This is a genomic window from Parablautia sp. Marseille-Q6255 (assembly GCF_951230155.1).
Lineage (GTDB): Bacteria > Bacillota > Clostridia > Lachnospirales > Lachnospiraceae > Choladousia.
Map to the genome: position 1 here is coordinate 346,029 of NZ_CATNVD010000001.1, position 57,671 is coordinate 403,699.

Sequence of the window (57,671 nt, forward strand, 5' to 3'; positions counted from 1 at the left end):
CAGGCTGCGGTAATCAAGATTGATCGTCCCGACTGTCGCAATGCAGTCGTCACACACAAAGGATTTTGCGTGGAGAAAGCCCGGCTTGTACTCAAATACCCGCACCCCTGATGCGATCAGCTTGTCATAATAGGATCTCGTAAGCAGAAAAACAAGCTTTTTATCCGGTATGCCCGGGGTGACGATCCGAACATCCACTCCACTTTTTGCCGCCAGGCACAGGGCAGTCGTCATCTCATTATCTGTGATCAGATACGGCGTAAAAATATATACATATTTTTTGGCGCGGTTGATAATATTCAGATAAACAGACTCCCCGACTGTCTCATGGTCAAGCGGAGTGTCGCCATACGGCTGTACAAAGCCGTCGCTCTCAAAGGGCTGCTCGTGCCACTCATGCGGACGGTATTTTCCATAGTCCGGTGATTCATTGGCCAGCACGCTCCACATCTGAAGAAACATAACGGTAAAGCTCCAGACTGCCTCTCCGCGCAGCATGACTCCCGTATCCTTCCAGTAGCCGAAGCGCTCCCTGCGGTTAATATACTCGTCTGCCAGGTTCACGCCTCCCGTAAATCCAATATACCCGTCAATGACCGTGATCTTGCGGTGGTCACGATTATTCAGAAGAACCGAGGCGATCGGCAGCAGCGGGTTAAATACCTCGCACCGGATCCCTCTGCTCTGGAGCGACATCCGAAACTCCTGCGGCATTGTGCTCGCGCATCCCCAGTCATCATAGATCAGACGCACATCCAGACCGAGACGCGCCTTCTCCTCCAGAATGTCCAGGATCCCCTGCCACATCTCTCCGTCGTCAATAATAAAATACTCCATAAAAATATAGTGCTCTGCTTTTTTCAGCTCATGGAGCAGACGGCTGTACAGCTCCTGACCGACACGGAAATACTGCGTCTTTGTATTCTGATAGACCGGAAAGCCTGCTGTATTATACAGATAATCTGTCTGACACGCTACCGTGCGGCTCTCCTCCTCCAGCTTGCTGCTTACTGCCTCGTCCTGTACCAGATACTGCGATGCCTCGTGCATCGCCCCGTCCAGCCTGCGCTGCAGCTCCTTGCCGAGTCTCGACTTTCCAAACAGCAGATAGATGACAGCTCCCGCGATCGGCAGAGCCAGGATCAGTATCGTCCATGCCAGCTTATATGCCGGATTAATATCCTTGCTGACAATCCACAAAATGGCGATCGTACTGAACAGCTCGATCAAAAGTCCTACCAGCGGAAAATGGTTCCGCAGGACAAGCACGAGAAGGATCACCCACAGTACCTGAAACAGCACTGCCAGTACAACGGATATAATTCTTCCCAGCAGACGCTTTGATGTTTTTTTCATCTTCTGTCCTCCCTTCCTTTTCATAGCGGATATCCCTGCAACGAGATCATCTCACCGGATGAAAAAATCCCTGACCATCTCTGACCAGGGATTTTACTGCACATTAATTGAATTTACGCTTGCGAGCTGCCTCAGACTTTTTCTTACGTCTTACGCTCGGCTTCTCGTAATGTTCTCTTTTACGAATCTCCTGCTGGATACCAGCCTTTGCGCAGTTTCTTTTGAAACGGCGTAAAGCGCTGTCCAAAGTTTCGTTTTCTTTTACGATTACATTTGACATTGTCTCACACCTAACCTCCCTCCAGTTGTAGATTGTGCATAATACAACTGTCTGGGTATTTTTATTGCACTAATACGTAGTATACCATATTTTCGATTTTCGTCAACTATTTTTCCGTATTTTACCGCAAAAAGATGTTATTTTTTTATGCGAGCTGTGAAGCAAGGACTTCTTTTGCCTTTTCAAGGGCTGCCTCCACACCGGAAGGATCCTTTCCACCTGCCTGAGCCATGTTCGGTCGTCCACCGCCGCCGCCGCCGACAAGCGCTGCGATACCCTTGATCAGATTTCCTGCATGAGCCCCCTGTTTCATCGCTCCGTCTGTTGCCGCTGCCATCAGATTGACCTTTCCATCATTTACTGAAGCCAGAAGCACCACGCCCTCTCCAAGCTTTTCTCTCAGCTGATCGCCAAGCTCTCTCAGGCCGTTCATGTCAACGCCCGCAAGCTTTGCCGCAAGCAGCTTCACGCCAGAGATCTCGCACACCTGATCCATCACATTTCCGAGCGCATCCTTAGCCAGCTTGCTCTTCAGGGACTCGTTCTCACTGTGTGCATTTTTAAGCTCTGCCTGCAAAGAAGCGATCTTCTCAAGCAGTTTTGCCGGCGTAGTCTTAAGGAGAGCCGCAGCCTCATGAAGTTCCTTCTCTGCCGCTTTATAATATGCGAATACCCCGTCGCCTGTCAGCGCCTCGATACGGCGCACTCCTGCCGCGATACCAGCCTCGGAAACGATCTTGAAGGTAGCGATCTGAGAGGTGTTGCCGACATGCGTGCCTCCGCACAGCTCCTTTGAGAAATCTCCCATGGATACCACGCGCACCTCATCGCCGTATTTCTCGCCAAAGAGCGCCATCGCCCCCGTCTTTTTTGCGTCCTCAATACTCATAATATCCGTGCGCACAGGAAGGGCCGCTGCGATCTCCTGATTTACAAGCTCTTCCACCTTCGCAAGCTCCTCCGGCGTCATTGCCTGGAAATGTGCAAAGTCAAAACGCAGTCTGTCCGGCGTCACCAGAGAACCCTTCTGCTCTACATGTGAGCCGAGCACCGTCTTCAAAGCTTTCTGCAGCAGATGGGTCGCACTGTGGTTCTTGCAGGTATTCTTTCTGCATGTCTCGTCTACCGTAAGCGTCACCGTATCTCCTGTCTTGATCATGCCCTCTGCCATATAGCCGACATGACCGTACTTTCCTCCGAGCAGATGGATCGTATCTTCTACGATAAAGCTTCCGGATGCGCAGGAGATCACACCGGTATCTCCGTTCTGTCCGCCCATAGTCGCATAAAACGGCGTCTGCTGTGTGATCACAGTACCGTGCACACCCTCAGTAAGCGCTTCTGTAAGCTCTGTCTGCGTCGTAAGCACAGTGATCACAGACTCTGCGCGCAGAGCGTCGTAGCCGACAAACTCTGTTGTCACAGACGCATCGATCTGATCGTATACTGTCGCGTCCGCGCCCATATAGTTCGTTGTGCCGCGCGCCTTGCGGGCCATCTGGCGCTGCTCCTCCATACATGCCCCGAAGCCTTCCTCATCGATCGTATAGCCTTTTTCCTCCAGGATCTCCTTTGTCAGATCGAGCGGAAAGCCGTACGTATCATAAAGGACAAACGCATCTTTGCCGGAGAGCATCTTTGTCCCGCATTTTTCCAGCTCGCTTTCCATATCAGCGAGGATGTTCAGACCCTGGTCAATCGTATGGCTGAACTTCTCCTCCTCCTGAGAAAGCACCTTAAAGATGAACTCCTTTTTCTCCTCAAGCTCAGGATAGCCGTCCTTTGATCCCTCGATCACAGTCTCGGAAAGTCTGGAGAGGAAACTGCTCTCAATACCAAGCATCCGTCCGTGGCGGGCCGCCCGGCGGATCAGACGGCGGAGTACATAGCCGCGTCCCTCATTCGTCGGCATGATGCCGTCAGAGATCATAAATGTCGCAGAACGGATATGATCCACGATCAGACGGATCGACACATCCTTTTTCTCATCTGCCTTATACTGTGTATGCGCAAACTCACAGACTCTGTCACGCAGCGCCTGCATCGTATCCACGTCGAAAATAGAATCCACATCCTGTACGACCGCAGCGAGACGTTCCAGTCCCATACCTGTATCAATGTTTTTCTGCTGCAGGGTCTCATAGTTCCCCTTGCCGTCATTCTCAAACTGTGTAAATACGTTATTCCATACCTCAATATAGCGGTCACAGTCACAGCCTACCGTACAGCCCTCTTTGCCGCATCCGTACTTTTCTCCGCGGTCATAGTAGATTTCCGAGCACGGACCGCACGGACCTGCGCCATGCTCCCAGAAGTTATCCTCCTTGCCAAAGCGGAAAATACGCTCTGCCGGGATCCCGATCTGCTCATGCCAGATGTTCCATGCCTCGTCATCCTCGACATACACCGACGGATAGAGACGCTGCGGATCAAGCCCCACTACCTCAGTCAAAAATTCCCAGGACCATGCGATCGCTTCTTTTTTGAAATAGTCACCGAAGGAAAAATTACCGAGCATCTCAAAAAATGTGCCGTGGCGGGCAGTCTTTCCCACATTCTCAATATCGCCGGTACGGATACACTTCTGACACGTAGCGACTCTGCGCTTCGGCGGGATCTCCGCGCCTGTAAAGTACGGCTTCAGCGGCGCCATACCCGCATTGATCAAAAGCAGGCTGTTGTCATTGTGCGGCACCAGCGAAAAGCTGTTCATCACCAGATGATCCTTACTCCTAAAAAAGTCGAGAAACATTTTTCTCAGCTCGTTCACTCCGTATTTTTTCACAATAATTCCTCCAACATTTTTTCTTGATATAAACTCTTATTTGTCTTTTGATGAAAGCTCAGAAGCTTTTTTTGCATCTTTTCTGTCACGCAGCTTCTTTCCGCAGAAAATCGCTGCAAGAGAAACCCCGATCAAAGCGATCAGTTTTACCAGTTCCAAAATAAATTCACTAATAATTGCCGACATTCTCTTCCTTCCTTTCTCTGCGCCGCTGCCGCCATACCTGATGGCTTCTGGCTTTTTCGCCTGAAAAATATGATAGCACAGCATCCGGCTCTTTTCAACTGTTTCATCGGATCTGTTTTGCGCTTCTTTTATTTTGTATCAGACCTGCCGTATCACATCCTCGATCAGATCCGTTCCGTCTGCTGCCGATGTCGCCAGAGCGTCGCACCGCTCATTTTCCGGATGACCGTCATGTCCCTTCACCCATATAAAACGGATCTCATGCGGCTTTGCGGCGGCAAGCAGCCTCTGCCACAGATCCACATTTTTGACCGGCTCATTTTTCCCGCGCTTCCAGCCTCTGCGGATCCAGCCATCGATCCAGTGCCTGTTGAACGCATCGGTCAGATATTTCGAATCCGAATACAGCTCTACTTCGCACGGCCGGTTGAGCGCTTCCAGCCCAACGATCGCCGCCATCAGCTCCATGCGGTTATTTGTCGTCTTTTTGTAGCCCTGAGAAAACTCTCTCTCGTGCAGCGTCCCCGCAGTGTCGACGTACTGCAGCACTGCACCATAGCCTCCCGGTCCCTCCGGGTTTCCTCTTGCCGCTCCGTCTGTAAAAATCTTTACCAGCATCTGCCTCTCTCCTTTATTCTTCCTGCGCAAGCAGCGCCTGTATCTTGTCTGTGACTTCACGCGCTTTTTTGTGCTCACGCCCGCTCGTACTGATGCCTACCACAAAATTTTCATCTGTGACAATCCCCGGAAAATAGAAATCACACTTCGTCTTGTCTGCGCAGACATTCACAGGGATGCCAAGACATTTGCATACAGAATAGATTTCCTGATTGATTTTATTATCGTTGGTAGCCGCGATCACAAGCGCCGCATCATAAAGGTCCTCGCGCTCGCAATGCTTCTTCAGGATCGTAAGCTTTCCTCTGGCCTCCATCTCCTTTAGCTCCTGGTTTACCTCCGGTGCGACCACCACAAGCCGGTCCGTAAACTCCGCCAGTGCGCGGATGCGGCGCTTTGCGATCGTCCCCGCTCCCGCAACGACTACCTTTTTATCTGTAAGATCCACAAACATCGGAAAATAATGTTTTCTTTTTTCACTCATATCCTATGCCTCTTTCTCTTGATTCAATCTTTCCTACTATATCATATAAGACAGAAAATGAAAACCCAAAAAATATATCGACAATTCTCTGGCACTGTACTATAATAAATCAGGATGACAGAAAACAATATAGATAAAGTGAGGCTGACCAATGGCTATTAATTTCGTAAAAAAACTGCCGATCCCGGCAGAAGTAAAAAAACAATATCCGCTTTCTGAAAAAGTGGTCCGGATCAAGCAGGAGCGGGACGCTCAGATCCGTGATGTCTTTACCGGAAAATCAGATAAATTCCTCCTGATCATCGGACCCTGCTCCGCTGACAATGTGGAGTCCGTCATGGATTACATGCACCGTCTCTGCCGTGTGCAGGATAAGGTGGGCGACCGGATCATCCTGATCCCGCGCATCTACACCAACAAGCCCCGCACGACCGGCGAAGGCTACAAAGGGCTGATGCATCAGCCTGACCCTGAAAAAAAACCGGACGTATTTGCCGGTATCGTAGCTATGCGCAAGCTGCACGCAATGGCAATCGAGGAAACCGGTCTTACCGCTGCGGACGAGATGCTTTACCCGGAAAACTGGCGTTACCTTGACGATCTCCTCTCCTATGTCGCGATCGGTGCCCGCTCTGTCGAGGATCAGCACCACCGGATGACTGTCAGCGGCATGGACGTACCTGCCGGTATGAAGAACCCGACAAGCGGAGATTTTTCCGTTATGCTCAATTCCGTTGTAGCAGCGCAGGCAAAGCACAACTTTATCTACCGCGGGTGGGATGTCAATACGGACGGAAACCCCCTTGCCCATGTCGTGCTGCGCGGCGCTACCAATAAGCACGGAAATACGATCCCGAATTACCACTACGAGGATCTTCAGCTCCTGCTTGAGATGTATGAAAAGCGGAATTTGAAAAACCCTGCCGCTATCATTGACACGAACCATTCCAATTCCGGCAAGCGTTTTCTGGAGCAGATCCGCATCTCTATGGAGATCCTGCACAGCAGGAACTACAACCCCGGCATCAAAAAGCTGGTAAAGGGGCTGATGATCGAAAGCTACATAGAGGACGGCTGCCAGAAAATCGGTGACGGCGAGCTCATCTATGGAAAGTCCATCACAGACCCCTGCCTTGGCTGGGAAAAATCAGAGGCTCTGATCTACGACATCTATCGTCAGTGCTGATACTCTTCTATATTATCTGCCGTTACCTTGGCGTACGGCAGATAAATACAGCGCTCCTTTTCAAAGGACAGCTCCTGCATCCCTTCTCCGCAGACAAGCGCAACCGCAAGACGCGCCATCGCTCCTGCCTGCCCTTCTTTATCATTATATACTGTGCCGGCAAGCCTTCCGTCCGCTACTGCGCGCAGCCCCTCCCGCGTCCCGTCTATACCGAAAAATACAGGAAGCGTAGACTCTGTATAATTCAGCTTTTCATACGCGTCAACTGCTCCCAGCGCCATATCGTCATTGTTTGCAAGTACCAGCTCTATATCATTACGATACTGCCCGATCATCTGCGTCATACGGTTCTGTGCCTGCGCACGGTTCCAATTCGCGATCGCGTAACTGAGTTTTTCCAGCCCGATCCCTTTATCCTTTAGTGTATCTACCGCTTTTTCTGTGCGGATGATCGCATCCTGATGGCCAGTCTCTCCCTCCAGCACGACATACTGTATTTTCCCGTCGTGGTTCCGGTCGATCTGACTGTTCGCGAGGATCGCATCCGCCGCCAGCTCTCCCTGCATCACTCCGGATTGCTGGGCGTCTGCCCCCACATAATACAGATCGCTCCACTGCATCAGATCCTCCGCCACCGGCTCGCGGTTGAAAAATATGATCGGCACCTCTCTCTCCCGCGCCAGCTCAATGATCTCAGACGGATTCGTCCGGTCTGCCAGGTTCACACACAGCACATTGCAGCCCGCGTCAAGAAGCTCTCTGACCTGATCGTCCTGCGTCCGCTGTGACCCTGCCGCATCCTTTTGCATCACTGTAGCACTTAGCTCCTGTGTCTCCATACCGGAAAGCTGCTCTTTAAAGCTTGCGAGCAGCTCACTTAAAAACGTATCGCTCTGATTATAGCATGCCACTCCGACCTGAACCGTCATCAGCGGACTGTCCTGCTGTTTTTCACAGCCGCACAGGACCTGCATACATGCGAATGTCAGTATTCCAAGCTCCAGCACTGTCTTTTTCTTCATATTCTCCCTCACTGGTTCATTGTAAAAATGATTTCCTGATTTTCTTTTGAAAACAGATTTTCTCTTCTCAGTACCGTATAGGATACCGTCCGATCCTGCATTTCATAGGAGAAAAAACGCTCCATTTTCCGAACTGCCTCCATCAGGCTCTGATATCCGACATGGAACTCATCCGGAACGATCAGACACTCCATCTTACCTGCATCCAGGTAATAGACTGCCTCTGTCGAGCAGCCGATCCCGTAGACAAGCGCTCCATGCAGGTTGTTTGCCAAAGCCTCCTGCCCCGCCATCATTGCGCTGCTATTGTCCATCGCCGCCACAAAATCTACCGGAGCCTGCTGCTGCAGTACGTTCTTGCCCAGAGAGGACCCAAAGCCTGTGACGGACCACAGGATCTTTCCCCCGTATCCCTCTATCGCCTCGCGAAATCCCCTCTCTCTGTCCGCGGCTGCCTGAGACTCGGCTGCTTCTGAGACGATCCCGATCATCTTCCCGTCGAGATTTTCCCTGTAGTCAGACAGCAGCTCCAAAGCCAGCTGCCTGCCGATCTCGTAATTGTCCGGCCCGACAAAGGGCAGTCCATAGACAGCCTCCGAACCGGAAGGGAGCGGACCTGCCAGCACGACCGGCGTCTTTTTTGCCAGTGCCTCCAGCACTGCCTCTGTCTCCTCCCCCAGGACAGGCTGTATGATCAGCGCATCTGCCCCCAGGTTCAGCTGTGCCTGTGCCAGCTCTCCCAGCTGTGAGGCACTTAGCCGGTGCTCTGTACTGGCCACAAAAACCTCGACTCCCTGGTCTGCCGCCGCCATTCTCAATCCATATTTAAATGCAGCCCATCTGCTGTCATCCGAATCCTGTATGATCACAGAGATCTTGTCCAGCTGCGTGCTGTTCTTTTCCCGGAACATGACAAATGCGACGATCACGATCATAAAAGCCAGCACTGCCTCTGTCAGGATAAACTCTTTTCTGCTATTCTTCATATCCGTTTTCCTTTGCCTGATGAATGATCTCTTCCCGGTCAAACATATGCCCCTGCTCCAGAAGCTTTCGGTTCTCTTCTGTATACGGAACTGCCGGCATACAGATATAGACCGTCGTCCCCACATCCGGCTCACTCTCAATGCGCAGGCCATATTCCTTTCCAAACAGGATCTGTATCCTGTTATTTACATTTAAGAGGCCCACACCGGAGCCCTGCTTATGCACCCGGGTGCTGTCGGTCAGAAGAAGCTTCGCTTCCTCCTCCGGAATACCGATCCCATTGTCCCGAACCGCCAGGACCACTTCCCCGTCTGCGAGCCGTCCCCGGATCTCTATCTCGCCGTCTCCATCCATATCTCTCACCCCATAATTGATCGCATTTTCCAGGATCGGCTGCAGAATCAGCTTTACCGTACAGCAGGCTTCTGCCGCCGGATCCACATCAAAGGTGACGATAAAGGAATTGCGGCAGCGGATTTTCTGGATATTCATATAGCTGCGCGCATGCTGCAGCTCATCCTTTACACTGATCACCGTGCGTCCTTTCGAAAGACTGATCCGGAAAAATTTTGCAAGCTGGGACAGCATATACGCCGCCTCATCATTGCGCTGCGCCTCGATCATCCATATGATCGAATCAAGCGCATTGTATAAAAAGTGCGGATTAATCTGACTTTGAAGCGCATCCAGCTCGCTTTTGCGTCTCTCATTCTGCTCCCAGACGATTTTTTTCATCAGACCCTCGATCTTTTCATAGGAGTTCTGAATCGAATAGCCAAGATGGCGTATCTCCTGCGAGCCTCCGATATAGATCTGCGGTTTTTTTCCTGCTTCATACTCTGTAACGGAGTGGTTCAGCTTCAGGATCGGTCTGGAAATACGCGTGGATACAATGCGGTTTACGACTACAAGCATCATTGCCATCATCAGGATCAGGATAACAATAAAATATCTGATATCCGCCATACCGTGCGTGAACATGGAATACGGGATCACGCCCACCAGCTTCCAGCCCGTGTAGCTGATCGTATTCACAAGCACTTTCCTGCGCTCCCCTTCAAATACCTCCTCGTACACGCCGTCTTTATAAGAAGCCGCCGCCAGGTTGTTTTCTCTGCGCAGTCCGTCACTGATCGGGATCTGCTGCTGATGATATATGATCTCCCCATCGCCGTCACACAGATAAAAATACTGCCCGTTATTTAAGGTATTGATCCGGTTGAGCATTCGCGAGATCGCAGAGTAATCCATATCTACCAGTAAAACTCCCGGCTGCGAATCGCCGCCCACAGTCAGTTCCACTGCCCTGCTCAAAGAAATCACCCAATTGTACCGAAAGGTTCCGTCATCAAAAAGGTTCTGGATATGCGGCGTAGAAAAATGCATATTTTCCATCTCATCCATTGCCTGCCTGTACCAGTCCTGTTTCGTCACATCAGGATCTTCCTTCTGAGATGCCACTGGCTCTGCAGCCAGAAGACTTCCGTATTCATTATAAACAGCAATGCTCTGCAGCTTTTCCTTATGCGCTTCATACAAAAGGTTCAGACCTCTTTGAAAGCTCCTTTCCTGGCTGGAAAAATCACTCTCTTTGATGACATTGTAATATGCGGCGTCCGATATCTGCCTCATGCTGTTCAGATAATCCTCCAGGCTCTCCCGCGTCTGCTCCATCAGCTTCTGCGTACTCTGCACGATCTCCTGTCTGGAAAGTGCGGAAAACCTGACATACAGCGCGACCCCGAAGATCAGCATAATAGAAATAGAGATCACCGAAAATGCAAGCATGATCGTAGACTGTATCCCCCGGTGCCGCAGCTTTTCCAAATATCTGAAATACCTATCCCTCACTTTTTTCATGCTCCGTTCTGTATTTGGATGGAGATACCCCATAGCGCCGCTTAAATACATAGCTGAAATAATTCGGATCCGCATATCCGACCCTCTTCGCTATAATATAGCTCTTCTCATTCGTCTCAAGCAGCATCCTTGCCGCCTGCTCCATCCGATAATCCGTCAGATAACCAATAAATGAATTTCCCGTCTCTTTCTTAAAAATAGTGGAAAAATATGAATTTGATACACCAAGCGATTCGCATACATGATCCAGAGAAATCTCTTCATCTGCATAATTGCCGCGCACGTACTCTTTTGCCTTTTGTACAAAAGACTTCGTAGACTGGCTGCGCTCGTTGATCATCAGCTCCCGCATAGACAGACATACACCGCACAGCCATTTTCGCAGCGCCTCCGGCTCCAGATCCAGCAGCCGGCTGCACAGCTTTCCCATATCACCGGAAAATGCTGCAACCGTCAGCTCATTATTTTCCGCAAACCGATACAGCGCGCTGACCAGCTCAAGCACATCAATATGGTGCTGCTGCAGCGACTGCTGCGGAAACAGCGTATGCCCCAGATACTGCTCAACCGCTTCCTTTACCTCCTGGGCAGTCCCAAGACGCACCGCCTTAAACAGCTTTGCCAGATCCGCCTCATTCGCTCCTCCTGCGCCGCTGTTCCCGCGCGGAGCGATCTCCGCTATATTGATCGCTCTCGTAGCTCCATAAATCCCGCGGTAAGAAACAGCCTCCCTGGCACCGCTGTATGACTGAGAGAGTTCTAAAAGCTCCCTGCACGCTCTGCCCACTCCAATCGTGACGACAGCGCCTATGATACGCAGCGCATACCGGCAAAACCGGTCGCACTCATCCGTAAGATCCGCAACCTCGCCCTCATTTTTAAGCTGTGCCAGCAGTACCGTGTTTCCCAGATAAGAAAAGCATTTTGCACGCCACTTCTCTCCGATCCGCTCCATCACCTGTTTCTGTACAGATGCAGTAAGCAATACCGGATTCATTCCCTCCGGAAGCTGTCCAGATGATGTATGGACTACAAGGCAGCAGAAAAATGGACCGGAAAAGGAAATCTGGTAATCCGAAAGATATTTTTCCAGATCCTCCTCCCGTATGAGCCCTTCCACCAAAGTAGAATAAAAATTCGCCTGCAGCAGCGGCAGAGAATCAAGGTAATACTTTTTCAGGCTTTCTGCATTTCGCTTTTCACTGATCTCCTGATCCAGCTTGATCTTCATTTGCGTAAATACATTCGTAAGCTCCACAGAATTGACCGGCTTTAAAATATACTCCTCCACCTCCAGATGCACAGCTTCCTTTGCATATTCGAATTCATCAAAACCGGTAAAAAGCAGGATCTTGGTCGCAGGATATTCTGTCTTGATCCTGTTTGACAGCTCCATCCCGTCCATATACGGCATACGGATATCCGTCATCACCACATCCGGCTGAAACTCCTCTACCATTTCAAATGCTTTTACTCCGTTGTTCGCATAGCCGATCACAGAAAAGCCAAGCCCCTCCCAGTTAATCTTTTTCATAATCGCCTCGATCACTTCTACCTCATCATCCACCAAAAGTACGGTATATCTATATGTTTCTGTCATTTCCTTGCATCTATCTCCCATAATTTCCTGCGGCGCATGACGCACGCCGCATAATTAGTTCTATTATATAAAAATACGGGAAAAATTGCAATTAATGGATAAATTATTCAAAAGCTCTTCCCGTCACACAACAAAGACTCTACCTGCATTTATATATTGCAGACAGAGCCTTTTCTAAATAATATTTCAATAGCCGCCGTTATTCTTATCTGGTGTCTTCACTTGACCATATGATTGAAAGTGAAGCATAACATCTTCCATTTCCTTTTCTGTCAGAATTACCCCTTTATTCTCACTTGTACATTCACACATCCACTGCATTTCTGCACAAAATTCACAACTTACAGCTAAATTAAAAGCTTTTGTAAGACTTACTCCACATGTTACAAGTCCATGATTTGCAAGTAATACTGCACGACTATCTCCCATAGCTTTTTCCACTTGTTCCGCCAGTTCATGCGTACCAAAAGTTGCATATTCTGCACAAGGCACCTCCGTTACTCCTGTTGATGCAAGTACATAATGAATTGCTTTCAGCGGTTCACGCATACATGCAAGTGCTGTGCAGTATTTTGAGTGTGTATGTACAACCCCGCGTGCCTCTGGTTTGATCTTATAGATAACAGAATGCAGCTCGTGTTCACTGGACGGTTTTCTATTCCCATCTATAATCATACCATCCAAAGTCATTACTACGATATCCTCTGGTTTCGTTTCAAAATAACCAATGCCAGAAGGACTGATCGCCATATAGCCTGTCCTTTCATCATACACACTAATATTTCCTGCTGTTCCTTTCGCCAATCCTGCTGAACTCATCTGCTTCCCGTATTCTACAATTTGCTTTCTTGCTTCTTCCATTAACATAATCTATTCTCCTAATCTTGAAAATATCGTTTTATATCATAAGGCGCATAAATTCCTTTGTTTGTAACAATTCCATCACACAGGTACGGTGGAGTTATATCAAATGCCGGATACCATCCTTTTATACCCTCTTTGGTTGTACGTATCCCCATCGCTTCAAGCACCTGTTTCTCATCTCTATACTCTATCTTGACAGAATCTATCGTTGGATGTTTTGCATCTGGAGCTCCTGTTACAAAATATGGTATCCCATAATGTTTACAAACAATTGCCAACTGTAAAGTTCCTATTTTGTTAACAATATGTCCATCGCAGGATATAGCATCTGCTGCTGATGTAAATACATCCACCATGCCATTCTGCATTGCAAATGCAGGCATATTATCTGTGATTACAGTCACATCAAATCCCTGATCATAAGCTACACTCGCTGTCAACCTCGCGCCCTGAAAATAAGGTCTTGTTTCCGCACAGATAACTTTCATATCTTTGCTGCGCTTTTTCATTTCCTTAAGCATAAATCCTACAATTGTCTCGCCAAAGCATTGGGTCAAGACAGCTCCTTTATCTGGAAACATATCGACCAGATATTCTGCCGTTTTACTTATTCTGATATATTTATTGTTTACCTCTTCGACCGAATGTTCAAAAATAGCCTGATCCACAGCCACCCCCTGTGAGAGTGCTCTTTTTGCAGTAGCAATACATTTTTCTGTAATTGCCGCCATTCTGACAGCAGTCGTTGACCGAGCGTTAGATAATGTACGGGAAGCATTCTTTAAATATTCTATCTGCTCACCTTCCCTTAAGTTTCTGCACTCCCACGCTGCCAGCGCCATCCCCATACCAGCAGCCAAATAGGGACCTGCTGACTGTGTTACCATATCCTTAATCGCTTGTGCTACTTCCTGGTGTGTATAGCAAGTAACAAATTCTACTTTTAAAGGATAAATCCTTCGATCTAAAATCTTTACACTCCCGTTTTCATACCACGCTACATTCTCATACTGCAACATAAATGCAAGATTTTTATCAACTCTTTCTATCATTTAACTTCTCATCACCTTTTTAAAAAGTTTAATTATTTCTTCCTTTTCAGGAATGTGGGGTGCTGTCAAAATGCATCCATCCTCAAGTGCCCGCTCTGCAAGATGCGAAAGATCTTCTTCCTTGACTCCAAAATCATCGAGCCACACTTTTGTTCCGACTTTTTCTGATAATTTATCAACCAACTCCACTGCATAAAAAGCACATTCTTCACTATTCTTTCCAATACACTTATCTGCGTCAAGTATACGTGCAATCTCTGCAAATCTTTCTGGACAATAATTAAGATCATAGTCCATAACAACTGGAAGAAGAATAGCATTGCATAAACCATGAGCAAGATGATATTCTGCACCAAGCTGATGCGCCATTGCATGGACAAGCCCCAACCCTGAACTTCCAAAGCTCAAACCGGCAAGATACTGACCTAATGACATTTTCTCCCGCGCAATCTTGTTATGTGGTTCTTGTACCACCAGTTCCAAATTATCATATATTAATTTTATTGCATCCTTCGCAAGTAAATCTGTGAGTGCAAATCTTCCTGTAGAAATATATCCTTCTATTGCATGTGTAAGTGCATCCATTCCAGTTTGCGCAGTGATAGAAGCAGGAAGATTCATCATCAACTGCACATCATTCACTGCAATATCCGGCATTGCATAGTCATCTTTAAAAATCAACTTGCGTTTTTCTTTTTCATCGCTAATTAAAAATGCTCTGGACACTTCACTTCCTGTTCCTGCTGTCGTATTTACCGCAATCAGATATTTTCCTTTTTCTTTTGCCTTGTTTCCTCCCACATAATCTCTAAGTTCTCCACCATTTGCTTCCAGAATACAGATTGCTTTTGCACAGTCATTAGCAGATCCACCACCCACTGCCACAATCCCGTCACACTCATTATCTTTCATTAATTTTACACCCGCGCTAACATTCTCAAGTGTGGGATTCGACATCACTCCATCAAACACAACACTTTCAGCTCCACCATCCATAAGAGCTGTTTGGACAGGTTTTAAGAGCCCTAGTTTACGGATAGAAGCATCTGTAACAATCAAAACCTTTTTTATCGTGTTTCTTTTCAGGAATGGTGCAAGATCCGCCAATGCTCCGTACCCAAATAAACTCATTCCTGCTGCTGCAAATTTTTCTGCCATGTTTATTCATTCCTTTCTAATGTATAATAATCAATTGTCTTTCTCCATTTACGCTAAATCTCTTTTCTCATACCTGTCAAAACGGCCCCCAATTAATTTTTACTGCAACCAAAAGAAAGAACCATGTCACCAGATACATTGCAATCACAACTTTGAATACAAATTTCACCCATTTACCATATGGAACTCTGGCCATTCCCAGCATAGCCATCATAGATCCCATCGTAGGATAAATCAGATCCATAACACCAGCTCCAATCTGAAAAGCCAAAATACTGGTCTGATCCGTCATGCCAATTAATTGTCCTACAGGAAACATAATAGGCATACTTGCCGCAGCCTGCCCACTCCCTGATGGAATAACAAAATTAATAATTCCATGGATCAATGACATCAGTATCGCTCCAACTGTCGGTCCAAAGTCTGCCAAAGGATCTGAAATTGTTTTAATGATTGTATCCATCACATGACCATTTTCCATCACTACCTGTATCGTCCGACCAAGGCCAACCAGCATTGCTGCACCAAACATAGCACCTGCCGTTTTCATAAATGTTTCCAATGCTATATTTATATCCAATTTGGCAACAATCACTACAGCAATCGCCGTTATCACAAATGCGGCAGACATTTCATCCAAATACCACCCTAGCCAAGTAGGACCAATAATTAAAAACGCAAATAGAATTAAAAATACGCCCAAAACCCTTTTATCTGTTTTACTTAATTTATACTCTGATATGTCCCTGCTCAGTCCGAGGCCTTTTGTACTAATCCCTTTTGTATAACTATAATCTGCATTTTTCTTTACTTTTTTTGCATAAGAGAGTACAAGAAAAGCTGAAACTACAGTAGTCACTCCCCATATCACCGTACGCAGACCAATTCCTGAAAAAAGCGGAAGACCGGAAATAGAATCTGCCGTTCCAATCACGGATGCATTAATCGGCCCCATGGAAAATCCGACTCCCCCTCCGACAATTACCATTGCCACCCCAGTCAAAAGATCATAACCTAATCCAAGCGCAATAGATACAGCTACCAGCGTAAAAGGAATCTGTATTTCAGGTCCAATAATTACCCCTAAACAGGAAAACAAACAGGTAATAACAAAAATTAGGGTATTGCTGGAAATATGTGCCTTCTGTGTCTTTTTAATCATAATACCGATCGCATTTTCAAGTGCTCCCGTAGAATTAATTAAACCAAATGTGCCAGAGGAGAGCAGAATCATAAAAATAATCTGAGCCGATCCTTGTAACCCTTTCGGTATAGATACAAAAATATCAAATAGATTTACCGGGTTTTTATCCACTTCATGATACGTGCCATTTTCAATTAGCATTCTTCCACCAGACTCTACCCTGTTAAATTCTCCCGCCGGTACCACCCAGGTCAGAAGTGCAGCAAAAAGTATCATGCCAAACAAAATAATATACGTATTAGGAATTTTTAAATACCATTTCTTTTTTTGTTTCATAAAATCCCCCATTTATATAACTGGGTGCCCGTATCAAGCTCGGACACCCTTTCAGTTTTTAAAAAGGCCCAAGATTGATTTGTACTGCAATCAAAATAAATATGATTGACAGCACAACTGTCGCCAAAAACAGCTTCAAAGAAAATTTTAGCCATTTTGCAAATGGTACCTTTGCAAGCCCGCACATAGCAATCATTGCGCCAATTGTTGGATAAATGATATTAGGAAGCGCTGCCCCAAGCTGCATACACAACACAGCTGTCTGCTGTGTAAGTCCAAGCACAGTTGCCAATGGTGCAAAAATCGGCATAACAGTAACAGACAATGCACTTCCTGATGGAATGAAAAAGTGGATAATCATAGTAGCAATAAACATCCCTACTGCCGAAAGTGCCGGTGGAAGATCTGCAAGCGGAGCAGAAAGTGCATTTACAATTGTATCCATAATTTTTCCATTATCAAGAATCACCTGGATTCCTCTTGCAATTGCAAGAATTAACGCAACACTCGCGGTATTTTTAAATCCTTCAAGAAAACCATCTACAATTTCATTTACCTTTAGTCCATAAACCAATCCCGCTACTATGCCTGCGATAATAAAAAGAGCACTCATCTCATCCAGATACCACCCAAACTGACTAGAGCCAACAACAATTCCAACAAACAAAAACAGTATCACCAAAAGAACCCATATCTGTCGTCTGTTAATTTTATATTCCGACACATCTTTTGAAAATCCCAGTCCTGTTGTGTCAATACCTTTTACATAGGATTTTGAAGAATCTTTTTTTACTCTTGTCGCATAGATACTGATTACAATGCACACTATCACCGTATATACAAACCACATTATTGTGCGAAAATCAAAAGCAGAAAACAGCGGAAGTCCTACAATAGAATGAGCCGTTCCCAAAAGCGAAGCGTTGACTGGAGCCGTCGCAAATGCTGTATATCCCGCACCCATAATCATAGCAAGACCTACTACTATATCATATCCAAGCCCCAATGCGATTGCCACCGAGATTGTAGTAAACGGAATCTGTATCTCAGGTCCTGCTATCATCCCCAAAGCTGCAAACAAAAAACAGATAATCCATATTACTACAATACTGGGCATCCTTCCTTTTCTCACACGATTCAGTAGTACACCTACTCCTGCTTCCAGTGCTCCCGTACGGTTGATTACAGTAAATGCACCTGTCGAAAACATAATAATTGCAATAATACTCACCGCACCAGCAAATCCCTGCGGTATCGCTTTAAATACATCAAATATCCCCGCCGGCTGAGACTCTATTGTGTGGTAAGAATTCGGAACAACAACTAGCTTATTTACACCCTCAACCGCTTCCCTTATGTATTCTCCAGCAGGAAGAATCCATGTCAGAATTGCTGCCAAACAAACTAAAACAAACAAAATAATGTACGTATTTGGTATTCTCTGATACCATTTCTTTTTTACTGTATCCCCCATCTTTTTCTCCTTAATTATAAATTTTTCTTTACAATTCCAAGAAACTGTTGTCCACTAGAAATTTTCTCTCGGTTTTTAATAAATTCTTTTGCAATAGAAATGATTTTTTTCTCTTGTTCCATACGAAGAATGTTGTCTTTAATCTCTGTGAGATCTTTTACCTTGGCTACTCCCACAACTCTTCGAATCAGCTCACATCCCGCAATTCCCGCTGCATCATGAATCACCCCCTCAAGATAATACTCCTTAAATCCTTCTGTCTTTGCCATGCAATCCGTACATAGCTCATCATACCTCTTTGTAAATTTATCTTTAAACAAGTCAACACTCTCCCGAATCACACTGTCTATCCACTCTTGAAATTTCTCTTTGTCCCTTCCCTCTTTCTGTAAAGCGATAGAATGGAATTTTGCAAAAATCATGTGTGCAACTACATTGGCCAGATCGTATCCCATAGGACCATAAAAAGCAAACTCTGGATCAAACACCTTCAATCCCTTGCTATTAATAAAGATCGACCCCGAATGAAGATCCCCATGAATAAGTGCCTGTGCATGCTCCATAAAGCCAAACTTCATTTTAGCTGCTTCAAGCTTCAAATCTTGGTCCGCGTAGACTTCTTTTTCCACATAGTCCTTCAGCTCATCTACAACATAATTTTTGCCTGCAAAATTCCCAAAAGGTTCCGAATAAACAAGTTGTTCTGTAATTGTACAAAGATCCGGATTCACATAGGATTTCACCAGCTGCTTTTTTTCTTTATGATCCATTACTATATCTGTTGTTGCGAGAAGACAATTTACCATATACGTTGTAATCTGATCAGCAAAAAACGGATATATACTAAATTTCAGCAAAGCTCCCCTCATCACCTCATAGTTTTTAAGATCTTCCATTACCATACAGCACATCACAGGATCATATCCATAAACCCTTGGCACATAACCAGAAACATATTTATCCTGAAGCATTAGAATTTCGGCCTCAATTCTATTGCGATCTGTATCTACATGTCTGCCTGATTTTGCTCTGGTTTCAATCCCAGAATGTTTTAAAATCACAGATGCTCCGTTTTTTTCATCCTGAACACGAAAAACATAATTTAAATTTCCATCTCCGATCTCTTCTACAGAAAGTTCTGCATCTTCAGCAAAAATTTCATACTTTTGCAATACATATTCAACGATATCATTACATTCCATCAAAAAATATCTATCAAAACGCCCCATCTTTATCACCGCCTTACTTGCATACAACCCGCTGGAATTCTTCCCATCTTTGATAATATTTTTTACTAAAATCATCATCCGAAGGAGAGAATATATAAAAGCTTGCATCATTTTCTGTCTTTTCTGATAAGTTTCCAAATACCCTATTTAAGAGTTTCACACACCCAAGAATTGATGCCTGTTCAAAACCTTTCGGAAGCAACAACTCTTTCTCTGTAAGGTCCGAAAACATCTGACATATAAGCTTTGACTGAAAACCTCCGCCGCATCCTCTAATGTATGTTTTTTCATGTTGAGTAAGCTCCAACAATTTCTGATAGTTTCTATAAAGCGCACACGCAACATCTCCCGCAACTGCAGCAGCAAAATCATATCTATCTATATCAGCCCCCCAGGGAGTGTCCATAAAAAATCCACCTTTTTTGATATGCTTCCCTGTATCAAACAACAATGTCGTAAAAGATGCGCACATTGTCACTTTCTTTTTTTCTGACAGATTTCTATTTAATTCATCGTAAGAAATATCAGGAAACAGCAGACGCTTCAGCCTTTGAAAATTCAGTCCGGTTACGCCGGGGTTTGTCTCAATAAAGTAATTATCACCACCAATGTTGAGATCCACCCAGCACCTTTCCTGCTCATCATAAAATTTTTCAGGGACATTAAAAAACAATGGAGAAGTTGTTCCTGAAACTATTGTAATATCACCCACTTCCCCTCCAGCACCTGCAACTGCATTCTGGGTATCTCCTCCACATACGATAAACGGAACATCATAATCCACCCCTAATAAACGTTTCCCTTTTTCTGTAAAATTCCCAAGGCTTTGTGGACCTGTGGCTAAATCCGGTGCCAGACTCATCGGAAACTGATATAACCGAAAGAGTTCTTCAGACCATTTCCTTGTTTTAATATCAAGCAACTGCGTTTCGCAGGCTAACGACAATTCCATCGTCAATTTACCTGTAAAAATATAGCCCATCCATTCGCTTAAACTGGTAAATTTTACAATTTGATCAAATAAATCCGGGCGTTTCTTACGAAGACCATAAAGATTCCCTGCAGGAAATGTAGAAAGCCAACGTCCCGTCTTCTCATATATCATCTTTTTTTCAGGAATCTCATGTAAATATTCTCTCCCTCGATGGTCCATATTAGGAACACCATATACTGCCTCTCCATCCTTATTTAGAAAAATTGTACTCTGTCGGCATCCAGAGGCCGTCACAGCATCAATATGTATATCAGGAAATTCAGAAACAAGCTTCCTGCACATATCCAAAATCCTGCATTTCCATTCCTGCGGATCAAAATACTGTGCATCTGGATACAATTCATCCCGTAAGTATCTATTTTCTATCTGTTTCATTCCCCATATTCTGCCATCTGATCTAACAAGCGCTGTCCTAGAATTTCCTGTCCCAATATCGATCACCATATAGTTTTTCATATTATATCTACCGGCTTATACCGGATTCCCCGCCTCCTTATTGTACTTTATTAAAAATAATACAGTTCTTCTGTTCCCCATTTTCCCATTTTTTTATTCTCTCTACCATAATATCTGAATGATGATCACTCACCTCATAACTTGCGCCACAGATATGAGGGGTCAGGAGAACATTATCGAGCTTCCACTTTTCTATTTCTTCTTTCGTTGGTGGTTCATTCTCCATTACATCCATTACAGCGCCTCCTATCTTTTTTTCCTTGATTGCATTATATAAAGCTTCCATATCAACTACTGCACTTCTGGCAGTATTTAAAAAGATCGCTGTTGGTTTCATGAGAGCAATCAGTTCTGAACCAATCATCTTCTTTGTTGCATCATTCACAGGAAGGTGAATTGAAATAATATCACAAGTCGAAAACAATTCTTCCAAAGACACTTTTCTAACATCCTCTGCTTGTTCTACATACGGATCATAAAAAACATTGTTTGTTCCAAAGGCTTTAAACAAACCAGCTGCCGCACGCCCAACTGCACCAAATCCCACAAATCCAATCTTCTTTCCTGAAAGTTCGTTCCCTTGAAAAAGATAATATGGACTAACTCCATTTTTCTGCCCCCACATACCGTTTCTTTCCCAGCATGCAGCTTCAGCTATATGTCTCATATAACAAATTGTCATTCCCACTGCACACTCAGCAACTGCTTGAGCATTTCTAGCAGGAGTACATATAATCGGGAGGCCCTCTTGCGTACATCTGTCAACATCCACATTAGCCGGATTTGCACGGCACACTCCCAAAAGCTTTAATCCTTGCCAACTACTTAATGATTTCTTTCCTACCCTGTCTAATTCTGTAATAAAAATATCTGGTTTTACTCTCTGTAAAAGTTCACTCGTTTTGTCATCTTCAAACCATTCCCCAGTTTTATTCCATGGTTCATAAATGACTTCATCGTACATATTACGTAATTCTGAAAGTCCCTTCTCGCTAAATGGTGCCCTAACCAAAACTTTCATAAATCTCCTCCTTGTTGTTTTTTGTAATTTAATGTTGATTATATATGGATTATGTTGGTTTGTCAATATATATTCCATATTTTATCACATTTTCCAACTCTCTATTTTATTATTTTGTGCTATTTTAATTAAACATTTAATATATATGTTGTATTTTGTTGTTTTTTTATTTTTTCACCTTTAATTTTATTGATTTTGTCAGAAAGCAAGTATATAATAAACTCAACAGTAAGCTATACCGTTCTTTTATCTATCTCATAGTAAACATAACTCATTTAAAGGAGATACTTTATGCTAAAAATAGACCGACAAAATTTTATTATGAATGAATTAAAAAACGAAGGAAGTATATTAATTTCCAATCTCAGTGATTCTCTAAACTGTCACGAAGAAACAATACGAAGAGATCTGAAAGAGCTCGAATCCATCGGAAAATTAAAGAGAATTCACGGTGGTGCTTATCTGCCTGATTATTCTGACCGCAGCGTACCTATTGACCTTCGTACCTCTTTTTTTAAAGAAGAAAAACGCGAAATGGCTCAAATAGCACTTTCTTTTATCAGTCCTGGCGATACAATTATGCTGGATTCCAGTACTACTTGCCTTCAACTGGCACAGGCTATTCTTGATTCTCAGATCACTGTTACTCTAATTACAAACTCACTTCGTATCTGCGTGCTGTGTGATTCTAATAAAAAAGGAAATGCCACTCTGGTATGTGCTGGCGGACAGCTCCGAAAAAAGACAAGCTCATTTGTAGGATACAAAACAACAGACATGATCAGCAGTAATTTTGCAAACATAGCTTTTCTCAGCAATCCCGCCATCAATATAAAATATGGTTTAACTGACAATAATCTGAATGAAGCCAACGTTCGAAAATGTATGCTTGAACATTCTAAGCAACATATTTTTCTTATGGATCATACGAAATTTTCCAAAACAAGCAGCAATGTGTTTGGACAAATTTCAGATATGGATATTCTAATTACAAACAAGAAATTAAATAAAGACTGGGAAACTATTCTTCAAGAAAAGGAAGTTAGATTTCATTATACCTGCTGACTGGCTCTATTTTCAAACTATCCAGATAATTTTTACAGATCATTTTACCAATATTCTTCAACTTTCATATCATAATACTTGAGGAGAGAGTGGTTAACTCCCTCCTCACACCACCATGCGCATCATTCGCCACACAACAATTTATCCGACTATCATTTTCTCGTTACCCAACAGACGCGAATTTTGCACACTTAAGAAACATGCATCGTCAAACGCACGAAAAAAGCTGTCGCAGCCCGCCTTGCAGACTACAACAGCTTTTTTATAAATCTTTTTTTATTTCTTTCTCACATATTTCAGGCAGTCAAGTGTTACCGCTACCAGGATGATGATACCGGAGAATACGAACTGAAGGTTCGTGTCGATACCAAGGATCGTCAGAGAGTAGGTCAGTGCTGTAAAGATCAGCACGCCGACTACAACACCTGAGATCTTACCGATACCACCTGTAAAGGATACACCGCCGACTACGCAGGCTGCGATCGCATCTGTCTCCCAGCCCTGTCCATACGCAGCAGAACCAGAACCAACCATACGCGCACACTCCAGCCATGCGCCGAAGCCATAGAGGATACCTGCAAGGATGAATGCACCCATTGTTACGCGGAATACGGAGATACCGGAAACAGCTGCTGCCTCTGGGTTTCCGCCTACTGCGTAAAGATTCTTACCAAATGTTGTCTTGTTCCAGATAAACCATACGATCACAACTGCTACAACGGCCCAGATGATGATCGTCGGGAATCCGTTGATCTTCGGGATGATCATACCCGGAATGGATGACTCGATCGCACCAAAGGATACACCCTTTGTCGCATATGTAACAAGACCGAAGATCATCAGCATGTTTGCCATAGTTGAGATAAACGGATGCATCTTGAACTTGGCTGTAAAGAAGCCTGCCAGTGACGTAAAGCAGGTACACAGGATAATACACATGATCAGAGCGAAGAACATGCGCACTACGACCGGAAGTCCTGTAAAGTCAAATACATGTCCGAATACTGCACCTGTATTGATACCCTGATGCATGATGATCGTCGCTGTTGTCATACCCATACCTACCATACGACCGATGGAAAGGTCTGTACCAGTCAGGAGGATCAGTCCTGCAACACCGAGCGCAAGGAACATTCTCGGAGACGCCTGCTGAAGGATGTTGAGTACGTTGTTGTAGGTAAGCAGCGGTGTATGTTTTACGATCGGTGTGATGATACACAGCGCTACGAAGATCAGAACAATCGCAATATACAGACCGTTTTTCAGAAGGAACTCTCTGCGGTTGAACGTATACTTGTAGTTTTCCCACTTCTGAGCCCGCGTCTCAAGGAAGGTAAACTTCGACATGCGCAGCATATCGATCAGATGATACTTATAGGTATAAGCAGCATGCCGTCTGTCCTTGATCTCCTGCAGTTCCTGCTCCAGCTTCACCTTTGCGTCAAACAGACGGTTCTTGTATACATACTTCTCATCCTTCTGCTCCTGGTGATCTGTCAGCTTCGCTGCAGCTGCCTGATGCTCTTTTTCGAGTTTTGCAACATTTTCTTTATATCTTTCTTTTGCCTTTACTTTCTCCTGCGCACAGCTCTCCAGCACCGGCTGATAATACTCTTTATCAAAGTGCGCTTTCAGATACGCCTCTGCGTCTGCGATCAGCCTGGAGATCTCGCCCTTATTCTTTTCTTCAACTGCTTTTGCCTTCTGCAGCTCGCTGCGCATGCTTGCCGTCTGCGCCTCGCGCTCTTCTTTTGTCAGGCTGCGGTCTCTCTTTAAGCCTTCGATACTGTTTAAAAGGCTGACAACCTTATCTGTACCGTCTACACGAAGGCTGTCGATCTTTTTCTGGATATTACCCACATATTCCTCGATCGGCCTGCGCAGCGTAAGCTCCTGCTCTGCCGTAAGGATTTTCCCGTTTCCGTTTGCCATATCTGTTAATCTCCCTTATTATAGGTATTTTGCACTGAGTCTCAAAAGTTCTTCCTGATTCGTCTCTTTCGTATTCACAATACCGGAAAGACGTCCGTTGGACATAACGCCGATACGATTTGTAATACCGAGGATCTCCGGCATCTCAGAAGAAACAACTATGATCGTCTTTCCCTGCTTTGCCATATTGATGATCAGCTCATAAATCTCATATTTTGCACCGACATCAATGCCTCGTGTCGGCTCGTCCATCATGAACACCTTCGGCTCACGCTCCAGCCATTTTCCAAAAATAACCTTCTGCTGGTTTCCTCCGGAAAGGCTTGAGATCATGTCCTCCGGTCCCATACATTTTGTATGCATGATCTTGATCTCTTTTGAGGTCGCTTTTACCATCTTCTGATCAGACAGCGCCAGTCCCGCTTTGTACTGCTCCAGATTCGCGATCGTCGTATTGAAGGTCAGGTCACCCTTTAAGAAGAGTCCGTTCGCCTTTCTCTCCTCCGTGATCATCGCAAAACCATGATCCATCGCTTCCTTGGCACTGTTGAAATTCATCAGCCGGTTGTTGAAATACACACGGCCTGCCGCTCTGGTACGGACGCCAAAGATCGTCTCAAGAAGCTCTGTACGGCCTGCACCTACGAGTCCATACAGACCAAAAATCTCTCCCTCCCGTACATCAAAGGTGATATCCTGCAGATGCGGCTCAAACTTTGTGGAAAGGTGCTGGATCGACAGGATCGGCTCCTTCGGTGTATTGTCCACCGGCGGGAAACGATTCTCAAGAGAACGTCCTACCATTGCTGCGATCAGCTCATTCATATCTGTTTCTTTTGAGCTTTTTGTCATGACCAGATTACCGTCACGCAGTACGGAAATCTCATCACAGATCTCAAAGATCTCATCCATCTTATGAGAAATGTAGATCAGTGAGATCCCCTGCTCCTTGAGCATACGCATCATTCCGAAAAGCTTCTCTACCTCCTGTACGGTCAGGGACGAGGTAGGCTCATCCAGAACGATTACCTTTGCATTATAGGAGATCGCCTTTGCGATCTCACACATCTGCCGCTGTGAAACAGACATATTTCTCATCGGCTGTGTCAGGTTTACGGTCATGCCAAGCTTTCTGAAAAGCTCAGACGCTTCTTTTTTCATTCTGCCCTCATCGACTATCCCCATCGAGTTGACCGGATAGCGGCCGAGAAACAGATTATCGATCACGTTGCGCTCCAGACACTGGTTCAACTCCTGATGCACCATCGCGATACCGTTTTCAAGAGCATCCTTCGGACCTGAGAAGCTTACTTCCTTTCCATCAAGGAAGATGCTTCCCTCATCCTTCTGGTATGTACCAAAAAGACATTTCATCATTGTTGACTTACCGGCGCCATTTTCTCCCATGAGTCCCATAACCGTGCCGCGCTTCACATTCAGATTGATGTGATCGAGGACCCGGTTGCGTCCAAAGGACTTGCTCATGCCGCGTATCGATAAGACAATATCATCTTTCTTATCTGCCATTTTTTTACTCCTGTATACATGGTTTACTGTGTTTTCATACAAATTTTCCCGAACAAAAGGATTAGGGAGAATTTCTTCTCCCTAATCTTAACATCCTTATTTCAATAGATATTACTGATTAAGCAGAGCTGTGTAAGAAGCTGCGTTGTCTGTCTTAACCATGTTGATCGCAAATGCATCATACTGGCTCGGGTTTCCAAGACGGTTTGTAATGTTGGACTCTGTCTGTCCGTCACCGCCGATGTATTCAACCTCAAGGTTCAGAATGTCATCATAGTTCTGAAGCAGCGGCTGGTATGTGGAGCTCAGGAAGTTATCAGCTGCATTGTAGATATTGAGCCATACCTTCTTAACCGGTGATGTAGCCTCATCCAGCTGGTTGGATACCGGCTCATAAACCTTTGTAGAATCTGTGAACTCTTCGTAGTTCTCAGCTGTAACTGCTACGTTCAGTGCATAGTAGGAACGCTGCTCCTCGTTGTATACATATACATCCTCAGAAAGAACATTGCCTGCCTCATCTGCTGTACCGATACCTGTGTCAATATCAACACCGTCAAGAGCGTTACGAAGCACACGAAGTGTCAGGTAAGCCTGTACGTCTGCATGCTGGCTGATCGTTCCGCCGTATCCCTCTGCGATCGCTGCTACTGCATCGTTGTTTGCATCGTATCCGAATGTCGGAACCTTGTTATCTTTTGACCATGCGTTGAACATGGACATTCCCATACCATCGTTGTTGGAAACTACTACATCGATCTGATCGCCGAAAGAAGAAGACCATGTACCGATCGCATTTCCTGCTGTAGCTGCATCCCATGTAGCACCTGCAGAGTTCTTCATCTCCTGAGAAGCCAGCTCACGAACTGTATATGTTGTTCCGTCAACTTCCAGTGTACCATCCTGAACAACTGTTGCAGAACCGTCTGTATTTGTACCAACCGGCTCGCTGTTGATGTTGCCGTCTTTGTCTACGCCTGTGCCGAGAGCCTTGCGGACACCTCTTGTACGTGCGATAGAATCGTTATGTCCGATATCGCCGATTGCCAGAACATATCCGATCACACCGTCACCATTACGGTCAATCGTTGCCGCATTTGCCTTGATGTAATCAAGAACCATCGTACCCTGAAGTTCTGCACCCTGATTTGCATCAAAGCCTACATAATATGTATTGTCGTTGAAGGAAAGCGCTGCCATATCGAGCTCACCTGTAGAGCTGTTAGACGGCTGGCGGTTAAACCATACGAGCGGCTTATCCTTGTTTGCCACTTCGCCCTCTGCGGAAGCTGTAAGGGAAAGACCCATAACTGCTGCCATTGTCAATACAAATAATTTCTTTTTCATATTGCTAGTTCCTCCTTCTTTTCGGCACATTTTGTCCGTACCATTGTTTATGTTGATACTATACACAATCTGCTTCCGGTAAAACATAGAATATTTTTTGCTGTTCATTGAAATTCTTAAGATTTTTATTCGTTATATTGAACAACAGCTTTTTCCTTTTTCGACCTATATCGAGCAATCCACCCATATTTCGCTCTTTCCTGTCATTTCTTTTGCATCCTGCATGCACCGGCAGGCACACAGCAAAAAAGACTGCGCCACGCCTTTTTCCGCGTACTGCAGTCTTTCTCCCAAACAGCTGTCTGCGTTCGCCGCAGTCAGACCATATCTGTGTTGTTGATCATAATACCAGGGACGGCGCTGTATACACACGCGCCTTTAATTCGTTATCCAGCATATAGAGACTTCTCGGCTCACTTCCAAACAGCTCCATCTTCGTGACGAGATCCTGCGTGTTCTTCTCTTCCTCTCCCTGCTCCTTTACAAACCAGTCAAGGAACTGTACGGTCCGAAAATCCTTGGCACTCTGTGCAGCGTCGTACAGGTTATTGATCAGAGAGGTCACGTATGCCTCATGCTTCACTGCCTCATGCAGCGGATCCTCCAGTCTCTCCAGAGAGATCTCCGGCTTCGGGATCATGAGGAGCTCCACGTCTGCACTGTTATTTTGCAGATACTTCATAAACAGCATCGCATGATCTCTTTCTTCCTGTGTCTGGATATAAAACCAGTTGTAAAAACCGTCCAGTCCTCTGCGGTTATAGAAATTGGCAAAATCCAGATACAGATAAGCTGAATAAAACTCTTTGTTGACCTGTTCGTTCAACAGCTCTTTTACTTTTGCATCCAGCATCTTCTTATCCCCTTTCCAGCTGCCCTGCAGCCCTGTGATTTCCGGCATGATATGCCTTATTTATGCAAAGCGCCCCCGCTGTGCATTCATATTTAAATAAACCTGCGTTGTGGCAATATCGGAATGTCCAAGCCGCTCCTGCACCGCGCGGAGATCCTCCCCGTTTTGTACCAGATGCGCCGCAAAAGAGTGCCTCAGCGTATGCGGCGTAATATCTGCCTCGATCCCGGCCTTTGCCGCATATTTCTTTACAAGCTTCCAGAAGCCCTGACGGCTCATCATCTGCCCGGAGCAGTTCACAAACAGATACTCTGAATCAGCCTCCTTGAGCAGCGCTTTTCTCCCGTCCTTAAGGTACTGATCTACTGCACGCTTCGCATTCTCCCCGAATGGGATCACCCGCTCCCGATCGCCATCCCGGCATACGACATAATTCATCTGCAGATGGATATCCGAAAGCTTTAATGAAATCAGTTCTGTGACCCGCATACCTGTCGCATACAAAAGCTCCAGCATCGCGCGGTCGCGCCGCTCCTTCGGCTTCGTTCCGCAAGGCTGCTCCAGCAGACGCTTCGTCTCCTCCTGACTTAAGATCCCGGGAAGCTTTTTCTCAATGTGCGGCGCCTTTATAGACGCCGTGGGGTCCTCATCTATCGTATGGCGAAAGCATTCGTAATGAAAAAATGCTTTCATTGACGCAACGTTGCGCGAGACAGTCGCGGTAGACATTCCCTGATTTTCCAGATACAGTACGTAGGAATTCAGATTCGTCGCAGTGACATTGCGCACGTTCTCGATCCCATGCTCCAGCAGATACTGGTTCAGCTTCTTCAGGTCGCACCGATACGAATTCACCGTACTTTCTGACGCATTTTTCTCTTCTTTCAGATAATCAATAAAAAGGGGCAGTTCTATTCCCATACCACATAACTCCTCGCCTCAAAATTTCTCCCAAAACAGGCTTTCCTCCTGTTTCTCCCGTATCCTGTAAAGCATAGTGATTATAACGGATTTTTCGGGTGAAATCAATGAGAATTTCCGTGAAAATACGCGGTTTTTATCGTTTTTATCGAAAAAGCCCCAAATATATTTTCAAAGTCCATATTCCAAGGAAGGCTTCTGCCGCACAGCCCAGAAAACAGTTTCCGAGAAGTACGAAAAACTCAGACAGCTCCCGCCTTACAGATCCCTGCATCACAGTCAGGATTTTCCCGCTGTACGACTCTGCTGCTGAAGCAGGCAGACTGGCCCACGGCCGGCTGCCGCCTCCTCTCTGGTCAAAATGCCGCAGCAGCACCTGCAGCTCCCTGCGCCACATAGACGCATAGATGATCCACTGCGGAAACAGACAGCACCCAAACAAAAGAAGTCCCTCGTATCCATCCCGTATCAAAAAGACCGATAAAAGCATTCCGGCAGAAGCAGACAGCCACCAGATGTATCCGAGATGGAATAAAAATCCCGCCGGCGTATAGCAGCTCATCCACAGAAAAAGCAGCACCGGGACACGCACAGAAACAATATAAGGAAACAGGCGTGCCGCCGCCACTTCTGTGGCTTCATACTTTCCCAGACTGTAAAGACTCAGCAGCCCGCTGTAATCCCCCGTCCCCATCCGAAACAGCTCCGGGATCGCGCTCCCTGCCAGCAGTCCTGCCAGTGCAGTAAATATCAGTAAGGTGATCCTGCGTCTTTCGGCTTCCATTCAAACCCCCGACTAGCTCTCCTTTGCTTCTATTCTATGGATATACTCCTTCAGAAATTCATAAATCTGTCCCTCTGTCGGCGGACAGCCTGCCACATGATGCGCAAACCCGGCAGTACATTGTCCGATCCCGATATGCCCGGTCCTGCCCCGATACCCCTGTCCAATACAGATCTTATCGTCCAGCTTTTTTAACAGCCCCTCCTCCCGGAGCCTGTCAAGCGCAGGGATCAGATATCCATAGCATGCGCTGCAGGATTCGACCTCCTCCACGGCGTCCCGAAGCTCCACGGTCCGGCGGGAAAGCGGAAGCTCCTCATCCGGTCCCTCCAAAAACCACAAAGTCTCCTTCTCAAGCCCTGTCTCAGCGGGATGCCCCTGCGCTTCCAGAGACTCCAAAACGTCTCTGCGGCAGGTCAAAATCTGCGCCTGCTCCAGATTGGCACTGCCTGCTCCGAGTGCCTCTGCCATTTTTATGTAGGGAACCTCCGCCACATCATAATGAAGCAGACGGCAGGCATATGCGTCCGCCAGCACCGGATCACAGGCTGCCATTACGCAGTTGCGCACTACAGGGTTCCCTCCATCCTCAAAATCAAGATCTCCGCATATATGATCGATCACTACAAAATCCTGACGGATCCCCATTGCCAGATGTGCAATCGGCTCATGAAGCCCCATCGCATGAAATCTGCGCTTCTCCTTATTGGGCAGCAGTCCCTTCATATTTTTCAAAGCACAGGTGATCCTGGTCTGACAGTGTCCTTTGAGCACAGGCACATTGATCATAAAGTCCACGTCACGCACACAATCGCAGATACGAAGCTCAAGACCAGCACAATCCTTTGCATACGCCCCTTCCTTCTGCGTATCAATAAAGGGGACACCGTACTCCTTCGCGAGCACATCATAGCCACAGACTCCGATCGCCTCACTCGTCTTATCACCCACCCATGAGCCTTCCATCAATACAATGTTGCTGCAGCCGCCTGACCGCAGATACTCAATGATCCCTGCCACCACCTCCGGATGTGTCGTTGCCCCACAGGAGGCAGGACTTGGAGAGACAAGATTTGGTTTGATGCCGATACGGCAGCTTTTATCTTTGATCCTTCCCAGAAGATCCGCTCTGGTGAGCAGCTCTGCCGTCATTTCCTTATAATCTGTGCCGTATATTTTCAAAATCTGATTGTTCTTCATCCTCTATACCACCAAATATCCTTTATTCTTTCTGACCCAAATCCCCGCTTCCGTCAAAATTGACCCGAATCGTACAGATCTCACTCTTCGTCCCCACACGCATATTCGGTCCAAATACGCCGACGCCTGAGGTCACGATATTGTGCATCTGTCCCTTTTTCAGATATCCATAAGAATTTTCCCAGAAAAACGAGGTCACGATATTGCCGGGGAACAGTTGACCGTCATGTGTATGTCCGCACAGGTCAAGATCAACGCCTGCATCTGCAAGCGCAGAGAGCTCACGCGGCTCATGATCGATCACAATGACCGGTTTCGTCCGGTCAAGCTCCTGCGTGATCTCACCGGCGCTCTTTCTCTTATCAATCCCACGTCCCGGGCGCTCATAATCCGGGCGTCCGTATACATAAAAAGAATCATCGATCAGCACTGCCTCATCTCTGAGCAGACGGATGTCTGCCTTTTGCAGCAGCTCATCCATGCGCGGATCACTCATCTTCTTTCCTTTCTGCGGGAACGTAAAGCCTGCCAGGATTTTTTCCTGGATATCATGATTGCCATAGCAGGCATACACACCGTACGTACTCTCGATCGAGGAAAGGATCTTTGCCAGGCGCTCCGGATCATCAAGTGCCTCATACTCGTTGTCAAAAATATCTCCCGCGATCACCACGAGATCCGGCTTCTGCGCGTTGATCTTTTTCACCATCTGCTGCATATTCCAGCAGCCGATGCTGTACCCAAGATGCAGATCTGCCACCAGCACAATATCCAGTGTTTTCCGGTCTCCCGCTTTTTTGTGGATGGTTACCTCATACTCCGTCCGGCGGATCGTACCTGCGCTCCAGATCCCGGCCGCGCTGATCACTGCCACAATGACCAGACAGAGCGCTCCGATCAGCGCATGTCCTGTAGTGCCAAACAGCTTCTCATTTTTTTGCAGGCGGGTTCTTTTGAGGATCAGCCGCACAATATCTGCCGCTGCGGTCACCATCAGCGCATACATCATCGTGCCAAGCCAATAGTTACTGATCAGCTTCATGACTCTTTGGATCGGGGATGGAGGCAGTAAAAATGCGATCAGCACGCTGCATGCCAGAAACGCATAGAGCAGCACGATCAGAAGCCGCAGATCACGCCTGCCTGCACGCGGATGGCAATCCTTCAGCCAGGAAAGCATTCTCATCAGAACGTATATACACAAAATAAGATAAACCGGCGATAGATAAACTGCTGTCATTGTTCGGATGTCCCTTCTTTCGTTTCGAGCAAAAATCTGAACTCAAATATGCCCTATTCTATCACGCTTTTCTTTATATTTCCACATTCTTTCTGCTTTTCGTATCATCTTCCAGAATATACTGTCACCATCGCTTGCTCCTCTACTCTGTGATCCGCAGCCGCTCTACCACCGTCCCATTATTGAAGAAATGCAGCACAAGGAGGGGGATCACAGACGCCAGTATCAGATATAGTACACTGATCATCACTGCCGGTGTCAATGTCACATGCAGACTGAAAAACCACATAGACGGCGAATTCAGCATGTTTTTCAATACAGTCATGGCCAGAGCCGCCGCAGTCAGGATCCCGATCACATCCGCTCCTGCCGCATAGCATACGCCTTCGCAGACGACCAGACGGCGCAGCTGCCGCTTTGTCATGCCAATACTCTGCAGGGTAGCAAACTCATGACGCCGCGTAATGATGCTGGTGATGAGCATGTTTGTAAAATTGATCAGTCCGGCAAAAGCCATGATGCCTCCGATCAGGCTGCCCACAACCAGAACCATGCTGCGGATCGAAGCCACCTGCTCTTTAAGCAGCTTTGTAGAGGTATAAGCAGCCGAAGCATCCTGTTCCACATAGCTGCTTAACATCTCTTCCATCTGTGGCTGCAAGGACTCCTCTACATTAAAGCCATAGCTTAACAGCGTCGGCACCTCATACAGCTCCTTAAATGCGGTGTCCGGCAGAAATACGAAGGGGGCATCGCCGCCGATCTGTCCCTGCGCAGTAGTCGTGCTGGGCGTTTCTGATTCTGTTCCCACCAAAGTGGCCCTGGCAAGGATCGTGCAGGTTTTTGCGATTTTCCCATCCTTATAAAATGAAATGCTGTCTCCGACCTGCAGTGCATCCGTAAGCCGTGTATGCCGCGGATCTCCGGTCAGTTTATCAATATCGCATCCTACAATGACATAGTCTCCCGTCAGCATCTTCTGCTTCAGGACCTGAGGATCCTTCTCTCCCTCAAAAATCGTCATATCCTCCCAGAAGTTTTCTGAAGCGCCCATCACATTTCCATAGCAACGGCCTTCCTCATCCGCCTGCATGGCCAACGGATAGCCATTCTCGCCCTCACATTTCAGATCTCCATATTCATTTCGTGTAAGCTCCAGCCCTTCAAATCCATAATCTACCTGTACATTTGTATCATCCGATGTATTCCGGTACAGGTACCGTTCATTTTCCACACCCGGCTGCTGTGAAATCCTGTCGATCACTGCCTGAGGTACGCCATCGCTGCGATAGTGAAAGCCTTTTTCCACATTAAAGGCGATCGAGTTGTAAACTGTAAAATCTGTTTTTGTGTTTCGGCTGATCGCCTTTTCTTCATCCATGCTCTGCGTTATGACAATAACCGAATTAAATAATACGATGCACAGCAGCATGGAAAGCATGATAAAGGCTGACCGGCGCTTATTTCTCCCCAGATTGGAAAACGCCATATGCGACAGCTTTACCCCTCTGCCGCGACGGGCCGTCCGTTTTTTATATGTGCTGTGCTCCGTGTAGCGCACTGCTTCCAGCGGAGATACCGTGGCCGCCTTCCGGGCAGGCTTTCTGATGCTGATACACACGGTCAGGATCGTAAACAGCGCCGCAATCACAAAGATCAGCGGAGAGGTAGAAACCTGGATACCGGATACGCGCCGATCCAGGCTGACGATCTCCATCACTGTCGGAAGCATCATCCAACCTGCAAAAAATCCAAGGATCAGTCCCACAGGCAGAGCGATCGCGGTAAGCCACACAGCCTGATACCGCACAAGACTCCTGATCTGCTTTGAGGATACGCCGATGGTACGCAGCAGCCCATACTGGCGCACATCCTGCATAACAGAGATATCGAAAATATTGTAGATCAGCAGGTAGCCGCATACGACAAACATCAGGACAAACACCACGGCAAACAAAATGGATTCCGGCGATGTCAGACCCTGAGATACCCTGTTTTCCGCGGCAAGAATAAAGTTCGCCGCGCTCATATCCTCCGAATTCCCGCCGATCGAACGGACAAAGTCATCCATCTGTTTCTGAATATTGTTCTTATCCTTTAGTACAACATCCGAGTAGGTGACGCCGGCCATCTCCCGGTCCTCTCGATATGTGTTTTGAAATACCTCCGGGTTTTCTTCTACAAATGGTTCCGATACAATGGCAACACTGATCATATCGTTGCCTGCCTCCCACCAGCCGGAAAGGATCATATCATAATGATATGATTTTCCGCGTATCTCAAATTCCAGAGGAACTGCCGCTCCTTCTTTCGGTTCTACGCCAAACGCCTTTAACGCACGGTCCGTAGTCGCGATCTCATTTGCCGCTTTTGGTGCTTTCCCATGTGTCGGCTCACAAAAGGTCAGCTCCTGCTGCACGCTGTCTGCATAATTGATTTCAATGGAATGCCCCTTGACATTGCTGGCATAGCCAACGACGCGCCTGTGTCCCGCCTGTTCTACAAAATCACTTTCTGCAAGCTGCTCATACTGCTCCTCTGTCAGATAGCCAAACGTTCCATCCGCCTTGCTGCCCTTTTGCATCTGCATAGAAAGCTGCATCGAGGAAACGACATGAAAGCCCAGAGCGGTAATAGAGGAAAATAAAAATGCGGTCAAAAGGATTGCCAGCATCGCAGCGATGTTTCGTATCCTGTTTTTCTTAAAATACTGCTTTGCCAGATGCTTTACTGCTTTTTTCTTCCTGCGCTGGTACGATTGTCTCATCTGTCTCCCTCCTCTCACTGTATGATCCTGCCATCTTCAATGCGAACAATACGGTCTGCCATCCGGGCAATCTCAGTATTATGTGTGATCATGATCAGTGTCTGATGAAACGTTTCACTGGTCATCTTTAAAAGCTCCATCACATCCTGACTCGTATGGCTGTCCAGATTTCCTGTCGGTTCGTCTGCCAAAATGATCGCCGGCTTTGCCACAAGAGCGCGGGCGATCGCCACCCTCTGCTGCTGTCCGCCAGAGAGCGCTCCCGGCAGGTTGTCAAGCTTCTCATCCAGAGATAACACCTTTACTACTTCTTTTAAAAATGCTTCATCTGTCTTTCTTCCATCCAGCTCCACTGGCAGCACGATATTCTGATAAACATTCAGCACCGGGATCAGATTGTAGTTCTGAAAGATAAACCCGATGTTTCTTCTTCGGAACGTGGTAAGCTCCTCATCCTTCATGTTCAGCAGATCCTTCTTTCGGATCGTCACACTTCCTGACGTAGGCCGGTCCAGGCCTCCGATCATGTTGAGCAGCGTAGACTTGCCACTTCCGGAAGTGCCGACTACAGCGACAAATTCCCCTTCGTCTACGGTAAAGGACACGCCGTCCAGCGCATGTACCTGGCTTTCTCCCGTTCCGTATATCTTTCGTAAATCCTTTGTTTCCAATATCGTCATAATGAAAACCTCCTAACTCTTTTTTATAGTCTCAGCTTATCAGATACTTCTTACAATCTCCTTACAATGTCCGGAAAATTTACCCTCTCTTTTGTCCCGTCGCAGGCACACAAAACGGTTGATGTCTGAGCATAAAACCTGCATAGCGCGATTTCTTTCATTATGATATAATAAGGAAACCGAAAAGATATCTGCGAGCCTGGCAGGAACAGATATCCGGGTGCTTTATGAACCAAAGACACAGAGAACTTCCTGAAAAATGTCTTTGACTGTAAGAAGATTGTAAGAAGTGTCTGCTATACTGACGCTATAAAAACACAACAGTTCAGCCATCCGTTTAAATGAGCTGTTACGTAAAAATAAAGGAGGAGGTCATAGCTATGACAATCTTGCAAACAGAAAATCTTCGAAAAATATATGGCAGCGGCGAGAGCGAGGTCCGCGCATTAGACGGTGTATCCATCACAGTAGACGAGGGTGAATTTGTCGCTGTAGTCGGCACTTCCGGAAGTGGAAAATCCACTCTTTTAAATATGATCGGAGGACTGGATCGTCCCACCTCCGGAAGCGTCATGATACGCGGCAAAAACCTGCTGAAAATGAAGGACGAAGCATTGACGATCTTCCGAAGAAGGAACATCGGATTTGTCTTTCAGAACTACAACCTGCTTCCGGTTCTGAATGTGTACGAAAACATCGTATATCCCATTGAAATTGACGGCGGAAAAACAGATACTGCTTTTGTGCGGGAGATCATCCGTACGCTCGGACTGGAAAAGAAGCTCAAAAGTATGCCAAATACACTCTCCGGCGGCCAGCAGCAGAGGGTGGCGATCGCCCGCGCACTTGCCACAAAACCGGCAGTTATTTTAGCAGATGAACCGACCGGAAATCTGGATTCCAGAACAAGTACAGATGTGATCCTTCTGATGCAGTCTATCAGCAGACAATTCCATCAGACAACGGTAATGATCACTCATAATGAAGAAATCGCTCAGATGGCAGACCGGATCATCCGTATTGAAGATGGAAAGGTTGTTTCGGGAGGTGTCCGGTATGCATGCTAACCGAAACAAGGGAGCTCTTAAACGTGTGGAAAAGGGCATGATGAAAGCGAACCGCACACGAAATCTTTTTGCAATACTCGCGATCATCCTCACGACATTTATGATCACCACTGTGTTCAGTCTGGGGATCAACTACAAAGAAAATGCTGCGCTCATGCAGATCCGCATGGCAGGCACAACCGCACAGGTTTCTTTGCCTACGCCCACGCCTGCACAGGAACAGCAGATCCGCAAGCTGGATTATGTGACCTCCGCCGGTATCCAGTATCCGGTAGGCTCTGTTTCTCAGAAAAACGAAGAAGGCCGTGAGCTTTCTATCCTTCTCTCCTGCTACGATGAGGCAGAATGGGATACGCATTATCTGGATACGATCAGCCGGGTAAATGGTTCGTATCCCGCAAAGGAAAATGAGATCATGCTCTGTGAAGATGCGCTCTCACAGCTTGGGATCACAAAACCGACGCTGGGGATGGAGCTGACCCTGTCTTATACCGATAAAAACGGACCACAGCAAAAAACCTTCCTTTTAAGCGGATGGTTCCGCTCTTATACCGGTACAGGTATGGGCTTTGTATCAGAAAGCTACTGTAAAAACGCAGGCTATACGCTGGAGTCGGACGGACTTCTTTCCTTATCTTTAAAAAATATGCCGGATGACTTTTACCGGATCCAGGAAGACATATCCCTGCAGGAAGGGCAGTCTTTTCAAAGCTCCATTGAGATAAAATCCTCCAGCGGCTCTGTGTTTGTTATGCTGCTTCTGCTCGTGCTTTTTATTATTGGAAGCGGTTATCTGCTGATCTACAATGTCCTTTACATCTCCATCGCAAAGGACACTCGCTTTTACGGTCTGGTCAAAACACTGGGCACTACACAGACGCAGATCAAAGCTCTGGTAAAAAATCAGGCGGCCCGTTTCGCTCTCATCGGCATTCCTGTGGGGATTCTTCTCGCCACTGCCGTCTCCTTCGGGCTGGCTCCCTTTGTCCTCAAAAGAGCCTTTGACGAGGGAAAATCCGCGATGGACATTGTTGTATTTTTCCACCCGTCCATTTATGTGCTGTCTGTCCTGTTTTCATCCGCCACTGTCTTTCTCGCCTGCAACGCACCTGCAAAGGCAGCCGCCAGGATCGCACCTGTCGAAGCCTTAAAATACCAGAGCTTTACTGCCGGAAAAAGAAAAGACCGAAATTCTACAAACGGAGGAAAGCTGCACGTGATGGCTGTGCACAATGTCTTCCGTGATAAAAAACGGGCGGTCCTTGTATTCCTGTCACTCTTTATGGGGATCACCATGATCCTCGGGGTAAACGGGATTGTCAAAAGCTTCAAAGTGGAAAATTTTATCAGGGAAGATATGGATTACCACTTTGAATATCAGGACATTCAGTTTGTCCAGCCGGACCAGCCCGAAAAAGAGGTATCTCAGTTTGACGATCATTTTGTAGAACAGCTTCGTCAGCTTGACGGCGTCAGATCTGTTGACCTGCGCAAGACTGTATGGGCCTCCATTGCTTTTGATGAAGCGGCTCTCGGAGAATTTATGCGTGTGCATTACCCGGACAGTGGATATTGTGCAAAAGGAACATCTTATGAAGAAATGGTAGAGGATCTGCGGCAGGTCGCCGCTGCCGGCGAATACGGGTGCTATATTATGACCCTCGATGATGAGGCTGTGCTGGAGACGTACAATCAGACACACTCCGTCCCCATAGATATAAAAGCTTATCAGCGCGGCGAGGTCGCAATCTCCGGAACTGACAACGACTTTTTTGCCCCCAACGCCGCTCTGATCGGAAAGACACTCACACTGACTGCCGACAGCCCGGATGCGTCAGCGACAGACTTCTACATCGGCGGGGCATTTGACGTGCATGATTACAGCAGTAACAGCTCAGACCGTGTCGGACGACGTACCTTTGTGGATACTGTGCCCCATGTGATCTACGTCAGCGAAGCAGGCATGCAGCGTCTGACCAAAACACCGGTGATCTCATACATTGGAGTGGATATCCAGGAGCTTGACCAGCTGGAGCAGATGGATGCAAAGCTGCAGGAGATCAACCGTACGATCCCTTCCTCACAGTGGGAATTTAAAAGTGCTCTCTCCCGTATGCAGTTTTTTAATCAGACGAACTACTCCCTGAATCTGCTGGGCAACGGTGCAGCGATCCTGCTCATTGTCATTGGTCTGGTAAATTTCATCAATGTCATGCTCACCAGCGTCGTATCCCGGAAATACGAGTTTGCTGTCATGGAGAGTATCGGAACAACGAAAAAACAGATCCGGATGATCCTCACTATGGAGGGCGGCATTTATGCCCTCATCTCTACCGGACTGATCATGACCTTTGGAAATGCCTTTTTATTCCTGGTCGCACGCGCCGTCCCACATATCGCAAGCTATGCGGCGTTTACGTATCCCTTCGGGCTTGTGCTCGGCCTCATCGCAGCTATTTTTGTGATATGCCTTGGCACTCCGGGGATTGTTTATCAGGCGATCTCCAGAGAAACTGTGATCGAACGGCTGCACAATTTTGAAACCTGACACCGACAAGCTCTGCCGGGGGCTGTTGCAGCAGCCCCCTTTATATTCTATTATAGGAGGAGGAAAAACCATGGCCCATATCTTTTTGCTGGAGGATGATACGCTTTTGTGCAGGGGCATCTCTATTGCTCTGCAGAAGGATCATCATACGGTTACCGCCGTTTCCGGCTATCTGGAAGCCCTGCAAAAGTACCAGCGGCAAAAGTATGATCTGTTCCTGCTGGACATTAACCTGCCCGATGGCAGCGGACTGACACTGTGTCAGAAAATCCGTGAGATCTCTGAAACACCGGTTTTATTCTTAACAGCCAACGATACCGAGGAGGATATGCTCTCCGGCTTTTTGGCTGGCTGTGATGACTATGTCTCCAAGCCGTTTCCACTGGAGGTATTGCGAAAAAAGGTTCTGGCAATCTTAAAACGGACTATTTCCGAAACCTCCCGGATCCACTACCGGGATCTGGATGTAGATACGGATAAATGTCTCGTGTTTTTAAAGGGGGAAGAGATCCATCTTACTTCTACAGAATACAAGCTGCTCACCTGCCTGATGCAAAACAAAGGAATGGTCGTAACAAAAGCCATGCTTCTGGAAAAGCTGTGGGATGTGGACGGAAACTTTATTGACGATAATACCGTCCGTGTCCACATCAACCGCCTGCGTCAAAAGCTGCACGATGATAAACAGGAATATATTATTACTGTCTTTGGTATGGGATATACTTTTGGAGAATAGACATGAAATATTTTAAGCTATACCGCAAACTGATTTTAACGCTTGCTGCCTGTGTCACCATCGGAGCAGGCATTTTGGCACTGTTGTGGAACCAGTCTTCTTTTTTGGAAAGGTTTGTGTGCCTGACGCCTCTTTTGCTGTGCAGTCTCCTGTTTTTACTGGATTTCCTGCATAACCGGTATGACGATGACCTTCTGGAAAAGATCACGCTTCTGATCGAAGCGCTTGTCGAACAACAGGAAGCGCTCGCTTTTCCCGAGGACGAAGACACACTGACCGCCCGGCTGCAGCATCAGCTCCTGAAGCTTCGGAATATTCTTATCGCACAAAATCAAATGCTGTCGCAGGAAAAAGAACAGATCAAAACGCTGATCTCCGATATTTCTCACCAGATCAAGACGCCCGTGGCAGCTGCCAATACCTTTGCCCAGCTGTTAAATGACGAAGAGCTGTCTTTTGGCGAACGCAGCGACTATACCGCCGCACTGCAGACTGCACTGAAAAAGCTGACCTTTCTGACGAACAGCCTGATCAAAATGTCCCGCCTGGAAAGCGGTATCATCTGCCTGCATCCAGAACGAAACAGCTTAAACGATATTATCCTGCAGGCGGTAAAAACGGTATATGCCAAAGCAAAAGAAAAAAACAGTCAGATCACCTTTGATGCCACACAGAATTTTGAAGCAGAGCTTGATTTTAACTGGACAGCGGAAGCCATCACAAATATTCTGGATAACGCGATCAAATATACTCCCTGCAATGGTCTGATCCGCGTATCCGTCTCAGAATACCCATCTTATCTGCGTCTTGATATCTGCGATAACGGCCCCGGAATCCCCGAAGACGAGCAGGCAAAAATCTTCGGAAGATTTTACCGTGGAAAATATTCCTCCGGTGTGGACGGCGTAGGGATCGGTCTGTATCTGACCCGCGACATTATCACAAAGCAACACGGATACATCAAGGTTTCCTCCGATCAAAACGGAAGTACATTTTCACTGTTTTTAAAAAAATAGTTACGCACCCATACGGCAAGGACAATATCTCAGACCTTCAGATGAGCTGTATCACAAATGCGGGGCAGGGCATGTCGTATTTTTTCGTCTACTATCTGAAATATGATCATATAGCGTTTCTCAATTTTGCCACTTCTGGAAGGACCTGTGCCAGAAAAGCAGCGTGGAAAACAAGCACCCCCGTTCTTAACTTCATTATATAGAAGAACGGTCATGGTACTCAAATGTGCAATAGGGGTAAAAAATAAGCGTACCACTATTTCTAATGATACGCTTATCTTATTTTATTTTTTAATTAAGGTCTATGAGAACCCGTACAATGGTATCTGTCCATTGATAATTCCTACCTGTTCGCGATAGCTGCCTGTAAAGGTTCCAGCTAGGCATCCTGATACCAACAGGAACGGAAGATAGACCAGCACGCCCGTTCCCGGAAGTCAATGAACAGATCCATTACGCGGGACAATATCTGGCAAATAAAACTGTTTATGAACAGTTTCTGAAATTCAAAAACAAAAAGCAATTCCGGCAGGAACACCAATCCGAAATTACTCTTTACGAAACTGCTCGTCGTATTCTGAAAGAACACTCCGAGGGCAGAAAACTGTCTTCCATGAAATTTCTAAAAGCCGAAAAAGAAAAACTGACCACATTAAAAGCCAGTCAGTATGAAGCCTACCAGAATGAATTAAAAACAATCTGCTCAAACGTGGATATGATTTTGGGGAAAAATCTTTCCAGGCAGGAAGAACCACAGAAAAATCAGGATATTTCCTGATTCTTACTATGTATGATGGATGCCCATACTACATACACTATATTGAGCCGATGGCAGACTCCGGCAAATGGATATGGCTGATCTTTTCAGGCTATTGACTTCTGCCTCTATTTCTGCTATATTAAGCTCAGTGATCGTTCTGTGGAAACTTGCGAAGCCCACAGGCGGGGGAGAACCTACGGGTCTCTCCCTCTTTTTTATTTTATGGGAGAACAAGCATATGGCTACATCAAAAAGTTTTTTAACCTTTACGCAACAGGTTACTTCATTAAATGACAAAAACATAATAATATCGAATAGCCAGTATGCTGAAGAAATGCTCCAACGCATCGGTTATTTTTCTTTGATGGGATATAATCACTTATTCCGGATACCTCTTACCAAAAAGTATAAGTCTGGAACTTCCTTTGACGAGATTGTTGCCCTGTATCAATTTGATGCTGAACTAAGAGAGTTATTTCTGAAATATCTGCTTCAGATTGAACGTCACATAGGCAATTTGATTGCCTATTATTTTACAGAATTATACGGCGACTCTCAATCCGAATACATGAACCCAAACAATTATAATAACAGTTCCCGAAACCGTAAAACTATCGGCGGCTTAATTAAAAAATTGCACGGTGCCATTACTACAACAGAATATGAGTATGTTAATTATCATAGAAACCAATATGGAAATATCCCTCTCTGGGTAACAGTAAATGTATTGACTTTTGGTAGTATATCGAAAATGTATGAGGTATTGCCACAATCACTCCGTGCCAAGGTCTGCAAGCATTTTCCATCTGTCAATCAGAAACAGTTAGGACGATATTTATCTGTACTGACGAAATACAGGAATGCCTGCGCTCATGGTGACCGCTTATTTACTTATAAGACTGTTGATCAGATTCTGGATACCCCACTTCATGCAAAACTGACAATTCCGCAAAAAGGAAACCAGTATATGGTAAACAAGACTTATTTTCTGTTGTGATTACATTCCGCTATCTTCTGCCGAGTAAAGAATTTATAGCTTTCAAAAAGCGCCTGGTACAAGAAGTTGGAAAGCTTAACAAAAAGCTGATACATATTACAGAACAGGAATTACTTGAACAGATGGGGTTTCCACCCAACTGGAAGAATATTACCCGCTACCGTTTAACATCATAAAAGCGAAAAAAGGAAGATGCCGCCATCAAACTCATACTGCCATTTTCAACTTCGAACCGGAACACATAACAGCATTTTTTGATGGATTTTATCCTTAAAACAGCAAAAGGGAAGCTGCCGCTTCACGAAAATATATTCGTTAAAGCGACAGCCTCTTTCGAGAGTTATATATAGATTTTACAAATAATATCTTTAAATCGGTTTGCTTTCGTGCAATCCAGATGATATGCCATATATTCTCTGACATCTTTTCTGGTTACTACAAGCGTTGTGAAATAAATATATTTGTCAGTATCTATTATTTCCCACTTTCGTTGATAGCTGCCTGTGCTGCCGCCAGTCTTGCGATCGGCACTCTGAACGGTGAACAGGAAACGTAGTCCAGACCGATCTTGTGGCAGAACTCTACGGATGACGGATCGCCGCCGTGCTCACCGCAGATACCTACATGCAGATCCGGATTCTCGGACTTGCCGAGACTGATCGCCATTTCCATCAGCTTGCCGACACCATTCTGGTCGAGCTTTGCGAACGGATCGTTCTCAAAGATCTTTCTCTCATAGTATGCCTCCAGGAACTTGCCTGCATCATCACGGGAGAATCCGAAAGTCATCTGTGTCAGGTCATTTGTACCAAAGCAGAAGAAGTCCGCTTCTTTTGCGATCGCATCTGCCGTCAGAGCAGCACGCGGAATCTCGATCATCGTTCCTACGTGATACTTCAGGTCGCTGCCTGCTGCTGCGATCTCAGCATCTGCCGTCTCTACAACTGTTTTCTTTGCAAATTTCAGCTCCTTATCATCGCCGATCAGCGGGATCATGATCTCCGGGCATACGTCCCAGTCCGGATGAGCCTTCTGCACATTGATCGCTGCACGGATGACTGCTCTTGTCTGCATCTTTGCAATCTCCGGATAAGTAACTGCCAGGCGGACGCCTCTGTGTCCCATCATCGGGTTGAACTCATGGAGACCGTCGATGATCGCTTTGATCTGCTCTACTGTCTTGCCCTGACTGTCTGCCAGCTTCTTGATATCTTCTTCGGTCTGCGGTACAAACTCATGAAGAGGCGGATCAAGGAAACGGATCGTTACCGGGTTGCCCTCAAGAGCCTCGTACAGCTTCTCAAAATCGCTCTGCTGTACCGGAAGGATCTTCTCCAGTGCAGCCTCTCTTTCCTCTACTGTATCGGAGCAGATCATCTCGCGGAATGCATCGATTCTGTCCCCTTCAAAGAACATATGCTCTGTACGGCAAAGACCGATGCCCTCTGCGCCAAGCTCGCGGGCTTTCTTTGCATCTGCCGGAGTATCCGCATTTGTTCTTACCTTCAGCTTTCTGAACTTGTCTGCCCAGCCCATGATCCTGCCGAACTCGCCTGCGATCGTAGCATCTACAGTCGGGATCACGCGGTCATAGATATTACCTGTCGAACCGTCAATGGAGATCCAGTCTCCCTCATGATACTCTTTTCCTGCCAGTGTGAATTTCTTATTTGCCTCATCCATCACGATCTCAGAGCAGCCGGATACACAGCAGGTACCCATACCACGTGCAACAACTGCTGCATGAGAGGTCATACCGCCGCGGACAGTCAGGATACCCTCAGCAGCCTTCATGCCTTCGATATCCTCCGGTGAAGTCTCAAGACGTACCAGAACGACCTTCTTGCCCATTGTATGCCAGCTCTTTGCGTCCTCTGCTGAGAATACGATCTGTCCGCAGGCAGCTCCCGGTGAAGCAGCCAGAGCTTTTGCGACCGGTGTCGCGCGAACGATCGCTGCACGGTCAAACTGCGGATGAAGCAGCGTGTCAAGGTTACGCGGATCGATCATGGCAACTGCCTTTTCTTCTGTGATCATTCCCTCGTCTACGAGGTCGCAAGCGATTTTAAGAGCAGCCTGAGCCGTTCTCTTGCCGTTACGTGTCTGAAGCATGTACAGCTTCTTATCCTCGATCGTAAACTCCATATCCTGCATATCTCTGTAGTGATCCTCAAGCTTTGCACAGATCTCTGTAAACTGCGCATAAACTTCCGGCATCACCTCTGCAAGCTGAGAGATCTTCTGCGGTGTACGTACACCTGCAACTACGTCCTCGCCCTGAGCGTTCATCAGGAACTCACCCATCAGGTGCTTCTCTCCTGTTGCCGGGTCACGTGTAAAGGCAACGCCTGTACCGGATGTATCGCCCATATTTCCAAACGCCATCATCTGGACATTGACTGCAGTACCCCAGGAATACGGAATATCGTTGTCGCGGCGGTATACATTTGCACGTGGGTTGTCCCAGGAACGGAATACTGCCTTGATCGCTTCCATCAGCTGTACCTTTGGATCCGTCGGGAAGTCAGCCCCGATCTTTTCCTTATATTCTGCCTTAAACTGATCTGCAAGCTCCTTCAGATCCTCAGCTGTCAGCTCAACATCCTGCGTCACGCCCTTTTCCAGCTTCATCTTGTCGATCAGCTCTTCAAAATATTTCTTTCCTACTTCCATTACTACGTCGGAGAACATCTGGATAAATCTGCGGTAGCAGTCCCATGCCCAACGCGGATTACCGGATTTTTCAGCAAGGACCTCCACTACCTCTTCATTCAGACCGAGGTTCAGGATCGTATCCATCATACCCGGCATAGAAGCTCTTGCTCCGGAACGTACAGAAACGAGAAGCGGATTTTCCTTATCACCGAATTTCTTTCCTGTCACACCTTCCATCTTCTCAATGGCTTCCATGATCTGATCCATGATCTCATCGTTGATCTTTCTGCCGTCCTCATAATACTGGGTGCAGGCCTCCGTCGTGATCGTAAAGCCCTGCGGTACCGGAAGGCCAAGATTCGTCATCTCAGCAAGGTTCGCACCTTTTCCGCCGAGGAGATTTCTCATCGTGGCATTTCCCTCCGTAAACATATAAACCCATTTTGCCATGTTACGCATTCCTCCTAAATATATAGTCAGTTTTCACCGCCAAAAAAAACCGGCAGCAAAAACCGGCGTGAAACGACTTATTTTATTGTCGCACACATTAAGTCTATCATATTAATTCAAAAAGTCAAATATATTTTTCATTTTTTTGTATATTTTGACGTATTTTGAGTTGCTGCATACGTATTGCAAAGCAAGGAAATGCTGCTGCAACATGTATCCGGTGACAAGCTCTTCTGATACCATCCGACCGGACTGCATATTTTGCAGCAGCATCTCATTCAAAGCCTATTTATTTCGCGATCACTTTCTTCAGATGTACGAATCTCGGAAGAGAGTTCTCCTTCTTCATCTCGATCTCACCCTGGATCAGCGGCAGAGCGTAGTCAATAAACGCATCTGTCACATTGTTTCCGCGCTCGTTGATCCATTCTACCGGAACTTTCTTCTCATAGTTTGCTACGGAAGACAGATCCAGAAGCTCCGGCTCACACTTGTAGCCGGCAGCATCGCGTGTGCACTTGAAGCCTACCATCTTGTCTGTCACACCGGCGATCGCCTCTTTTACTGCTGTCTGTCCTGCCATAAAGGACTCGTCAGAGTCTGTCTGGGATGCGCAGTGCTCTGCACATCTCTGGAGCAGAGAAAGCTCGATCGGACGAACCTTAACACCCGGGATTGCTTTCTTTACTACATCGCCAAGCTTTGCAGCCAGACCGCCAAGCTGTGCATGTCCAAATCCGTCTGTTGCAGATGTCTCAGCCTCAGATACGAACTTGCCGTCTGCATAATGAATACCCTCAGATACTGCTACGAGTACATTCTGGTTTTCATTCCAGATCTTCTCAACATCCTCAAGGAACTCGTCCATGTTGAAATCAACCTCCGGAAGGTAGATCAGATCCGGACCAAAGCCTGTCACGCGTGCCAGAGAAGCAGCGCCTGCCAGCCATCCTGCATGACGGCCCATGATCTCAACGATCGTCACCTGTCCTTTATCGTATACGTGAGCATCCTGATAAACCTCTACCAGAGATGTTGCGATATACTTCGCTGCTGAAGAGAAGCCCGGGCAGTGGTCTGTTCCGAACAGGTCGTTGTCGATCGTCTTCGGAATACCCATTACACGGCACTCATATCCTACTTTATTCATATATTTGGAAATCTTGTTGCATGTATCCATGGAGTCATTTCCGCCGTTGTAGAAGAAATAACGCACATCATACTTTTTGAAGATCTCAAGGATTTTCTTGTAATCTGTATCATCTACATCTGGATCTGCGATTTTGTAACGGCAGGAGCCCAGAGCGGATGACGGTGTATATTTCATGATAGCCAGCTCTTCCGGATCCTCTTCATCCATCACATACAGTCTGTCGTTGAGCACGCCAACGATACCGTTTGCTGCGCCGTATACCTTTGTGATCACATCAGAGTCAAGACCTGCCTTGATCGCACCGTAGCAGCTCGCATTGATTACGGAAGATGGTCCGCCGGACTGTCCGATGATCATTGCACCTTTTAATTCACTCATTTTAAATTCCTCCTAATGGTAATGTAAAATGTAATATCATAAGAACCGATGGCAAAAATCGCACCCGTTCCCAGTTACCTGAAACAGCCATTCGTCATTATAGCAAAGTTGATTTATACGCGCAAGCCTTAAAATGCAAACTTCTTCTCAAAATAGGCTTTCAGATCCTCGATCTTGACACGCTCCTGCTCCATCGTATCGCGGTCGCGCACCGTCACTGCTCCGTCCTCCTCAGAGTCAAAATCATACGTTACGCAGAACGGCGTACCGATCTCATCCTGTCTTCTGTAGCGCTTTCCGATATTTCCTCTGTCATCGAATTCGCAGTTGTAATATCCGGACAGCATTGTATAAACCTTCTCCGCGCCCTCATTGAGCTTCTTGGAAAGAGGCAGCACACCGATCTTGACCGGCGCCAGTGCCGGATGGAAATGAAGCACCGTTCTCATATCCGGCTTTTCCTCTGTCCCGATGTTTTCTTCGTCATACGCACTGCACAGGAACGCAAGCACGACTCTGTCTGCTCCAAGAGACGGCTCTACGACATACGGTACGTATTTCTCTTTTTTCTCATCATCAAAATAAGACATATCTTCGCCGGACACATTCTGATGCTGGGTGAGGTCGTAATCCGTACGGTCTGCGATCCCCCACAGCTCGCCCCAGCCAAACGGGAACAGATACTCAATGTCTGTCGTGCCCTTGCTGTAGAAGCAAAGCTCCTCCGGATCATGATCGCGCAGACGCAGCTCTTCTTCCTTCATGCCAAGGCTCTTGAGCCATTCATAGCAAAAGCTTCTCCAGTAATGGAACCAGTCAAGGTCTGTCCCCGGCTGGCAGAAAAACTCCAGCTCCATCTGCTCAAACTCACGTGTACGGAACGTAAAATTCCCCGGTGTGATCTCATTACGGAAAGACTTTCCGATCTGACCGATACCAAACGGAAGCTTTTTGCGGGAGGTACGCTGCACATTTTTGAAGTTTACAAAGATACCCTGCGCTGTCTCCGGACGGAGATATACGGTGTTCTTTGCATCCTCCGTAACACCCTGAAACGTCTTAAACATCAGATTGAACTGGCGGATGTCTGTGAAATTATGCTTGCCGCAGGTCGGGCACGGTACGTTGTTGTCCTCAATAAAGGTCTTCATTTCTTCCTGAGAAAACGCGTCGATCGGCTTCGGAAGCTCTATCCCCTTTTCTGCACAGTAATCCTCGATCACCTTATCTGCGCGGAAACGCTCATGACACTCCTTGCAGTCCATCAGCGGATCTGCAAATCCGCCAAGATGTCCGGATGCCACCCATGTCTGCGGATTCATCAAAATCGCGCAGTCCACACCGACATTATACGGATTTTCCTGGATAAATTTTTTCCACCATGCACGCTTTACATTATTTTTCAGCTCCACACCGAGGTTTCCGTAGTCCCATGTATTTGCCAGACCACCGTAAATCTCGGAACCCGGATATACAAATCCTCTGCCCTTTGCAAGCGCTACGATCTTTTCCATCGTCTTTTCCATGTTTATATCCATTCCTTTCGCTTCGCTCAGGCACAAAACGTTATGAAAATGTTTTCCTGAGCTTATTTTTTCTTTATAATTCTTCTTATAGGGAACTCGGTATACTACAAATCACGGGGAGGTGAGTGGGCTGTCCGGCTTGCCGGATGACCGTATGTTTATATGTGTAGTCCGCCTTTTCAAGCACAAATAAGTGTGATTTCAAGCACGTAATCTTATCTTTGTATAAACATTCTCGTTTATGGCTTAGGCGTTCAGTCAATGCCGTCTCTCCCTATAATCTTTAGTGAACCTTCTGGTTCTGAAAGGAGTCCCTATGGCTTTAAAAATCGTGTACAAAATCTGCTGTGGCATTGATGTCCACAAGACTTTTGTAGTTGCCTGTATCGCTTCTACTAACGATAAAGGTGTCACTTCTTACGAGAGCCGCCGGTTTTCGACCTACACGAGCGGTCTGAAAACTTTGTTACAGTGGTTACTCGATCGCAATTGCAAGGATGTCTGTATGGAATCTACCGGTAAATACTGGATCCCTGTTTATAACATCTTGGAATCGGATTGTTCGATTGTCCTTGCTCATCCTAAATATGTTAAGGCTATCCGTGGAAAGAAAACTGACAAAAAAGATGCCAAATGGATTGCTGACCTGTTTAAGCATGACCTTGTTGCCGGAAGCTTTATGCCACCTGCTGACATTCGCCAGCTTCGCGACCTAATGCGTTACCGTTTCAAACTAACCTGCTTCAAATCAAGCGAAAAGAATCGTTTGCAGAACTGTCTCACGGTTTCCAATATCCAGTTGGGAAACGTTGTTTCGGACACCTTCGGCAAATCTGCTCAGGCGATACTGGATAAACTTTTGGAAAATCCCGCAAATACTTCCTTTGACCTTGAACCTCTTGTTTTCAGAAGCCTGAAGAAAAAACTTCCCGAGCTTCGCAATGCCATTGATGGCTATATCACTCCGGAACAGGCTGGCAAACTCAAAGTAATCAAAGCTCATTATGAAAACCTTGAATCCCGGAAAGCAGAGCTTGAAGAACTCATTCTTGCGCTCGCCGCTCCCTATCAGCAGGAACTTTCCATTCTTCAAACCGCTCCTGGTATCAGCAGTACTTTCACTGCCATCGGAATCATTTCCGAAATCGGTACCAATATGGAGGCTTTTCCTTCGGCGAAACACTTGTGCTCATGGGCTGGGCTTACACCAACCAACAATGAAAGTGCAGGGAAGAAAAAATCTGTCCGGGTGTCCAAGGCCGGATGCTACATCAAACCGCTTTTAGTACAGTGCGCAAACGCTGTCGTAAAAAGCACTAAGCATCCTGAAATGCGTAACCGTTATCTCCGTATCAGAAAGCGTCGCGGTCACAAGAAAGCAATCCTTGCAATAGCAAGAATGCTTCTTACCGCATTATACCACATGTTGAAGAACGGGGAAAACTATAATGCAGAACTTTACCAAAAATCCGACCTACCGCCTGCGGACCGTGAGATTACAGTAGAGCAGGCAATCATCATAGCAAGGAATCAAGGTTATAAAATCAAGTCAGCAACTGCATAACCTTAACATTTCTAATATTCAATTTTTAAAGCAGCCACCGAAAGATGGCTTATTTGTCGTGTACTTAAGGGAATGGATACCCTCTACTTCTCATTTTCAATCTTTCTCCTCCATCTATACTGTTATTCCATCTCAAAAATGATATAGGCGCGTTTTGCCGCCTCCTGCTCCTCGTAGGACGCTTCCTCACCGTGATAAACGGCACTCGACGGGAGCACCAGCCCTTCCTTCTCATCCTCCTCGGACTCACCTGTCGCATTGACGACATCAGAAGAGAGGACCTCGGTATTCGTACTTGTAAACAGCACGCTTCCCGGTACCTGCACCTCGAGCGGCGCACGCAGGATCAGTACCTGATCGCCCATCTGCTTGATGACCTCGCTCCCTGTCACCGGAGAACCCTGTACAACGCCATCCTTTACTTTTTTAAAGGGAACATCAAAGAGATAGCCCTCCAGCTGGGCATTGATCATGGAGCCGTAATAAAACTCCGTATGATTAAACGCGGCATAGTCATCCGCGGAGGCATATTCCATCTGAAGCCGGAATACGCCGTCTGTATGCTCCAGCTTTTTTACTGTGACAGAATCCTCTCCGTTTTGTGCATTATATTTGCTGACTTCATCCGTGATCATCTTCTCAAGCTCGGCAGCATCATAATAAGATTCGTCCAGTGATTCCTGTACGATTTCCGTGATAGAACCGTCTTTTGCAATCGATATGGCGGCCGGTTCCTGCGGCGTCCATTTTTTCTGTTCCAGCATCCCGCAGCCGCCAAGCAGCGCCATGCCTGCAGCCAGTGCTGCAATCGTCAAAATTTTCTTAGCAATCACTGTCGTTCCTCCTAATAAAATCTCATTTATTATACATAGAAACTCCTGCTGTTTCAACCATTTCTTTCTGAATTGCCGCTTTTTCCTCATCCGGCATCCAAAACGAGCGTTTTCAGGATCTCAAATGATTTAAACGTTCTGTCAATATTCTTTCTGTTGAAATGGTCCTGCACCTGCCGGAACTGCGCAAACACCTCCGGCGTCAGTGTAAAGGTATACAGCTTCTGGAGCGGCGCCCGGATCACATACGTCAGCGCATACCGCGTGGATTCTAAAAGCAATCCATCCTCTGCCGCCTCATACGGATATTCTCCATTTAACACCATCGCTTTCATTTCAAAAATGCACCGGATCAGTTCATTGTCCAGCTTTTCATTCATCAGAGCGCGCAGCGTTGCATACAGGAGATTCAGCACAGCAGATCCATCAAGATTTTCCCTCGTATAATATTCTGCCACCTCCATAAAGTAGCAGCCATAGCACGCAGCCGCAAAATCCTCCCGCACCTGTGTAAAATAATTGGAAATATCCGCCCGCACCATCGTATACGCATTTTTCCCCTCATAGACGGTAAATGTCCCAAAGACAAACGGTGTGGTAGCGCCAAGCAGCATGCTGTTCGCCCTTCTTGCTCCGCGCGCAAACGCAGTGATCTTCCCACGCTCCTTTGTCAGGAGCACGGTTCTTCTGTCATATTCTCCGGACGGTGCTGACTGCAGCACCATTCCTGTGACCTTAAGTGGTTCCCCCATCTCTCACCCTGTATTGTATTTCCTGTATTGTATTTCCTGTACTGTTTTCTTTACACGCTTCTTCAGATCTCTCAGATTTCTTTCTTGTCATATCCAAAGTTCTTGATCATGTAATCACTGTCACGCCAGTCCTTCTTTACCTTGACCCAAAGCTGCAAGTTGACCTTCATTTCCAGCATCTTTTCAATCTCATGGCGTGCCTGTGAACCGATCCGACGCAGCATCGCGCCGCCCTTTCCGATCACGATCCCCTTATGGGATTCCCGCTCACAGATGATCGTCGCCTCAATATCCATGATCTGTCCGCCGCTTCTCTCAGTCATCCTTTCGATCGAGACAGCAATCCCATGCGGGATCTCTTCTTCCAGGCAGCGCAGCGCCTTTTCCCGGATCAGCTCCGCCGCTATCTGCCGCTGCGGCTGGTCCGTCACCGTATCGTCATCATAGTACTTCGGACCATACGGAAGATACCGGAAGATCGCCCGGATCACCCGGTCCATGTTCACACCGCGCAGTGCACACACCGGTATCATATCTGCAAAATCAAGCAGATCCCGGTAGCCTTCCATAAATCCCCCGATCCTGCTCTTATCTACCGTATCGATCTTATTCATGATCAGGATGACCGGAACGTTTGCCTTTTTCAGCTCGGAGGCAATATGCTGCTCTCCCTTTCCAATAAAATCGGTCGGCTCTACGAGCCACAGCACGACGTCTACCTCCTTCAGCGTACGCTCTGCGACATTTACCATGTACTCGCCAAGCTTGTTCTTTGCCTTGTGGATCCCCGGCGTGTCGAGAAACACGATCTGCCCCTCGTCGGATGTGTAGACGGTCTGGATCCTGTTCCTCGTTGTCTGCGGCTTATTTGATGTGATCGCGATCTTCTGCCCGATCAGATGGTTCATCAGCGTCGACTTACCTACATTCGGACGTCCGATCAGTGTAGCAAATCCTGATTTAAATTTTGCGTTTTCCATAAATTCCCCTTACTCTGCCAGCATCTGGATCGATGTAAACAGATCCTGATCCTGCTTTATCCTGTCTTCATTTCCGATCACGCAGATCGCCTGGCAGGCAAGAACCGCGCGCACGAGATCTGCCAGCTCCCGGATCTGCTGCGGCGTTGCGCCAAGTATCTCGTCCCGCTCTCTTTGCAGATCCTCCTGCGTCACCTTACTGAAATATGCGCCGAGTGAACGATAGCCTCTGGAAGCCGGAGGCAGCGGCGTATCCAGCTCACTCACTGTACCGATGATATACTTCGTCATCTCCCGCTCACTGGCATGAAAGGCAGCCAGATAAGCCGGGATCCCCTCATACACCTCATCGGTTGCACGCAGGTTCGGATCGCGGTACGAAACGAAATAGGCATCTCCGGTCGGTCCGAAGGAGCTCATGCATCCGTATGCTCCGCCCTTCACTCTGATATTCGTCCACAGATAATCATAGCTCATCAGTACCTTTACAATACGCAGCACACCCGTGTATGAAAAGCCTGCTTCCCGGAAATTTCCAGTCCGCGCCACATACTGTACCTGCCCCGGCGTCATAAAGCCTTCATTCTTTTTCTCCGTTCTCAGGCGATTATCCTGTACCGCATCCTGCGCAGCCGGCAGTTTTTCCAGAAATGCCTCAAATGGTCCGCGCATCCTTGCAAGCCCTTCTTCCTCACAGGTCAGACTCACAAAAAGTCCCTCCCGGTGAAACAGCTGCCGCATCATCTGAAGCAGCTTCGACCTCAATTCCTGCTTACGCTCCTCAAAATGCTTTTCCAGATCGTCAACGAGGCGATAGAAGGTGATCCCGCCCACTGCATCATTAAATGCCGCTGACTGTGAAAAATATGACAATGCCCGGCCGGCAGCCGTCGCATGGCCGGCAGAGGGCAGCTGCATAGACAGTCTGGATTTTAACCGCGCAAGGATCTCATACAGCCGCTTATCCTGCTCAAGGCTCGAATGCAGCAGGATCTCTTCTGCCATCTCAAAAGCAAACGGAAGCTTATCGTACAGCACCCGCGCGCGCAGACCGACAAATGCCCGGAGCTCTTCTCCTTCCGGAAGCACAGGGTATACATTTAAGCCGGCGCTGATCCCTCCTGTGTTGATGAGGATCTCACTGTTGAGGTTCTGATACGTATAATGTTCTGTATCCACCATCCCGAGCACTGCCTTCAGCACGCCAAGGTATGGGATGTCTTCCCGGGCAATGCGGCTGATGTCAAACAGCAGATCCAGGTACGCGATCCCGTTTGTAAAAATATTGTGGTGCAGCACCGTAGTGCCGTTCCAGTGGTATTCCGTATTATACAAAGACGCAGCCCTGCGTCCAATGTCCTCTCTTGAGAGCATCGGTATCTTTTCCAGCTCCCCGAGAGTGGAAGGAGTCTCCTGAAACTGACGCAGCTTCGCCGTCTTTTCTATCAGCTCCTGCACCTGCTCATCTGTAAGAGACGCCCGGTACGCCTCCAGCTTCTTTCGAACAGCTTCCCCTGTGCGCGCAGTCAGACCGCGCTCCGGCTCTACGATCACACAGGACGTATGCGGATTTTCCAGCAGATACGTGCGGATCAGCTCTTCATAATAATCCTCCTGTGTCCGTCTCCTCAGCGTCTCATATACGTCAAATTTAAGATAATCAAATGGCATATTCTCATCATAAAGCCAGCTGTCAAACAGATCAAGACCATACATCAGCCCCTTGGGATAACTGCCGTAGTCTGCCTCCCGTGCTTTAAACTCCATCGCATTGATCCCAGCCAGAAGGACATTGCGATCAATCCCCTCCCGGGCAACCTGCGCAAGTGTAGTCCGAATCACCTCCTGAAAACGTGCCAGATCTCTGCGGTTGGCATTCTTTGCAATAATGCTGAATACCGGCTGATAGATGCCGCTGTCATAGGAGCTCATAATATCATTCCCGATCCCCGCATCAAGAAGCGCCTGCTTTAAGACTGCTCCCGGAGCAGATAACAGCGCGTACTCCAACACTGCAAATGCATTGGAAAGCTCCACATCAAGGCTTGTCCCGACAACTGTATTGTAGGAGAGGTAGGTACTGTCTTCAAGCTCATCCGACTCCGTTACCGGATATTTGCGAAACACCTCGATGGGCGCCTGAAACGGCTCCTGCCGGCGAATCGCAGAATCTACCTGCTTATATTCAAAATTGTCCAGATACTCTCTGTCAAGCCATGCAAGGCGCTCCTGCACATCCATATTTCCGTACAGATAAATATAGCTGTTTGACGGATGGTAATACCGTCTGTGAAAATCAAGAAACTCCTCATACGTCAGATCCGGGATACATTTGGGATCTCCGCCCGATTCCACGCCATACGCAGTATCCGGGAAGAGCGAATTCATGATCTCACGCTCCAGCACATCCTCCGGCGAGGAAAAAGCTCCCTTCATTTCATTGTAGACCACACCATTGTAAATCAGCTCGTCTTCCGGCGATCCCAGCTGATAGCTCCATCCTTCCTGACGGAAAATCTCTTCTTTTTTATAGATGTTCGGATAAAAAACTGCATCAAGATATACGTGCATCAGGTTGCAGAAGTCCTTATCGTTGCAGCTTGCGACCGGATACATGGTCTTATCCGGATACGTCATCGCATTGAGGAAAGTGTTCAGAGAACCCTTCACCAGCTCAACAAACGGATCCTTCGCCGGAAACAGCCGGCTTCCGCACAGCACACTGTGCTCCAAAATATGCGCCACTCCTGTGCTGTCTGCAGGCGGAGTACGAAATGCAATGTTAAACACCTTATTCTCATCCTCATTTTCCAGAACAAGGATTCTGGCTCCGCTCTTTTTATGGCGCAGCAGATACCCATCTGAACGAATATCCTCCAGACGCTCCTGCTTTAGCAGCTCATACTGTGGTAATTTTTCAATATTCATAATGAATGCTCCTATCTGTTCATAGTTTTCGTCCGCCTGCCGTATTGCACCGGCGATATTTTCTCGTAGCAAAACGATACAACGCTCCTGTGATCAGGCCTCCAAGCAGCAAAAAAAGGATCACTGCAGCCAAGCAGTGAAAAAAGAATGCGTCCGGCAGGATCTGTATCACAGGGTCTGTGACCGGATCAAACAGCCAGTAGTCATTCTGAAAAAACAGTTCATGGAATCCGGTAAAAAATGCTTCCCAGTCCCACACTGCCAGCACGCCCAGTATAGCCGGGATCAGAACCGTAAAGATGGACATCAGCTTCAGGCTCCCATAGTCCCGGTGCAAAAGCTTTCTGACAAGCCCGATCGCCGTAACCGCACCGCAGACCACGCACAGCACCTGGACCGCAATAAAAATACGCTTTACCTCACGGAAATGAAGCTCTCCCTGCTCTGACATCGGGAAATCCGGAAATTCCAGTTTTTTTACACGTTTTGTCATCAGATTATAGTCTATCAGCGTATCATAATTCTTTCGGATCTCCTGCTCGGAAAGTCCGGTCTGCTGCACAAGCTGCTGCGCCTGGATATCAAAGTAATATATCGTGCGCAGATTCAGGACCAGCACCACAGAAAAAGCTGCGATAAATAAAAAACCGATCCATCCCAGCAACAGGTTCGTGACGGAAAGAACTCTGCGCGGCCTTGCTTCTGTCCCCGATTTCCTGTGTCTGGGAGGACTGCTCTTCCTGCCGGTTCTTTTCTGCCCCGGCGCGCCTGTCGCTGTATTCCTGCTGTTATATCCTCTGTGATCTTTCTGTTTTCTCATTTCATCTCCAGTATTTTATTATACTACAAAACTCGGAACAAGTCACCCTGTAAAAATGTAGCCCATCCCCCGGACCGTCCGAATATGCCCTGGCTGCGCC

The 57,671-nt window shown here is 46.9% G+C and carries 47 protein-coding genes (2 of these 47 cut by a window edge); 9 read left to right on the plus strand and 38 right to left on the minus strand.

The window, feature by feature from the left end; all coding sequences use genetic code 11:
* From cls to QOX44_RS01700, 6 genes are all read right to left on the minus strand, one after another.
* Positions 1-1,356, minus strand: partial view of a cardiolipin synthase gene (gene cls / locus QOX44_RS01675; protein ID WP_283680917.1) — the 5' portion only. 180 nt of this gene lie to the left of the window's left edge; 1,356 of the gene's 1,536 nt are visible here — the first part of the coding sequence; the start codon lies at positions 1,354-1,356; its stop codon lies beyond the left edge, outside the window.
* Between the two features lie 103 nt (positions 1,357-1,459).
* Positions 1,460-1,636 (minus strand): 30S ribosomal protein S21, encoded by a 177-nt coding sequence (rpsU, locus tag QOX44_RS01680; protein WP_006864570.1) that lies wholly within the window; start codon positions 1,634-1,636, stop codon positions 1,460-1,462.
* Between the two features lie 145 nt (positions 1,637-1,781).
* The gene (alaS, locus tag QOX44_RS01685) at positions 1,782-4,421 is read right to left on the minus strand and encodes an alanine--tRNA ligase (protein WP_283680920.1); all 2,640 of its coding nucleotides are present in this window, start codon (positions 4,419-4,421) and stop codon (positions 1,782-1,784) included.
* 36 nt (positions 4,422-4,457) lie between these two features.
* Complete coding sequence (locus QOX44_RS01690) at positions 4,458-4,607, minus strand: hypothetical protein (RefSeq protein WP_283680921.1); 150 nt, start codon at positions 4,605-4,607, stop codon at positions 4,458-4,460.
* A 138-nt stretch (positions 4,608-4,745) separates the two neighbouring features.
* Positions 4,746-5,225 carry a ribonuclease HI gene (gene rnhA / locus QOX44_RS01695; protein ID WP_283680922.1) on the minus strand — a complete coding sequence of 160 codons (480 nt, stop codon included), beginning with the start codon at positions 5,223-5,225 and terminating at the stop codon, positions 4,746-4,748.
* A 13-nt stretch (positions 5,226-5,238) separates the two neighbouring features.
* Positions 5,239-5,709: a precorrin-2 dehydrogenase/sirohydrochlorin ferrochelatase family protein gene (locus tag QOX44_RS01700; RefSeq protein WP_283680923.1), complete on the minus strand. Its 471-nt coding sequence runs from the start codon at positions 5,707-5,709 to the stop codon at positions 5,239-5,241.
* 151 nt (positions 5,710-5,860) lie between these two features.
* Between QOX44_RS01700 and QOX44_RS01705 the strand changes: the two genes are divergently transcribed.
* A complete protein-coding gene (locus QOX44_RS01705; RefSeq protein WP_283680924.1) occupies positions 5,861-6,895 on the plus strand; it encodes a 3-deoxy-7-phosphoheptulonate synthase in 1,035 nt (344 codons plus the stop codon).
* On the opposite strand, the gene QOX44_RS01710 is transcribed toward QOX44_RS01705, so the two are convergent.
* From QOX44_RS01710 to QOX44_RS01765, 12 genes are all read right to left on the minus strand, one after another.
* Positions 6,886-7,917 carry a galactose ABC transporter substrate-binding protein gene (locus QOX44_RS01710; RefSeq protein WP_283680925.1) on the minus strand — a complete coding sequence of 344 codons (1,032 nt, stop codon included), beginning with the start codon at positions 7,915-7,917 and terminating at the stop codon, positions 6,886-6,888. The two genes, QOX44_RS01705 and QOX44_RS01710, sit on opposite strands and share 10 nt — an antisense overlap.
* An 8-nt stretch (positions 7,918-7,925) precedes the next feature.
* Positions 7,926-8,903: a sugar ABC transporter substrate-binding protein gene (locus tag QOX44_RS01715; RefSeq protein WP_283680926.1), complete on the minus strand. Its 978-nt coding sequence runs from the start codon at positions 8,901-8,903 to the stop codon at positions 7,926-7,928.
* Complete coding sequence (locus tag QOX44_RS01720; protein WP_283681019.1) at positions 8,893-10,764, minus strand: sensor histidine kinase; 1,872 nt, start codon at positions 10,762-10,764, stop codon at positions 8,893-8,895. Before QOX44_RS01720 ends, QOX44_RS01715 begins: the two co-directional genes overlap by 11 nt.
* The gene (locus QOX44_RS01725; protein ID WP_283680927.1) at positions 10,745-12,385 is read right to left on the minus strand and encodes a response regulator transcription factor; all 1,641 of its coding nucleotides are present in this window, start codon (positions 12,383-12,385) and stop codon (positions 10,745-10,747) included. The genes QOX44_RS01720 and QOX44_RS01725 overlap by 20 nt, the downstream gene beginning before the upstream one ends.
* A 165-nt stretch (positions 12,386-12,550) precedes the next feature.
* Positions 12,551-13,231, minus strand: coding sequence for an L-fuculose-phosphate aldolase (locus QOX44_RS01730; protein ID WP_283680928.1), 681 nt, complete (start codon positions 13,229-13,231; stop codon positions 12,551-12,553).
* Positions 13,232-13,242: 11 nt separating this feature from the next.
* The gene (locus tag QOX44_RS01735) at positions 13,243-14,280 is read right to left on the minus strand and encodes a s-methyl-5-thioribose-1-phosphate isomerase (protein WP_331488283.1); all 1,038 of its coding nucleotides are present in this window, start codon (positions 14,278-14,280) and stop codon (positions 13,243-13,245) included.
* On the minus strand, positions 14,281-15,438 hold the full coding sequence (locus QOX44_RS01740) for an iron-containing alcohol dehydrogenase (RefSeq protein WP_283680929.1): 1,158 nt from the start codon (positions 15,436-15,438) through the stop codon (positions 14,281-14,283).
* 76 nt (positions 15,439-15,514) lie between these two features.
* A complete protein-coding gene (locus QOX44_RS01745) occupies positions 15,515-16,918 on the minus strand; it encodes a YfcC family protein (protein ID WP_283680930.1) in 1,404 nt (467 codons plus the stop codon).
* A gap of 58 nt (positions 16,919-16,976) precedes the next feature.
* On the minus strand, positions 16,977-18,392 hold the full coding sequence (locus QOX44_RS01750; RefSeq protein WP_283680931.1) for a YfcC family protein: 1,416 nt from the start codon (positions 18,390-18,392) through the stop codon (positions 16,977-16,979).
* Between the two features lie 14 nt (positions 18,393-18,406).
* The gene (gene mtnK, locus QOX44_RS01755) at positions 18,407-19,621 is read right to left on the minus strand and encodes an S-methyl-5-thioribose kinase (protein WP_283680932.1); all 1,215 of its coding nucleotides are present in this window, start codon (positions 19,619-19,621) and stop codon (positions 18,407-18,409) included.
* A gap of 13 nt (positions 19,622-19,634) precedes the next feature.
* Entirely contained in the window at positions 19,635-21,071 is a 1,437-nt protein-coding gene (locus QOX44_RS01760) for an FGGY-family carbohydrate kinase (protein ID WP_331488284.1), read from the minus strand.
* 37 nt (positions 21,072-21,108) lie between these two features.
* Positions 21,109-22,092, minus strand: coding sequence for a 2-hydroxyacid dehydrogenase (locus QOX44_RS01765; protein WP_283680933.1), 984 nt, complete (start codon positions 22,090-22,092; stop codon positions 21,109-21,111).
* Positions 22,093-22,383: 291 nt separating this feature from the next.
* Between QOX44_RS01765 and QOX44_RS01770 the strand changes: the two genes are divergently transcribed.
* Complete coding sequence (locus tag QOX44_RS01770; RefSeq protein WP_283680934.1) at positions 22,384-23,157, plus strand: DeoR/GlpR family DNA-binding transcription regulator; 774 nt, start codon at positions 22,384-22,386, stop codon at positions 23,155-23,157.
* A 276-nt stretch (positions 23,158-23,433) separates the two neighbouring features.
* On the opposite strand, the gene QOX44_RS01775 is transcribed toward QOX44_RS01770, so the two are convergent.
* From QOX44_RS01775 to QOX44_RS01825, 11 genes are all read right to left on the minus strand, one after another.
* The gene (locus QOX44_RS01775; RefSeq protein WP_283680935.1) at positions 23,434-25,089 is read right to left on the minus strand and encodes an ABC transporter permease subunit; all 1,656 of its coding nucleotides are present in this window, start codon (positions 25,087-25,089) and stop codon (positions 23,434-23,436) included.
* Positions 25,090-25,107: 18 nt separating this feature from the next.
* Complete coding sequence (locus QOX44_RS01780; protein ID WP_283680936.1) at positions 25,108-26,616, minus strand: sugar ABC transporter ATP-binding protein; 1,509 nt, start codon at positions 26,614-26,616, stop codon at positions 25,108-25,110.
* A 111-nt stretch (positions 26,617-26,727) separates the two neighbouring features.
* Complete coding sequence (locus tag QOX44_RS01785; RefSeq protein ID WP_283680937.1) at positions 26,728-27,963, minus strand: substrate-binding domain-containing protein; 1,236 nt, start codon at positions 27,961-27,963, stop codon at positions 26,728-26,730.
* 165 nt (positions 27,964-28,128) lie between these two features.
* Entirely contained in the window at positions 28,129-28,257 is a 129-nt protein-coding gene (locus tag QOX44_RS01790; protein WP_283680938.1) for a hypothetical protein, read from the minus strand.
* 46 nt (positions 28,258-28,303) lie between these two features.
* Positions 28,304-28,816, minus strand: coding sequence for a ferritin (locus QOX44_RS01795; protein WP_283681023.1), 513 nt, complete (start codon positions 28,814-28,816; stop codon positions 28,304-28,306).
* Between the two features lie 60 nt (positions 28,817-28,876).
* Positions 28,877-29,737 (minus strand): site-specific tyrosine recombinase/integron integrase, encoded by an 861-nt coding sequence (xerA, locus tag QOX44_RS01800; RefSeq protein WP_283680939.1) that lies wholly within the window; start codon positions 29,735-29,737, stop codon positions 28,877-28,879.
* A 145-nt stretch (positions 29,738-29,882) separates the two neighbouring features.
* A complete protein-coding gene (locus tag QOX44_RS01805) occupies positions 29,883-30,521 on the minus strand; it encodes a hypothetical protein (protein ID WP_283680940.1) in 639 nt (212 codons plus the stop codon).
* Between the two features lie 12 nt (positions 30,522-30,533).
* Positions 30,534-31,721 carry a DUF362 domain-containing protein gene (locus tag QOX44_RS01810; RefSeq protein ID WP_283680941.1) on the minus strand — a complete coding sequence of 396 codons (1,188 nt, stop codon included), beginning with the start codon at positions 31,719-31,721 and terminating at the stop codon, positions 30,534-30,536.
* 22 nt (positions 31,722-31,743) lie between these two features.
* Complete coding sequence (locus QOX44_RS01815; protein WP_283680942.1) at positions 31,744-32,961, minus strand: metallophosphoesterase; 1,218 nt, start codon at positions 32,959-32,961, stop codon at positions 31,744-31,746.
* Positions 32,962-33,103: 142 nt separating this feature from the next.
* A complete protein-coding gene (locus tag QOX44_RS01820; protein ID WP_283680943.1) occupies positions 33,104-35,728 on the minus strand; it encodes an ABC transporter permease in 2,625 nt (874 codons plus the stop codon).
* 14 nt (positions 35,729-35,742) lie between these two features.
* Positions 35,743-36,408 (minus strand): ABC transporter ATP-binding protein, encoded by a 666-nt coding sequence (locus QOX44_RS01825; protein WP_283680944.1) that lies wholly within the window; start codon positions 36,406-36,408, stop codon positions 35,743-35,745.
* 380 nt (positions 36,409-36,788) lie between these two features.
* Between QOX44_RS01825 and QOX44_RS01830 the strand changes: the two genes are divergently transcribed.
* From QOX44_RS01830 to QOX44_RS01855, 6 genes are all read left to right on the plus strand, one after another.
* On the plus strand, positions 36,789-37,475 hold the full coding sequence (locus QOX44_RS01830; RefSeq protein ID WP_283680945.1) for an ABC transporter ATP-binding protein: 687 nt from the start codon (positions 36,789-36,791) through the stop codon (positions 37,473-37,475).
* Positions 37,465-40,023: an ABC transporter permease gene (locus QOX44_RS01835; RefSeq protein WP_283680946.1), complete on the plus strand. Its 2,559-nt coding sequence runs from the start codon at positions 37,465-37,467 to the stop codon at positions 40,021-40,023. The genes QOX44_RS01830 and QOX44_RS01835 overlap by 11 nt, the downstream gene beginning before the upstream one ends.
* Before the next feature lie 70 nt (positions 40,024-40,093).
* Positions 40,094-40,759, plus strand: a complete 666-nt coding sequence (locus tag QOX44_RS01840; RefSeq protein ID WP_283680947.1) for a response regulator transcription factor — start codon at positions 40,094-40,096, stop codon at positions 40,757-40,759.
* A 2-nt stretch (positions 40,760-40,761) separates the two neighbouring features.
* Positions 40,762-41,775, plus strand: coding sequence for a sensor histidine kinase (locus tag QOX44_RS01845; protein ID WP_283680948.1), 1,014 nt, complete (start codon positions 40,762-40,764; stop codon positions 41,773-41,775).
* A 613-nt stretch (positions 41,776-42,388) separates the two neighbouring features.
* Positions 42,389-42,553, plus strand: coding sequence for a hypothetical protein (locus tag QOX44_RS18035; protein WP_331488286.1), 165 nt, complete (start codon positions 42,389-42,391; stop codon positions 42,551-42,553).
* A 220-nt stretch (positions 42,554-42,773) separates the two neighbouring features.
* Positions 42,774-43,532 (plus strand): Abi family protein, encoded by a 759-nt coding sequence (locus QOX44_RS01855; RefSeq protein WP_283680950.1) that lies wholly within the window; start codon positions 42,774-42,776, stop codon positions 43,530-43,532.
* A 474-nt stretch (positions 43,533-44,006) separates the two neighbouring features.
* Here QOX44_RS01855 and ppdK read toward each other — a convergent pair whose 3' ends face one another.
* The 3 genes from ppdK to QOX44_RS01870 form a co-directional block, all read right to left on the minus strand.
* Positions 44,007-46,637: a pyruvate, phosphate dikinase gene (gene ppdK, locus QOX44_RS01860; protein WP_283680951.1), complete on the minus strand. Its 2,631-nt coding sequence runs from the start codon at positions 46,635-46,637 to the stop codon at positions 44,007-44,009.
* A gap of 289 nt (positions 46,638-46,926) precedes the next feature.
* On the minus strand, positions 46,927-48,168 hold the full coding sequence (locus QOX44_RS01865; RefSeq protein WP_283680952.1) for a 6-phosphofructokinase: 1,242 nt from the start codon (positions 48,166-48,168) through the stop codon (positions 46,927-46,929).
* 128 nt (positions 48,169-48,296) lie between these two features.
* Entirely contained in the window at positions 48,297-49,694 is a 1,398-nt protein-coding gene (locus QOX44_RS01870; RefSeq protein ID WP_283680953.1) for a glycine--tRNA ligase, read from the minus strand.
* Between the two features lie 316 nt (positions 49,695-50,010).
* Between QOX44_RS01870 and QOX44_RS01875 the strand changes: the two genes are divergently transcribed.
* Positions 50,011-51,258, plus strand: coding sequence for an IS110 family transposase (locus QOX44_RS01875; protein WP_283680954.1), 1,248 nt, complete (start codon positions 50,011-50,013; stop codon positions 51,256-51,258).
* Between the two features lie 122 nt (positions 51,259-51,380).
* Here QOX44_RS01875 and QOX44_RS01880 read toward each other — a convergent pair whose 3' ends face one another.
* The 6 genes from QOX44_RS01880 to QOX44_RS01905 all read right to left on the minus strand — a co-directional run.
* Positions 51,381-52,091 (minus strand): hypothetical protein, encoded by a 711-nt coding sequence (locus QOX44_RS01880; RefSeq protein WP_283680955.1) that lies wholly within the window; start codon positions 52,089-52,091, stop codon positions 51,381-51,383.
* An 86-nt stretch (positions 52,092-52,177) separates the two neighbouring features.
* On the minus strand, positions 52,178-52,843 hold the full coding sequence (recO, locus tag QOX44_RS01885; protein ID WP_283680956.1) for a DNA repair protein RecO: 666 nt from the start codon (positions 52,841-52,843) through the stop codon (positions 52,178-52,180).
* 71 nt (positions 52,844-52,914) lie between these two features.
* Positions 52,915-53,823: a GTPase Era gene (gene era, locus QOX44_RS01890; RefSeq protein ID WP_283680957.1), complete on the minus strand. Its 909-nt coding sequence runs from the start codon at positions 53,821-53,823 to the stop codon at positions 52,915-52,917.
* A gap of 9 nt (positions 53,824-53,832) precedes the next feature.
* On the minus strand, positions 53,833-56,751 hold the full coding sequence (locus QOX44_RS01895; protein WP_283680958.1) for an insulinase family protein: 2,919 nt from the start codon (positions 56,749-56,751) through the stop codon (positions 53,833-53,835).
* Positions 56,752-56,770: 19 nt separating this feature from the next.
* Positions 56,771-57,571 (minus strand): TIGR01906 family membrane protein, encoded by an 801-nt coding sequence (locus QOX44_RS01900; RefSeq protein ID WP_283680959.1) that lies wholly within the window; start codon positions 57,569-57,571, stop codon positions 56,771-56,773.
* A gap of 42 nt (positions 57,572-57,613) precedes the next feature.
* Positions 57,614-57,671 carry the end of a response regulator transcription factor gene (locus QOX44_RS01905; RefSeq protein ID WP_283680960.1) on the minus strand. It continues 662 nt past the right edge of the window, so 58 of the gene's 720 nt are visible here — the last part of the coding sequence; its start codon lies off the right edge, out of view; its stop codon occupies positions 57,614-57,616.

Bases quoted from the DNA above. Each gene is read 5' to 3' on its own strand.
- xerA (WP_283680939.1), bottom strand. From the start codon at position 29,737: ATGGGAATAGAACTGCCCCTTTTTATTGATTATCTGAAAGAAGAGAAA.
- QOX44_RS01740 (WP_283680929.1), bottom strand. From the start codon at position 15,438: ATGGCAGAAAAATTTGCAGCAGCAGGAATGAGTTTATTTGGGTACGGA.
- QOX44_RS01745 (WP_283680930.1), bottom strand. From the start codon at position 16,918: ATGAAACAAAAAAAGAAATGGTATTTAAAAATTCCTAATACGTATATT.
- QOX44_RS01835 (WP_283680946.1), top strand. From the start codon at position 37,465: ATGCATGCTAACCGAAACAAGGGAGCTCTTAAACGTGTGGAAAAGGGC.
- QOX44_RS01845 (WP_283680948.1), top strand. From the start codon at position 40,762: ATGAAATATTTTAAGCTATACCGCAAACTGATTTTAACGCTTGCTGCC.
- QOX44_RS01700 (WP_283680923.1), bottom strand. From the start codon at position 5,709: ATGAGTGAAAAAAGAAAACATTATTTTCCGATGTTTGTGGATCTTACA.
- QOX44_RS01820 (WP_283680943.1), bottom strand. From the start codon at position 35,728: ATGAGACAATCGTACCAGCGCAGGAAGAAAAAAGCAGTAAAGCATCTG.
- QOX44_RS01900 (WP_283680959.1), bottom strand. From the start codon at position 57,571: ATGAGAAAACAGAAAGATCACAGAGGATATAACAGCAGGAATACAGCG.
- QOX44_RS01765 (WP_283680933.1), bottom strand. From the start codon at position 22,092: ATGAAAGTTTTGGTTAGGGCACCATTTAGCGAGAAGGGACTTTCAGAA.
- QOX44_RS01870 (WP_283680953.1), bottom strand. From the start codon at position 49,694: ATGGAAAAGACGATGGAAAAGATCGTAGCGCTTGCAAAGGGCAGAGGA.
- QOX44_RS01795 (WP_283681023.1), bottom strand. From the start codon at position 28,816: ATGCTGGATGCAAAAGTAAAAGAGCTGTTGAACGAACAGGTCAACAAA.
- QOX44_RS01760 (WP_331488284.1), bottom strand. From the start codon at position 21,071: ATGAAAAACTATATGGTGATCGATATTGGGACAGGAAATTCTAGGACA.
- QOX44_RS01785 (WP_283680937.1), bottom strand. From the start codon at position 27,963: ATGAAAAAGAAATTATTTGTATTGACAATGGCAGCAGTTATGGGTCTT.
- QOX44_RS01865 (WP_283680952.1), bottom strand. From the start codon at position 48,168: ATGAGTGAATTAAAAGGTGCAATGATCATCGGACAGTCCGGCGGACCA.
- QOX44_RS01815 (WP_283680942.1), bottom strand. From the start codon at position 32,961: ATGACAGCAGTTTATCTATCGCCGGTTTATCTTATTTTGTGTATATAC.
- QOX44_RS01730 (WP_283680928.1), bottom strand. From the start codon at position 13,231: ATGTTAATGGAAGAAGCAAGAAAGCAAATTGTAGAATACGGGAAGCAG.
- QOX44_RS01720 (WP_283681019.1), bottom strand. From the start codon at position 10,764: ATGAAAAAAGTGAGGGATAGGTATTTCAGATATTTGGAAAAGCTGCGG.
- QOX44_RS01690 (WP_283680921.1), bottom strand. From the start codon at position 4,607: ATGTCGGCAATTATTAGTGAATTTATTTTGGAACTGGTAAAACTGATC.
- QOX44_RS18035 (WP_331488286.1), top strand. From the start codon at position 42,389: ATGAAATTTCTAAAAGCCGAAAAAGAAAAACTGACCACATTAAAAGCC.
- QOX44_RS01735 (WP_331488283.1), bottom strand. From the start codon at position 14,280: ATGATAGAAAGAGTTGATAAAAATCTTGCATTTATGTTGCAGTATGAG.
- mtnK (WP_283680932.1), bottom strand. From the start codon at position 19,621: ATGGGGCGTTTTGATAGATATTTTTTGATGGAATGTAATGATATCGTT.
- QOX44_RS01875 (WP_283680954.1), top strand. From the start codon at position 50,011: ATGGCTTTAAAAATCGTGTACAAAATCTGCTGTGGCATTGATGTCCAC.
- QOX44_RS01895 (WP_283680958.1), bottom strand. From the start codon at position 56,751: ATGAATATTGAAAAATTACCACAGTATGAGCTGCTAAAGCAGGAGCGT.
- ppdK (WP_283680951.1), bottom strand. From the start codon at position 46,637: ATGGCAAAATGGGTTTATATGTTTACGGAGGGAAATGCCACGATGAGA.
- QOX44_RS01715 (WP_283680926.1), bottom strand. From the start codon at position 8,903: ATGAAGAATAGCAGAAAAGAGTTTATCCTGACAGAGGCAGTGCTGGCT.
- era (WP_283680957.1), bottom strand. From the start codon at position 53,823: ATGGAAAACGCAAAATTTAAATCAGGATTTGCTACACTGATCGGACGT.
- QOX44_RS01725 (WP_283680927.1), bottom strand. From the start codon at position 12,385: ATGGGAGATAGATGCAAGGAAATGACAGAAACATATAGATATACCGTA.
- QOX44_RS01775 (WP_283680935.1), bottom strand. From the start codon at position 25,089: ATGGCAAACGGAAACGGGAAAATCCTTACGGCAGAGCAGGAGCTTACG.
- QOX44_RS01750 (WP_283680931.1), bottom strand. From the start codon at position 18,392: ATGGGGGATACAGTAAAAAAGAAATGGTATCAGAGAATACCAAATACG.
- QOX44_RS01855 (WP_283680950.1), top strand. From the start codon at position 42,774: ATGGCTACATCAAAAAGTTTTTTAACCTTTACGCAACAGGTTACTTCA.
- QOX44_RS01825 (WP_283680944.1), bottom strand. From the start codon at position 36,408: ATGACGATATTGGAAACAAAGGATTTACGAAAGATATACGGAACGGGA.
- rnhA (WP_283680922.1), bottom strand. From the start codon at position 5,225: ATGCTGGTAAAGATTTTTACAGACGGAGCGGCAAGAGGAAACCCGGAG.
- rpsU (WP_006864570.1), bottom strand. From the start codon at position 1,636: ATGTCAAATGTAATCGTAAAAGAAAACGAAACTTTGGACAGCGCTTTA.
- QOX44_RS01770 (WP_283680934.1), top strand. From the start codon at position 22,384: ATGCTAAAAATAGACCGACAAAATTTTATTATGAATGAATTAAAAAAC.
- QOX44_RS01810 (WP_283680941.1), bottom strand. From the start codon at position 31,721: ATGAAGAACAATCAGATTTTGAAAATATACGGCACAGATTATAAGGAA.
- recO (WP_283680956.1), bottom strand. From the start codon at position 52,843: ATGGGGGAACCACTTAAGGTCACAGGAATGGTGCTGCAGTCAGCACCG.
- QOX44_RS01710 (WP_283680925.1), bottom strand. From the start codon at position 7,917: ATGAAGAAAAAGACAGTGCTGGAGCTTGGAATACTGACATTCGCATGT.
- QOX44_RS01840 (WP_283680947.1), top strand. From the start codon at position 40,094: ATGGCCCATATCTTTTTGCTGGAGGATGATACGCTTTTGTGCAGGGGC.
- QOX44_RS01830 (WP_283680945.1), top strand. From the start codon at position 36,789: ATGACAATCTTGCAAACAGAAAATCTTCGAAAAATATATGGCAGCGGC.
- QOX44_RS01705 (WP_283680924.1), top strand. From the start codon at position 5,861: ATGGCTATTAATTTCGTAAAAAAACTGCCGATCCCGGCAGAAGTAAAA.
- QOX44_RS01780 (WP_283680936.1), bottom strand. From the start codon at position 26,616: ATGGCAGATAAGAAAGATGATATTGTCTTATCGATACGCGGCATGAGC.
- QOX44_RS01805 (WP_283680940.1), bottom strand. From the start codon at position 30,521: ATGGAAGCCGAAAGACGCAGGATCACCTTACTGATATTTACTGCACTG.